The 54,959-nt window shown below is 71.3% G+C and carries 54 protein-coding genes and 5 pseudogenes (1 of these 59 running past the window's edge); 26 read left to right on the forward strand and 33 right to left on the reverse strand.

Annotation, left to right across the window (positions count from 1 at the left end):
* Nucleotides 1–89: 89 nt before the first annotated feature.
* From AB0K28_RS43925 to AB0K28_RS43985, 13 genes and pseudogenes are all read right to left on the reverse strand, one after another.
* Nucleotides 90–563: pseudogene (locus AB0K28_RS43925) on the reverse strand (transposase); the annotation flags it as partial.
* 168 nt (nt 564–731) lie between these two features.
* On the reverse strand, nt 732–1,700 hold the full coding sequence (gene sigJ / locus AB0K28_RS43930; RefSeq protein ID WP_364382441.1) for an RNA polymerase sigma factor SigJ: 969 nt from the start codon (nt 1,698–1,700) through the stop codon (nt 732–734).
* An 83-nt stretch (nt 1,701–1,783) separates the two neighbouring features.
* A complete protein-coding gene (locus AB0K28_RS43935) occupies nt 1,784–2,518 on the reverse strand; it encodes an NmrA family NAD(P)-binding protein (RefSeq protein WP_345408435.1) in 735 nt (244 codons plus the stop codon).
* Nucleotides 2,519–2,958: 440 nt separating this feature from the next.
* Nucleotides 2,959–5,673 (reverse strand): cation-transporting P-type ATPase, encoded by a 2,715-nt coding sequence (locus AB0K28_RS43940; RefSeq protein ID WP_364382444.1) that lies wholly within the window; start codon nt 5,671–5,673, stop codon nt 2,959–2,961.
* A gap of 283 nt (nt 5,674–5,956) precedes the next feature.
* Nucleotides 5,957–6,799 (reverse strand): universal stress protein, encoded by an 843-nt coding sequence (locus tag AB0K28_RS43945; protein WP_345408429.1) that lies wholly within the window; start codon nt 6,797–6,799, stop codon nt 5,957–5,959.
* 49 nt (nt 6,800–6,848) lie between these two features.
* Entirely contained in the window at nt 6,849–7,754 is a 906-nt protein-coding gene (locus AB0K28_RS43950) for a universal stress protein (protein ID WP_364382448.1), read from the reverse strand.
* Between the two features lie 88 nt (nt 7,755–7,842).
* On the reverse strand, nt 7,843–10,536 hold the full coding sequence (fdhF, locus tag AB0K28_RS43955) for a formate dehydrogenase subunit alpha (RefSeq protein WP_364382451.1): 2,694 nt from the start codon (nt 10,534–10,536) through the stop codon (nt 7,843–7,845).
* On the reverse strand, nt 10,533–12,206 hold the full coding sequence (locus AB0K28_RS43960) for an NAD(P)H-dependent oxidoreductase subunit E (RefSeq protein WP_364382454.1): 1,674 nt from the start codon (nt 12,204–12,206) through the stop codon (nt 10,533–10,535). The genes fdhF and AB0K28_RS43960 overlap by 4 nt, the downstream gene beginning before the upstream one ends.
* A 303-nt stretch (nt 12,207–12,509) precedes the next feature.
* Nucleotides 12,510–12,782: a DUF4342 domain-containing protein gene (locus tag AB0K28_RS43965; RefSeq protein WP_345408421.1), complete on the reverse strand. Its 273-nt coding sequence runs from the start codon at nt 12,780–12,782 to the stop codon at nt 12,510–12,512.
* A 183-nt stretch (nt 12,783–12,965) separates the two neighbouring features.
* Nucleotides 12,966–13,658, reverse strand: a complete 693-nt coding sequence (locus tag AB0K28_RS43970; RefSeq protein WP_345408419.1) for a CBS domain-containing protein — start codon at nt 13,656–13,658, stop codon at nt 12,966–12,968.
* Nucleotides 13,655–14,260: a CBS domain-containing protein gene (locus AB0K28_RS43975; RefSeq protein ID WP_364382458.1), complete on the reverse strand. Its 606-nt coding sequence runs from the start codon at nt 14,258–14,260 to the stop codon at nt 13,655–13,657. Before AB0K28_RS43975 ends, AB0K28_RS43970 begins: the two co-directional genes overlap by 4 nt.
* A 2-nt stretch (nt 14,261–14,262) precedes the next feature.
* The gene (locus tag AB0K28_RS43980) at nt 14,263–14,943 is read right to left on the reverse strand and encodes a CBS domain-containing protein (protein WP_345408417.1); all 681 of its coding nucleotides are present in this window, start codon (nt 14,941–14,943) and stop codon (nt 14,263–14,265) included.
* A gap of 100 nt (nt 14,944–15,043) precedes the next feature.
* Nucleotides 15,044–17,632 carry a GNAT family N-acetyltransferase gene (locus tag AB0K28_RS43985; protein ID WP_364382461.1) on the reverse strand — a complete coding sequence of 863 codons (2,589 nt, stop codon included), beginning with the start codon at nt 17,630–17,632 and terminating at the stop codon, nt 15,044–15,046.
* A gap of 164 nt (nt 17,633–17,796) precedes the next feature.
* On the opposite strand from AB0K28_RS43985, the gene AB0K28_RS43990 reads away from it, so the two are divergent.
* The 6 genes and pseudogenes from AB0K28_RS43990 to AB0K28_RS44015 form a co-directional block, all read left to right on the forward strand.
* A complete protein-coding gene (locus AB0K28_RS43990; RefSeq protein WP_345408413.1) occupies nt 17,797–18,210 on the forward strand; it encodes an Hsp20/alpha crystallin family protein in 414 nt (137 codons plus the stop codon).
* 94 nt (nt 18,211–18,304) lie between these two features.
* Nucleotides 18,305–18,580, forward strand: a pseudogene (locus AB0K28_RS43995) (type I glyceraldehyde-3-phosphate dehydrogenase); the annotation flags it as partial.
* Between the two features lie 115 nt (nt 18,581–18,695).
* A complete protein-coding gene (locus AB0K28_RS44000) occupies nt 18,696–18,890 on the forward strand; it encodes a cation-transporting P-type ATPase (RefSeq protein ID WP_364382464.1) in 195 nt (64 codons plus the stop codon).
* A pseudogene (locus AB0K28_RS44005) lies at nt 18,860–19,453 on the forward strand (hypothetical protein); the annotation flags it as partial. The gene AB0K28_RS44000 and the pseudogene AB0K28_RS44005, both read left to right, overlap by 31 nt.
* A gap of 110 nt (nt 19,454–19,563) precedes the next feature.
* Nucleotides 19,564–20,094 carry a hypothetical protein gene (locus tag AB0K28_RS44010; RefSeq protein ID WP_345408407.1) on the forward strand — a complete coding sequence of 177 codons (531 nt, stop codon included), beginning with the start codon at nt 19,564–19,566 and terminating at the stop codon, nt 20,092–20,094.
* Between the two features lie 148 nt (nt 20,095–20,242).
* Nucleotides 20,243–20,565 (forward strand): annotated as a pseudogene (locus tag AB0K28_RS44015) (pyruvate formate lyase family protein); the annotation flags it as partial.
* Nucleotides 20,566–20,638: 73 nt separating this feature from the next.
* Here AB0K28_RS44015 and AB0K28_RS44020 read toward each other — a convergent pair.
* Together AB0K28_RS44020 and AB0K28_RS44025 are read right to left on the reverse strand one after the other, a co-directional pair.
* Nucleotides 20,639–23,194: a cation-transporting P-type ATPase gene (locus tag AB0K28_RS44020; protein ID WP_364382467.1), complete on the reverse strand. Its 2,556-nt coding sequence runs from the start codon at nt 23,192–23,194 to the stop codon at nt 20,639–20,641.
* Nucleotides 23,195–23,242: 48 nt separating this feature from the next.
* A complete protein-coding gene (locus AB0K28_RS44025; RefSeq protein ID WP_345408404.1) occupies nt 23,243–23,488 on the reverse strand; it encodes an SHOCT domain-containing protein in 246 nt (81 codons plus the stop codon).
* A 142-nt stretch (nt 23,489–23,630) separates the two neighbouring features.
* Here AB0K28_RS44025 and AB0K28_RS44030 point away from each other — a divergent pair, with 142 nt between their 5' ends.
* On the forward strand, nt 23,631–23,795 hold the full coding sequence (locus AB0K28_RS44030; protein ID WP_345408402.1) for a hypothetical protein: 165 nt from the start codon (nt 23,631–23,633) through the stop codon (nt 23,793–23,795).
* Nucleotides 23,792–24,037 (forward strand): hypothetical protein, encoded by a 246-nt coding sequence (locus AB0K28_RS44035; protein ID WP_364382471.1) that lies wholly within the window; start codon nt 23,792–23,794, stop codon nt 24,035–24,037. The genes AB0K28_RS44030 and AB0K28_RS44035 overlap by 4 nt, the downstream gene beginning before the upstream one ends.
* A 100-nt stretch (nt 24,038–24,137) precedes the next feature.
* On the opposite strand, the gene AB0K28_RS44040 is transcribed toward AB0K28_RS44035, so the two are convergent.
* Nucleotides 24,138–24,302, reverse strand: coding sequence for a hypothetical protein (locus tag AB0K28_RS44040; RefSeq protein WP_364382474.1), 165 nt, complete (start codon nt 24,300–24,302; stop codon nt 24,138–24,140).
* 191 nt (nt 24,303–24,493) lie between these two features.
* Between AB0K28_RS44040 and AB0K28_RS44045 the strand changes: the two genes are divergently transcribed.
* The 3 genes from AB0K28_RS44045 to AB0K28_RS44055 are packed head-to-tail and all read left to right on the forward strand — an operon-like array spanning nt 24,494 to nt 26,634.
* On the forward strand, nt 24,494–24,916 hold the full coding sequence (locus tag AB0K28_RS44045; protein WP_364382477.1) for a universal stress protein: 423 nt from the start codon (nt 24,494–24,496) through the stop codon (nt 24,914–24,916).
* Nucleotides 24,913–25,764, forward strand: a complete 852-nt coding sequence (locus tag AB0K28_RS44050; protein ID WP_364382480.1) for a DUF6544 family protein — start codon at nt 24,913–24,915, stop codon at nt 25,762–25,764. Before AB0K28_RS44045 ends, AB0K28_RS44050 begins: the two co-directional genes overlap by 4 nt.
* Nucleotides 25,765–25,785: 21 nt before the next feature.
* Nucleotides 25,786–26,634, forward strand: coding sequence for a universal stress protein (locus tag AB0K28_RS44055; RefSeq protein WP_364382483.1), 849 nt, complete (start codon nt 25,786–25,788; stop codon nt 26,632–26,634).
* A gap of 251 nt (nt 26,635–26,885) precedes the next feature.
* Here AB0K28_RS44055 and AB0K28_RS44060 read toward each other — a convergent pair.
* Nucleotides 26,886–27,269: pseudogene (locus AB0K28_RS44060) on the reverse strand (zinc-binding dehydrogenase); the annotation flags it as partial.
* Nucleotides 27,270–27,399: 130 nt separating this feature from the next.
* On the reverse strand, nt 27,400–28,041 hold the full coding sequence (locus tag AB0K28_RS44065; RefSeq protein ID WP_345408390.1) for a response regulator transcription factor: 642 nt from the start codon (nt 28,039–28,041) through the stop codon (nt 27,400–27,402).
* Nucleotides 28,042–28,167: 126 nt separating this feature from the next.
* Here AB0K28_RS44065 and AB0K28_RS44070 point away from each other — a divergent pair, with 126 nt between their 5' ends.
* Genes AB0K28_RS44070 through AB0K28_RS44080 form a run of 3 tightly spaced genes read left to right on the forward strand, consistent with a single transcriptional unit; the run spans nt 28,168 to nt 29,773 of the window.
* Nucleotides 28,168–28,974, forward strand: a complete 807-nt coding sequence (locus tag AB0K28_RS44070) for a universal stress protein (RefSeq protein WP_345408388.1) — start codon at nt 28,168–28,170, stop codon at nt 28,972–28,974.
* Nucleotides 28,971–29,303 (forward strand): sigma-70 factor domain-containing protein, encoded by a 333-nt coding sequence (locus AB0K28_RS44075; RefSeq protein ID WP_364382487.1) that lies wholly within the window; start codon nt 28,971–28,973, stop codon nt 29,301–29,303. The genes AB0K28_RS44070 and AB0K28_RS44075 overlap by 4 nt, the downstream gene beginning before the upstream one ends.
* A gap of 26 nt (nt 29,304–29,329) precedes the next feature.
* The gene (locus tag AB0K28_RS44080; RefSeq protein ID WP_345408384.1) at nt 29,330–29,773 is read left to right on the forward strand and encodes a pyridoxamine 5'-phosphate oxidase family protein; all 444 of its coding nucleotides are present in this window, start codon (nt 29,330–29,332) and stop codon (nt 29,771–29,773) included.
* Here AB0K28_RS44080 and AB0K28_RS44085 read toward each other — a convergent pair.
* The gene (locus AB0K28_RS44085) at nt 29,753–30,466 is read right to left on the reverse strand and encodes a CBS domain-containing protein (RefSeq protein WP_364382490.1); all 714 of its coding nucleotides are present in this window, start codon (nt 30,464–30,466) and stop codon (nt 29,753–29,755) included. The genes AB0K28_RS44080 and AB0K28_RS44085 overlap by 21 nt on opposite strands.
* Nucleotides 30,467–30,612: 146 nt before the next feature.
* On the opposite strand from AB0K28_RS44085, the gene AB0K28_RS44090 reads away from it, so the two are divergent.
* Nucleotides 30,613–32,307 (forward strand): GAF domain-containing protein, encoded by a 1,695-nt coding sequence (locus AB0K28_RS44090; protein WP_364382493.1) that lies wholly within the window; start codon nt 30,613–30,615, stop codon nt 32,305–32,307.
* 77 nt (nt 32,308–32,384) lie between these two features.
* On the forward strand, nt 32,385–34,700 hold the full coding sequence (locus tag AB0K28_RS44095) for a phosphoketolase family protein (RefSeq protein ID WP_364382496.1): 2,316 nt from the start codon (nt 32,385–32,387) through the stop codon (nt 34,698–34,700).
* A gap of 217 nt (nt 34,701–34,917) precedes the next feature.
* Here AB0K28_RS44095 and AB0K28_RS44100 read toward each other — a convergent pair whose 3' ends face one another.
* The 7 genes from AB0K28_RS44100 to AB0K28_RS44130 all read right to left on the reverse strand — a co-directional run bounded on the left by AB0K28_RS44100 (nt 34,918) and on the right by AB0K28_RS44130 (nt 42,019).
* Entirely contained in the window at nt 34,918–35,481 is a 564-nt protein-coding gene (locus AB0K28_RS44100) for a hypothetical protein (protein WP_364382499.1), read from the reverse strand.
* A 192-nt stretch (nt 35,482–35,673) separates the two neighbouring features.
* Nucleotides 35,674–36,111 carry a lasso peptide biosynthesis B2 protein gene (locus AB0K28_RS44105; RefSeq protein ID WP_364382502.1) on the reverse strand — a complete coding sequence of 146 codons (438 nt, stop codon included), beginning with the start codon at nt 36,109–36,111 and terminating at the stop codon, nt 35,674–35,676.
* Nucleotides 36,108–36,440, reverse strand: coding sequence for a lasso peptide biosynthesis PqqD family chaperone (locus AB0K28_RS44110; RefSeq protein ID WP_364382505.1), 333 nt, complete (start codon nt 36,438–36,440; stop codon nt 36,108–36,110). The genes AB0K28_RS44105 and AB0K28_RS44110 overlap by 4 nt, the downstream gene beginning before the upstream one ends.
* On the reverse strand, nt 36,431–38,248 hold the full coding sequence (locus AB0K28_RS44115; RefSeq protein WP_364382508.1) for an asparagine synthase-related protein: 1,818 nt from the start codon (nt 38,246–38,248) through the stop codon (nt 36,431–36,433). Before AB0K28_RS44115 ends, AB0K28_RS44110 begins: the two co-directional genes overlap by 10 nt.
* Nucleotides 38,249–38,318: 70 nt before the next feature.
* Entirely contained in the window at nt 38,319–38,447 is a 129-nt protein-coding gene (locus tag AB0K28_RS44120) for a lasso RiPP family leader peptide-containing protein (protein WP_345408370.1), read from the reverse strand.
* A gap of 286 nt (nt 38,448–38,733) precedes the next feature.
* Complete coding sequence (locus tag AB0K28_RS44125; RefSeq protein WP_364382513.1) at nt 38,734–40,350, reverse strand: thiamine pyrophosphate-dependent enzyme; 1,617 nt, start codon at nt 40,348–40,350, stop codon at nt 38,734–38,736.
* A gap of 40 nt (nt 40,351–40,390) precedes the next feature.
* Nucleotides 40,391–42,019, reverse strand: coding sequence for an FAD-dependent oxidoreductase (locus AB0K28_RS44130; protein ID WP_364382516.1), 1,629 nt, complete (start codon nt 42,017–42,019; stop codon nt 40,391–40,393).
* Between the two features lie 357 nt (nt 42,020–42,376).
* Between AB0K28_RS44130 and AB0K28_RS44135 the strand changes: the two genes are divergently transcribed.
* Genes AB0K28_RS44135 through AB0K28_RS44145 form a run of 3 tightly spaced genes read left to right on the forward strand, consistent with a single transcriptional unit; the run spans nt 42,377 to nt 43,577 of the window.
* The gene (locus tag AB0K28_RS44135) at nt 42,377–42,940 is read left to right on the forward strand and encodes a hypothetical protein (RefSeq protein ID WP_364382519.1); all 564 of its coding nucleotides are present in this window, start codon (nt 42,377–42,379) and stop codon (nt 42,938–42,940) included.
* A complete protein-coding gene (locus AB0K28_RS44140) occupies nt 42,937–43,218 on the forward strand; it encodes a hypothetical protein (RefSeq protein ID WP_364382522.1) in 282 nt (93 codons plus the stop codon). The genes AB0K28_RS44135 and AB0K28_RS44140 overlap by 4 nt, the downstream gene beginning before the upstream one ends.
* Nucleotides 43,215–43,577, forward strand: coding sequence for a hypothetical protein (locus AB0K28_RS44145; RefSeq protein WP_345408358.1), 363 nt, complete (start codon nt 43,215–43,217; stop codon nt 43,575–43,577). Before AB0K28_RS44140 ends, AB0K28_RS44145 begins: the two co-directional genes overlap by 4 nt.
* Nucleotides 43,578–43,648: 71 nt before the next feature.
* Here the strand turns inward: AB0K28_RS44145 and AB0K28_RS44150 are convergent, their stop codons facing one another.
* Entirely contained in the window at nt 43,649–44,191 is a 543-nt protein-coding gene (locus tag AB0K28_RS44150) for a TetR/AcrR family transcriptional regulator (protein WP_364382525.1), read from the reverse strand.
* A 59-nt stretch (nt 44,192–44,250) separates the two neighbouring features.
* Here AB0K28_RS44150 and AB0K28_RS44155 point away from each other — a divergent pair, with 59 nt between their 5' ends.
* Both AB0K28_RS44155 and AB0K28_RS44160 read left to right on the forward strand, forming a co-directional pair.
* Complete coding sequence (locus AB0K28_RS44155; RefSeq protein ID WP_364382528.1) at nt 44,251–45,420, forward strand: FAD-dependent monooxygenase; 1,170 nt, start codon at nt 44,251–44,253, stop codon at nt 45,418–45,420.
* Nucleotides 45,421–45,543: 123 nt separating this feature from the next.
* A complete protein-coding gene (locus tag AB0K28_RS44160; RefSeq protein ID WP_364382531.1) occupies nt 45,544–45,897 on the forward strand; it encodes a DUF4288 domain-containing protein in 354 nt (117 codons plus the stop codon).
* A gap of 262 nt (nt 45,898–46,159) precedes the next feature.
* On the opposite strand, the gene AB0K28_RS44165 is transcribed toward AB0K28_RS44160, so the two are convergent.
* The 3 genes from AB0K28_RS44165 to AB0K28_RS44175 form a co-directional block, all read right to left on the reverse strand.
* Nucleotides 46,160–47,140: a hypothetical protein gene (locus AB0K28_RS44165; RefSeq protein WP_364382534.1), complete on the reverse strand. Its 981-nt coding sequence runs from the start codon at nt 47,138–47,140 to the stop codon at nt 46,160–46,162.
* Between the two features lie 518 nt (nt 47,141–47,658).
* Nucleotides 47,659–47,907, reverse strand: a complete 249-nt coding sequence (locus tag AB0K28_RS44170) for an IS3 family transposase (protein WP_364382537.1) — start codon at nt 47,905–47,907, stop codon at nt 47,659–47,661.
* Nucleotides 47,908–48,031: 124 nt separating this feature from the next.
* Nucleotides 48,032–48,631 carry a flavodoxin family protein gene (locus AB0K28_RS44175; RefSeq protein WP_364382540.1) on the reverse strand — a complete coding sequence of 200 codons (600 nt, stop codon included), beginning with the start codon at nt 48,629–48,631 and terminating at the stop codon, nt 48,032–48,034.
* Between the two features lie 130 nt (nt 48,632–48,761).
* Between AB0K28_RS44175 and AB0K28_RS44180 the strand changes: the two genes are divergently transcribed.
* Nucleotides 48,762–49,994 (forward strand): LuxR C-terminal-related transcriptional regulator, encoded by a 1,233-nt coding sequence (locus AB0K28_RS44180; RefSeq protein WP_364382543.1) that lies wholly within the window; start codon nt 48,762–48,764, stop codon nt 49,992–49,994.
* Nucleotides 49,995–50,457: 463 nt separating this feature from the next.
* A complete protein-coding gene (locus tag AB0K28_RS44185) occupies nt 50,458–51,015 on the forward strand; it encodes a hypothetical protein (protein WP_364382546.1) in 558 nt (185 codons plus the stop codon).
* Here the strand turns inward: AB0K28_RS44185 and AB0K28_RS44190 are convergent.
* Complete coding sequence (locus tag AB0K28_RS44190; protein WP_345408314.1) at nt 50,979–51,464, reverse strand: MarR family transcriptional regulator; 486 nt, start codon at nt 51,462–51,464, stop codon at nt 50,979–50,981. The genes AB0K28_RS44185 and AB0K28_RS44190 overlap by 37 nt on opposite strands.
* A 143-nt stretch (nt 51,465–51,607) precedes the next feature.
* On the opposite strand from AB0K28_RS44190, the gene AB0K28_RS44195 reads away from it, so the two are divergent.
* Complete coding sequence (locus AB0K28_RS44195) at nt 51,608–52,759, forward strand: NAD(P)/FAD-dependent oxidoreductase (RefSeq protein WP_364382549.1); 1,152 nt, start codon at nt 51,608–51,610, stop codon at nt 52,757–52,759.
* Between the two features lie 179 nt (nt 52,760–52,938).
* On the opposite strand, the gene AB0K28_RS44200 is transcribed toward AB0K28_RS44195, so the two are convergent.
* Nucleotides 52,939–53,358 carry a hypothetical protein gene (locus tag AB0K28_RS44200; protein ID WP_364382552.1) on the reverse strand — a complete coding sequence of 140 codons (420 nt, stop codon included), beginning with the start codon at nt 53,356–53,358 and terminating at the stop codon, nt 52,939–52,941.
* Between the two features lie 134 nt (nt 53,359–53,492).
* On the opposite strand from AB0K28_RS44200, the gene AB0K28_RS44205 reads away from it, so the two are divergent.
* Nucleotides 53,493–53,897 carry a VOC family protein gene (locus AB0K28_RS44205; RefSeq protein WP_364382555.1) on the forward strand — a complete coding sequence of 135 codons (405 nt, stop codon included), beginning with the start codon at nt 53,493–53,495 and terminating at the stop codon, nt 53,895–53,897.
* 3 nt (nt 53,898–53,900) lie between these two features.
* Here the strand turns inward: AB0K28_RS44205 and AB0K28_RS44210 are convergent, their stop codons facing one another.
* Nucleotides 53,901–54,266 (reverse strand): nuclear transport factor 2 family protein, encoded by a 366-nt coding sequence (locus AB0K28_RS44210; RefSeq protein WP_364382558.1) that lies wholly within the window; start codon nt 54,264–54,266, stop codon nt 53,901–53,903.
* 151 nt (nt 54,267–54,417) lie between these two features.
* On the opposite strand from AB0K28_RS44210, the gene AB0K28_RS44215 reads away from it, so the two are divergent.
* Nucleotides 54,418–54,959, forward strand: partial view of a hypothetical protein gene (locus tag AB0K28_RS44215; protein ID WP_364382561.1) — the 5' end (the start) only. Its footprint extends 718 nt past the window's final position; only the first 542 of its 1,260 coding nucleotides appear in the window; its start codon is at nt 54,418–54,420; its stop codon lies off the right edge, out of view.

The following is a 54,959-nucleotide window of genomic DNA, read 5'->3' on the forward strand; positions in this document are numbered from 1 at the left end:
GGCTACCTCAGCCCGATCGACTACGAGCAGCAAACCGTCGATAGGGTGCTGCTCGCCGCATGACAACCGGTGTCCACACTTCGGGGTGAGCCCCCGCCGGCCGCCTCCAGCCGCTCGGGCTCGGCGAACCAGGACGCGGGCAGGTAGAGTTCCCGGTCGATCAGCGCCCGGCTCCCACCAGGGGCGGCGTAGGCGGCGAACACCCCGATCTGACAGTTGGTGATCTTCCCCGCGGTGCCGGTGTATTGCCGCTGCACCCCCGCTGAGCAGTGACCCTTCTTCTCAAACCCGGTGTCATCGACTACCAGCACCCCCTCCAGGCAGCCGAGACGCTCGCCCACCTGGGCCCGTAACGCGTCCCGCACCGCATCGGCATCCCACCGGGCGTGGTTGAGCAACCGCTGCATCCCATCCGGCGTCACATCCCCGGCGTATTCGGCCAGCGACCAGCCGTTCTTGCGTTCCAGACCGCTCAGCAGGCCCTCCACGAAGGCCCGCGCGCGTTGCCGCGACTCGCTGCGGGCGAAGAAGGGGGCCAGCACCTGGGAGAACAACTCATCCAGCGCATCACCCCACTCAGCACCGACATCCTGGGCTACCGTGGACCGCACGGCCACCGCCCGATCATCTTGGATCTCACAATCCCATGGTCATGGCGGTGGCCGTCTCACGTCCGGCCCTTCGCCCAGCCCGACCTCTCCAAGTGCGGCTGGAGTATTAGAGATGACCTGTCAGTCGAGCGACCAATACGTCAGCTTCATTGGATTGAGCATCAACCACACGTTCGTGACGCACTCATCACCGACGTCGAAGGTGATTAGGCCGTATCGATGTCCTTCGTTTCGAATGATGTAACCGAGACCGTCAGCTGTATCGCGTCGCTCAAGACGGAGGGCGGGCTGCTTGCGCAGCACTCCCATGAACCACCGGGCTACGTGATCGGACCCACGGATGACCTGAGGTGCGGCGTTGACGAAGCCGCCGCCGTCTACTCGTAGTTCGACGTCTGGAGCCAACAAGCGGAGCAGATCCTCGATGTCTCCGCCGACAGTCGCATCACGGAATGCCCGAACCACTTCATCATGCTGGCGTGGAGAAACCTGTGCGCGTCTTCCTCGTCGAACGTGGCGGCGAGCGGATGTTGCCAATTGCCTTGTTGCTGCGGCTGAACGACCTACGACACCAGCGATCTCGTCGAACGGGACCCCGAACACGTCATGCAGCACGAACGTCACTCGCTCTGCCGGGGTCATGGCCTCGAGGACCGTCAGCAAAGCCATGCTGACGGCATCATCGAGGGTGACCCGTTCAAGCGGATCAGCGGAGAACTGACTGGAATCCAGTGGCGCCTGTGCGGTGCCTGCGAAAAGGTCAGCTGGAACCGGCTCCGGTAGCCATTGCCCGACGTACGTCTCCCGCCGTGCACGCGCGGAACCCAGCAGGTCGAGTGAGATGCGGCCAGCCACTCGCATCAGCCATGCCGCAGGTGTGGCGATTTCGTCGCGTTCCTCGGGTTCGAGGCGGTACCACCTCGCATATGTCTCCTGCACGACGTCCTCGGCATCGGCCAAAGTGCCCATCATGCGGAACGCCAGCGACAGCAGACGATGTCGCTCCGCTATGACCGAATCGAGAGCCCGTGATTCGTCACGCTCGGCTCCTCCGAACTCCGCTGATTCGGCAGGAGTATCCTCCGGCATGGGGCAACCTTTCCCATCGGAGCGCAGCACGCCTGACCTATGTGCCGGCGGCCAGACGTTCCCCCCTTCCTTCATCATCGCATTCAGGCGGTGGGGATCCCTGCAATCGGGTACCGCACGGTGCCCGTCCGGTACGCGCCGCGCGGAACCATGGCATCGAGGGGCTCCTGTCCGTCTGTGGTCACCACCTCACGATGGTCTCCGCGATGGGCCAGAGTGGCACGGAAGAGGTCGTCGTGGTAGAAGCGGTCGGGTCCGGCGATCTCGACCACGCTTCCCGGCTCCAGCGTCGTGACGGCCTCGGTGAGCAGATCGACGACTTCGTCCAGCTCGACGGGCTGGATGAATGACCTCGGAGCGAGCACCTTTCCGTCCACGGTGTGCTGGTCGATGAGGACAGGAATGTAGCTGTGGAACTGAGTGGCCCGAATGATGGTGGCGGGGATCGAAGCCGATCGCACGGCCTTCTCCTGCGCCACTTTGCCGAGGTAGTAGCCGACCTCAGATGCGTCACCTTCTCCGACGCCGACGATGGAGAGCACGATGTGATGACGCACACCCGCCCGCTTGCCCTCCGCGGTCAGGTTGTCGATCGTTCCCTCGAAGAACGAGATCGCCCCCTCCGCATCGAAGAGGGGGGTGTTGAGGACGTTCACGATGGTGCCGACTCCGACCAGAGCCTCGGCGAGCCCCTTGCCAGAGATCACATCGATTCCGTCCTCAAGCCCTCCTGGGACCACCTCGATGCCCTTGGCCTCCAGGTCGTCGGCGAGGCGGGACCCCACACGGCCGCGCCCACCAGCGATGAAAACCTTCATTTCCGCACTCCGTTCCGGGGCACTGGTCGCTGCCCTCACCAACATGACGACGCAGGCCGGACAAATGTGAGGTTGCGTAGCAGGGTGCTCAGGTGTCGCGTACGAGAAGGTTCTTCGCGGGCGGGTTGGTCGGTATCAGGGCGCTGCGCAACCATCTGCGCCAGTTGTCGGCCCTCTGTGGAGGGAGTGTTCGGACTGAGAGCCTTTCCCTCGGCGGTGGCAGCTGGGTCCGTTCTAGCTTGGCCTAGATCCTTTCGTTGACGTCGACCAGCGCGTACAGGGGCCCGTGGAGCCACTTCTACCGGGCCCGCCCCGCGGCCCTCCCGGGTGGAGGGCGCACGGCCGCTCACTCCACGCACCGCAGAGCCCATCGTTTCAGCACGGCGACGCGTCACCGTCCGGCGTTCCGCAGGCGCTGAAGCCCTGCGCGGTGGACGTGGTCAGCGCTCGTGCCGGCGCAGCAGCCAGCGACGCGCCTCGTCCGCCCCCCAGACGATCAGCGGGAAGGGCGCGGCGAAGGCCAGCATGCCGGGCGTCAGAGCGGCGGTGCCCAGCAGCGCCTGGAACGGCGGGGTGTAGATCAGTACGGCGGCCAGCAGCAGTTCGAAGGCGATGCCCCACAGCAGCAGGGGGTTGGACAGGACGCCGACCGAGCGGAGGGAGGCTCGGTCGGTCCGGGCCGCGAAGGCCGTGCCGATCTGGCCGGTGAGCATGCCGAAGAAGGTCATCGTGGTGGCCTGGAGGTAGGCGTGGTGGAGAGGGCTGCCAGGACCGGTGGGCGCACCGGGACGCCACCCGGCCTGCAACAGCACGAAGAAGAACCCGCTCATGGACAGGACAGCGCAGATCACGCCGAGGAACAGCCACGCGCGCAGCAGCATCGACACGCGGATGACGTTTTCTGAGCGTCTGCGCGGCGGGCGCCGCATGAGTCCGGGCTCGGCCGGCTCGCGGCCGAGCGCCAACGCGGGCAGCGTCTCCGTGCCCACGTCGAAGGCCAGGAGCTGTAGCACTGTGAGCGGCAGGGGTACGGCTCCTCCGGCGAGGGCGAACACCAGGAGCGGGACGATCTCGGGCGTGGTGTGGGCGAAGATGTAGCAGATGAATTTGCGGATGTTGTCGTAGGCCTGGCGGCCCGACCGGACCGCGGCGACGATGGTGGCGAAATTGTCGTCGGTCAGCACCATAGTGGCGGCCTCCCTCGCCACGTCGGTGCCCGCGCGGCCCATCGCCACGCCGATGTCCGCCCGGCGGAGCGCCGGCGCGTCGTTGACCCCGTCACCGGTCATCGCCACGACGTGTCCTTCGGCGCGCAAGGCGTCGGTGATGCGCAGCTTGGCCTCGGGCGAGCTGCGCGCGAAGACGACCTCGCGGTGCTCTCGCAGCAACGTGTCCAGCTCGTCCTCGCTCATCCGGTCGAGCTGCTCACCGGAGACGACGACGGGATCATCACCGACGATCCCCACCTGCCGGGCGATCGCCGCCGCGGTCAGGGCATGGTCACCGGTGACCACGATGACGCGTATCCCGGCCGCGTGGCAGTGCGCCACCGCTTCGGCGACCTCCGGACGCGGCGGATCGTGCATCGCCACCAGGCCGAGCAGCGTCAGGTCGCGTTCGACGTCCTCACGGCGTCGAGGCGTGGTCTCGCGGGCGCCGAGAGGGCGGGTGGCGACGGCGAGCACCCGCAGGCCCTTGCCGGCCTGGAGGTCGACGACCCGCTCGACGTCGCGCCGCCGCTCGGGGGAGAACGGCAGCGTCCGGCCGCCTTCCATGACGGCTCCGCACAGCGGCAGGACCGCCTCAGGGGCTCCCTTGGTGTTCACCCGCACCTCGCCGTCGCGGTCGTCGACGGTCGACATCCGCTTCAGCACGGGATCGAAGTGGAACTGGCACAGCCGCGTGCCCCTGCTTCCGGCGTGCCCGGCGGGGGCCAGCAGTTCCGCCGCCCTGAGCATCGCGACCTCGGTCGGGTCCCCCCTCAAAGTGCCGCGATCGTCACGCTGGACGTTGTTGCAGGCCGCGATGACGGCGGTCAGGTCGCCGAGGGCTTCGTCGCCGGCGTCCCCGCCGTTCTCGGGGTCGTAGGTTCCGGCCGTGGTCCAGACCGTCGTGACCCGCATGCGGTTCTCCGTGAGCGTTCCCGTCTTGTCGGTGCAGATCACGCTCGTCGAACCCAGCGTCTCCACCGCGCTCAGCCGCTTCACCACCGCTCCGCGCCGTACGAGGTCCCGTACACCGAGGGCCAGCGCCAGCGTGATGACCGGCAACAGTCCCTCCGGCACGTTCCCCACCAGCAGTCCCACCGCGAACACCACCGCGTCCGGCAGCGGCAGATGAGCGCCCAAGGCCGCCACCGGGATGAACGCCGCCCCCGTGGCCACCGCGATCACCGCGATGAGCCACGCCACCTTGCGGACCTGACGCTCGAGCGGGCTCTCCTCGCGCTCCACGCGTTCCGACAACGCCGCGATCCGCCCGAGCTCGGTACGCATCCCGCTGGCGAAGATCACCCCACGCGCCTGGCCCTCGGTGCACATCGTGCCCGAGAACACGAGATCGCGAGCCTGCAGCAGCGGCGCCTGCGTGTCCACCGCGTCCGCTGAGCGGAACACCGGCACGGCCTCGCCGGTGAGCATCGACAGGTCCACCTCGATGCCGCCGTCGATGAGCCGGGCGTCGGCGGAGATGCGCTCGCCCTCCTCCAGCAGGAGCACGTCCCCGGGAACCAGCCCGGAGGCCGGTATCGTCTGCGGCCGCCCGTCCCGCAGGACTCTGGCCTGGACCGGAAGGTACGCGGCCAGTGCCTCGACCGCACGTTCGGCCTGGATCTCCTGCGCGAAGGCGAAGGCGGCGTTGATCAGGATCACGATCACGATCGCCACGGCCACCGTCGTGATCCCCGCCGTCCCGGCCAGCGCCGCGGCCACCCACAGCAGCAGGGCCAGCGGGTGCGTGAACTGCCGGGCCAGCTCACGCGGCCAGCGCCGGCCGCCACGGCGGCGCAGCTCGTTCGGGCCGTAGTGGATCAGGCGCCGTGCCGCCTCGCGTGAGGACAGCCCTGAACGGCTGCTGCGCAGGTCACGCAGCAGCAGATCCAACCGTTCGGTCGGATCGACCTGTCGTGCCGAAGGCGGCTCCTCCGCCTGGCTCATCCCTCGCCCCAGTGTCGCGCGGCCGGTGCCGTGGCGTTCCCCCGATGACGGGCCGGGCGAGGCCGGCTGATCGTCGGGTGACACCTCACAGGGATGAGTGCCCCCAGGTAGAAGGGCGAAGACCTTCGTCGCGCCAAGAAGCGGCAGTGGACGGCGAACCACGGGCGTGCGTCGTTACTGAGGGGACTGCCCTTGACCCTTGCCCACGGGTGGCAGTGGCCGCACGGTCGTGCCGTGAACTTCTGACCAGGCCGTACGGCGCAAGGGCCCGGACCGTCGCTTTTCAGCGAGCTTCGTGGGCGCCCCCGGGAGGAGGCACCACGGCCACCGGGCACACCGCGTGGTGGAGCACGCCATGGCTGACCGAGCCCAGCATCGTGGTGGTGAACCCGCCCAGCCCGCGCGATCCCACCACGACGAGGTCGGCCGTAGAGGACGCGTTCCGCAGGGCGGCCACGGGGTGGTCGCAGACCTGATCGTCGAGGATCCGCACGTCAGGGTTTCCTTCCCGCCACGGCACGACCTGCTCGGCGGCCTCGCGCGCCTCCTGCTCGAAGCCCTCGCTGAGCACCCTGTAGGCGGTGGCGTACGAGGACAGGATCGGCGGCCGCCAGGCGTAGAGCACCAGGAGCTCCGCGTCCTGGGCGCGTGCCTGCGCCAGGGCGTACTCCATGGCAGCCCGGGACCGCCCTCCGTCGTAGCCGACCACGATTCTGCCGTGCCGCACCGTGGCGGCCTCGCGGACGACGACGACCGGGCTCGCGGCGTGCCCGGCCAGCGCGAGGCTGGTGGAGCCGAGCACCATTCCGGCGAAGCCGCCCAGCCCTCTGCTGCCCAGCACCAAGCTGTCGGCTCCCGCCGACTCCATCACCAGGTCATCCACCACCGGGCCCGCGAGGATCTCTGTGCCGACCTCCACTTCCGGAGCCAGGCCGCGTGCCCGGTCCGCCGCCGATTCCAGCATCCCGGCACAGTACTCGGCCGTCCCCGCGTCGCGGGCCCACTGCTCGCACACGTGCACCAGGCGCAGCTCCAGCGAGCGTCTGCGGGCGTCAGCCGCGGCCCACTCGACCGCCGCCATCGAGGGCGGGGAGCCGTCCACGCCCGCCACGATCCGTCCGGCCATCTCTTCCGTCTCCCCTCAGCCCTTCACCTACCGCCGCCCTGCTCGCCGCTCATCCGGGCGGCAGTCGTGGGTTCAGCACCTCGGCGGGGGTCACCGCGACCGGGCACCAGGATTCGAGCAGCGCGGTCTGGGTGACCGGGCCGAGCAGCAGGCAGGCGGGAGCTCCGTTCCCCCGGTTGCCGAGGACGAGGAGCGTGGCGTCCTTCGTCGAGTCGACCAGGACACGTTGGGGGCGTTCGGTCACGAACTCGGTGAACACCGTCACCTCGGGGCGTCTGGCGGCCAGGTGGGAGACCACCTCCCTGAACCGGGCCTCCGCGCCCCTGCGCAGCGCGTTGGAGTCGACGAACGGGAGCGGCTCCGGCCAGGACGCCGACCCGCAGTCGGACCAGCAGCACAGGGCCGTCACGCTGCCGCCGCGCAACGCCGCCTCGTCCAGCGCGAAGTCCAGGGCCGCCAGGCTGGGCGGCGAGCCGTCGAGGCCGACGACGACGCGGGCGTCCTGGCCGCCGGGTGGCTGGAGGGACGGACGTACGACGACGACTGGCCCGACGCTGTGGGCGGGCACCTGCACGGCGGCCGATCCCACCTGAAGCCCGTCGAACCCACCCTGCCCACGGGATCCGAGCACCGTCAGCTCCGCCCCGCGCCCCACCTCCAGCAGCACCGCCGCGGGCGTGCCCTTCCCCAGGACCGGCTGGAGGTCCACCTCCGGAGCCAGCTCCTTGGCGCGGCGCACGCCCTCGTCGACGACACCGAGGGCGGCCTGCTCGATCTGTGTCATGACCTCCCGGGCAACCGGCCTCAGGGCGTAGGGCCAGTGCAAGGCGTGACAGACCAGCACAGGCAGCTTGCGCAAACGTGCCTCCTCGACCGCCCAGCGCAGCGCGTCACGGCTCTCGGGCGAGTCGTCGTAGCCGACCAGGATGGGCCGGTCGGCCTGGTCATCACGCACCGCCGCCTCCAGGAGAGGAATGGTCTCTGCCGAGTGAGCCTTCCCGCCGCTCCTTGGGATGAGCCTCACCCACCGGAAAACTCTGGGTCTATCTCGCTTGCCCTGCCCTTTCACCCGCGAGCAGCCGTACCGCCGTGACCTTGTACTCGGGGCACGACGTCGCGGCATCGCCGCGATCCGAGGTGAGGGCGTTGACGCCGCTCGCGGGGAAGTGGAAGGCGCAGAACACCTGGCCCGGGGTCATGTCGTCGCTGACCTGGACGGTCAGGTGCGCCTCCCCGTGGCGGCTGCGCACGGTGACGCGGTCGCCGTCGCCCAGGCGGTGGCGGGAAGCGTCGACGGGATGGACGTCGAGCCGGTCGGTGGGGTCGAGCAGGAGGTTGTCCGTACGCCGGGTCATGCCGCCGGAGTTGTAGTGCGCCCAGCGCCGTCCCGTGACCAGGACCAGCGGGTAGCGGTCGTCGGGTTCCTCTCCGGGCGGCAGGTACGGTGCGGCGCTCAGGTGCGCCAGCCCGTCCGGCGTGGCGAACCGTTCCCGGTAGAGCGAGGACTCGCCGGGCCGGTCGGGATGGCGGCACGGCCAGGGGACGGCTCCTTCCCGGTCGAGCCGTTCGTGCGAGAGACCCGCGAAGACGGGGGCGATCCGGCCGCACTCGGTCAGGGCCTCGGCGGGCGTGGCGCAGCCGAGGTCGGCGCCGAGCGCCGCGGCGACCGCGTGGATGATCTCGAAGTCGGGCCGTGCCGCTCCCGGTGGGGCGAGCGCGGCCCGTACCCGCTGGAAGCGGCGGTCGAAGTTGACGAACGTGCCGTCCTTCTCCAGCCAGGACGCGGCGGGCAACACGACGTCGGCCCTGCGCGCGGTTTCCGACAGGAACAGCTCGTCGCAGATCACCAGCGGGCAGCTCTCCAGGGCCTGGACGACCTGGTTGCTGTCGGGGTCGGTGGCGCACACGTCCTCTCCCAGGATCCACAGGGCGCGCAGCTCTCCGGAGCGGGCGGCGGCGAACATCTCCGGGATCCGCAGGCCGGGCCGGGGCGGGACGAGGACACCCCAGACGCGCTCCGCGCGGAGGCGGGCGTCGGCGTCGGTCACCTTGCCGTACCCGGGCAGGAGGTCCGGCAGCGCGCCCATGTCGGACGCGCCCTGCACGTTGTTCTGGCCGCGCAGCGGGTTCACGCCGAAGCCCCGCCCGGTTCCGACCGCTCCTCGAAGGATCGCCAGGTTGGACAGGGCGCGTACGCCGTCCGTGCCGTGCAGGTGCTCGGTGACGCCCAGCCCGTAGAGGATCGCCGGTCTCTCCGCCAGGCCGAACAGGCGCGCGGCGGCGACGACATCGGCGGCGGGCACGCCGGTGACGGCGGCCGTGCGCTCGGGGGAGTAGCCGGCGAGCAGCGCGGTGAGCTCGGGCAGGCCGGCCGACCGTTCGCGCAGGAACTCCTCATCGATCAGGCCCTCGGCCAGCATCACGTGGGCCATCGCGTGGAAGAGGGCGACGTTGGTCCCAGGGCGGGGACGCAGGTGGACGTCGGCATGACGGGCCAGGCCCACCGCGCGCGGGTCGGCGACGACGAGCCGCGCCCCGCGCAGCACACGCTGGAGCAGTCGCGCGCCGACCACGGGATGCGCCTCGACCGGATTGGCGCCCACCAACAGCAGGCAGTCGGCACTCTCCACGTCCTCGAAGGGGTCGGTCCCGCCCGGCAGGCCGAACGCCGCGGTCAGGCCGGCCGCCGACGGGGCGTGGCACAGCCGTGAGCAGTTGTCGACGCTGTTGGTGCCGATCACCGTGCGCATGAACTTCTGCAGCAGATAGTTCTCCTCGTTGGTGGCCCTGGCCGAGGAGATCGCCGCCACCGCGCCGGGGCCGCCCGCCGCGACCGCCGCGCGCAGCTCCCGGGCCACGTGGTCGAGGGCTTCCTCCCAGCTCACCGGTTCCAGGCGGCCGTCGCGGCGCAGCAGCGGCCGGGTGAGCCGGTCGGGTGAGCGGAGGAAGCCGTGGGCGAAGCGGCCTTTGACACAGGCGTGGCCGCGGTTGACGGGGCCGTCGCGGGCGGGCAGCACGGCGGTCACCGAATCGCCGCCGGTGAGCACGTCCAGGGAGCAGCCGACCCCGCAGTAGCCGCAGGTGGTGCGGGTACCCGGCAGCTCCGGTGTCCGGTCGCCGCCGGACAGGCCGGGTTCGGTGAGCGCGCCGGTGGGGCAGGTGTCGACGCAGCCGCCGCAGGCGACGCACTCGGACTCCGCCCACGGCCCTCCCGTGCCGGGCGCGACCACCGTGTCGGAGCCCCGTCCTACCAGGGTGAGGGCGAAGGTGCCCTGGACCTCGGCGCACATGCGCACGCACCGGCCGCAGGCGATGCACAGGTCCCGGTCGAGGCGGACGTACGGGTGGCTGTCGTCGCGGCCCCGGCCGCCGGCTCCCCGGGCCGTGTCCGGCGCGACGCCGAGGTCGTGGCAGACCCCGGCCAGCTCGCTGCGGCCGTGCTCGTCGTCCAGGGCGCGCGGCGGCAGGACCGAGACGATGACCTCCACGGCCTCGCGGCGCAGGCCGCGCAGATCGTCGGCGTCGACTTCGATCGGGGCGTCCTCGGCGGCCGGGGTCACGCACGCGGCGACCACCTTGCCGCCGGCCCTCACCAGACAGGCGCGGCAGGAGCCGGCCGGCGTCAGGCGGTCGTCGTGGCACAGGGTGGGCAGGCTGATCCCGGCCGCGCGCACGGCGTCGAGGACCGAGGCGTCCTCGGCCACGTGCGCGGTCGTTGCGCCGACCCGTACTCTCATCCGTCCCACCCCGCGAGCCGGTCGCCGAAGGCACGGACGAGGCTGTGCACGGCTGCCGGGACGCGCCGCCCAAAGGCGCAGAGACTGGCCTCACCCATGACGCGGAGCAGCCGCTCGTACTCCTCGCCCGGCCGGCTGTCCCGGACGACCTCCAGGCCGCGCCGCGACCCGACCCGGCAGGGCGAGCAGGCCCCGCAGCTTTCGGCGGCGGCGAACTCCCACACGTGGCGCAGCACGTCCGCGGGGTCGATCCGCTGGTCGAAGGCGACGAGCCCGGCATGTCCGAGCGCTGCTCCGCGAGCGGCCAGATCCGTCTCCGACAGCGGCACGTCCAGCTGATCGGCGGCGAGGAAGCCACCGAGAGGGCCGCCGACTTGGACGACGGTCAGGTCCGAGCCCTCGCGCAGGCCGCCGCCGAGTTCCTCGACGATCCTGAGCACGGGCGTGCCGAGCTCGACCTCGTAGCAGCCGGGCCGGGCGAAGCGCTCGGACAGGCAGACGAGCTTGGTGCCGGTCTCCGACGACGTGCCGCGTGCGGCGTAGGCGTTCCCGCCGTGCTCGACGATCCAGGGGATCGCCGCCAGCGTCTCGACGTTGTTCACGACGGTGGGGGCGTCCCACAGACCGTGCCGCGTCGGGTACGGCGGGCGTGGCCGGGCGCAGCCACGCTCGCCTTCGAGCCCTGATATGAGGGCGGTCTCCTCACCGGCCACGTAGGAGCCGGAACCCTCGACCACCTCGATGTCAAGATCGACGTCTGTGCCGTGGACGCGCCGTCCCAGATGGCCGTCGGCACGGGCCCGCTCGACCGCCATCCGCATGGTGGCCAGCGCGCGCGGGTACTCCGACCGGACCAGGACCACGCCGCGGCCGCCCCCGCAGGCGAAACAGGCCAGCGCCAGCCCCTCCAGCACCCGCCCCGGATCCGCCTCCATCAGCAGCCGGTCGGCGTAGGAGCCCGGATCACCCTCGTCGCCGTTGGCGACCACCACCGTGCCGGGCGAGCGTCCGGCGGCGGCCCACTTGGCGGCCACGGGGAACCCGGCCCCGCCGCGCCCGCGCAGCCCGGAGGCCGCCACCTCGCCGAGAACCTGCTCAGGAGTCCCGGCGCGCAGAACGGCGGGCCACGCCCGCCAGGCGTCCCGGTCCTCGACGACGCCCGCCAGTACGACGGGAGCGCCGGTGGCGTCGGCGGCGGGGATCGGCGGATCGCAGGGGAGCGCCTGGCCGGTGAGCTGGTCGGCGAGCGTCGGCCCCGTGCACGGCGTATCACCGTCGAGGCAGGCGGGGCCGGCGTAGCAGTAGCCGAGGCACCGGACGCCTTGCAGGGAGACCTCCCCGTCCGTGGTGACGTGATCGGTGGCGACGTCCAGCGCCTGTTCGACCTCGCTGACGTGCCCGCCCGCCCGAGCGGCGAAGCAGGCCGCCGCGGTGCAGACCCGTACGTGCCGTCGGCCGTGCGGGGCGGCCAGGTCGGCGTAGAAGGTGGCCGGCCCGAGCGCCGAGGCCGCGGGCAGCCCGAACCGCGAGGCCGTTTCGGGAGCCCACGTCTCGACGGGTGCGTGCCCGGCCGCGGCTTCCTCGGTGAGGGCGTCGAGCAGTCGGACCCCGGGACGGCCGCGACGGTCCGCCAGGGCGCGGAACGCGTCGAACCGGCTGTGAGTACCCACGTTCCTCTACATGCACCCTTGGTCCTGGCCGCCACACTCCTGGGAGGGTCAGACTTGGGCAAGGGACCGTCCACGGTCGTGCTGAGTGGTTCTGGTTACCCGTGTCTTGATGTTGGCTTCCAGAAGGTGAAGGTCGAGGACCTACGGAAGGCGGGGGGAGGGTGATGCGCGAACCGACCGTGGCCGGCGTCCATGTCTCGACGACACCAGAGTCGGGACGAAAGACGGTGATCGGGGGCCGATGGCCCCGTACATGACTCCCCGCCACCGGCGGGGACGGCCGATGGCGAGGAAGACACGCAGTCAGACCTGCGGTGGTACGTCCTGCTCGTCCTGCGGGTGGCGTTCGACCTGGATGGACCACTCGGCGGCGGCCCCGGCCATCGCGGCCACGGCCGTGACGACGGGAGCGGCGATCAACGCCACCACGCCGACCGTGACGGGGACCTCCATCACCGTGTGACCGTGCGAGTCCTTGACGATGATCCTGCGAACGTTGCCCTCGTGGATCAGGGTCTTGACCTGGTCCGCGAGTTCGCTGCCGTGGACCTTGGCCTCTTCCGGGGCCACTGCCATCTCGCTGCTCCTCATCTTCGGCTTCTGCCAGCATCCCGGCGGTGGGGGCGTGGGAGCAGAGGCCAAGGTCCTATGGCGACAGGGCCGGACGGTTCCACTCCCGCGCACGCGACATGCGGGTGAACCCGTCCCCGAGCCGGGGCCGCCTCCTGCTCGGGACGGGCGGTGACGGACGTGCTGTGGTCAGGCGCCGCCCCACATGGGGATCTCGACGATGTCGTCGTGCTTCCAGACGAGGTTGTTCCGGACGGCCACGACACCGTCGATGTTCTCGGTCAGGCTGACGGTGGTGAGGGCCTGGCTGTGCTCGGTCAGCGTCCCGGACAGGGTGACGACTCCGTCGGCGACCGTGATGTCCAGGCCGGCGGCGTCGGATCCGAGGACCTCCCGTGCCTCGCGTTCGATCTCGGGGTCGGGGCGGAGGAAGACCTTGAGCAGGTCGCGGCGGCTGACGATGCCGGTCAGGCGGCCGCCCGCGTCCACCACCAGCAGGCGCTTGACGCCGTGGCGGTCCATCAGCCGCGCGGCCGACACCACCGCCGCGTCCGGCGTCGTGACGTGGGCGGGAGCGGTCATCAGCTCACCGGCGGTCTCGCCGAGCGACTTGCGGCGGCCGCTGCCCTCACTGCCCGCGGCGTGGCGGAGGCGGGCGCGCAGCGGCGGACGGTAGTCGTCGCCGTAGTAGCGCTCCTTGAACTCCTCCTTGGCCAGCAGGTCGGCCTCAGAGACGACGCCCAGGACGTGGTTGTCGTCGTCGAGCACGGGCAGGCCGCTGACCCCCTTGCTGATCATCAGCTCGGCGACGGTGTGGAAGGAGGCCTTCTGGTTGACAGCGACCACTTCGGTGGTCATCACGTTCTCGACGGCCGGTCTCATGGCGATCTCCTGACATGCCTGACCCGGACGATTCCGGGCACCGTACGGGCGAGCACGTCGGCGATGCGGTCGGCATGCTCATGGGGTGGCCCGCTCAGCTCGGCCACGCCGTCGTGGACGGCGACGTCCCAGCTCGGGCCGAAGGGGTACTGCTCGCGCAGCGCCGCCGTCACCTCCTGGCGCAGATCCTCGCCCGGACGGGCGAGCATGGCGATCAGGTCGCGGCGGCTGACCATGCCGGCGATCCGCCCGCCGTTCACGACCGGCAGGCTCTTGACCCGTTTGCCGACCATGAGGTCGATGGCGACGGTGACGTCGGTGGTCTCGGTGACGGTGACGACGTCGCGGGTCATGACCTCCATGACCCGGCAGGGGAGCGGTTCGGAGGCGTGGGCGTCCGGGCGGACGGTGGCGCGAGGATCGGGCTCGAACTCCCCGCGCAGCAGATCCAGTTCGCTGACCACGCCGACCAGCCGTTCGTCCTCGTCGACGACGGGGGCGGCGGTGATGTCCTGGCCGTGCAGGACCCGGATGGCCCGCCGTACCGGATCGGTACGGCGGACGGTGACGGCCGGGCTGCTCATGACCTCGCGGACCAGCATCGTTATCGGGCCTCCCACGTGGAGTCATCGGTCTTCCAGGTGAGCTTGTCGACGACGTCGACCACGCCGTTGACCCGGCCGGTCATGCGGACGGCGATGCCCGCCTCGGTACGGCGGTCCATCCAGCCCGACAGCGTCACGATCCCCTGTCGTACCTCCACCCGCACGCCGGAGGTGTCCACCCACAACTTCTGGTCGAGGATCTCGTCGCGTACCACGGCGGCGATCTCCTCGTCCGGGCGCAGGAACAGCTTGACCAGGTCGCGGCGGCTGACGATGCCCTGGAGACGTCCGTCACGGTCGACCACGGCGAGCCGCTTGACGTCGTGGGCGTCCATGAGACGGGCGGCCGAGACCGCGGACGCCTGGGGGGAGACGGTGATCGCGGGACTGGTCATCAGCTCGGCAGCGGTGTCGCCGGCGGCCTTCTGACGGCCCTTCGGGCGGCGTAGCCGGGCGCGCAGCGGAGGCTGGTAGCCCTCGCGGTAGAACAGCTCACGGAACTCCTCCTTGCGCAGCAGGTCGGCCTCGGACACCACACCGACCACGTGCTCCTCGCCGTCGACGACGGGGACGGCACTGATGCCGCCGGTGATGAGCGCTTCGGCGATGTCCCTGAACGGGGTGGCGGGGGTGACGGACACGATCTTGCCGGTCATCACGTCTGCGACGGTCATCTTCATGGGGGGCGGCTCCTTCCGTGAGCTTCGTTCCTGCCCTCATCACAACTCCGGCCGAGCCGGGCAAGTAGGGCCGGAAGTCCCGAGCGGGCGCCGCCGTAGGTCATCGCAGGCGGCGGAGCAGCGCGGTGGGCGGAGCCTGGGCGGGGGCGACCCTGATGCGGGCGTCCACGGTGGTCGCGCCGCCGGTGGTGACGATGACCGGGTTGAGGTCGAGCTCGGCGACCTGGGGCAGGTCTTCGAGCAGCCGGCCGATCCTGATCAGCTGGTCTTCGAGGCTCTTGACGTCCACGGCAGGTGAGCCGCGGTAGCCGTGCAGCAGGGGCGCGCAGCGCAGTTCGTCGAGCATGCCGGCGGGGTCGGTGACCGGCGGGACGCGGAAGGCGCGGTCGGCCAGGAGGTCGGCCGTCACGCCGCCCATGCCGGCCATGACGAGGGGCCCGAAGACCGGGTAGTTGACACCGCCGACGATCATCTCCACCCCGGCGGGCAGCATGGGTTGGACGATCGCGCCCGTCATCGCCGGCCCGATGCGCTCCGACATCTCGTGATAAGCGTGGCGAAGCTCGTCCTCGGTCCGCAGGTCGAGCCGTACCCCGCCGACATCGCTCTTGTGCACCGGGCCGACGGCCTTGAGCACGACGGGGAAACCGACCCGGGCCGCCGCTCGTGCGGCCTCGTCGGGGCCGCACGCCTCGGCCGACTCCGTGAGGGTGACGCCGTAGCAGCTCAGCAGCCGGGCGGTGGCCTCGGGGGAGAGCCAGCCGCCCTGCGGGTGCGCCTCCAGCGCGGCCGCGACGACCTGCCGTCCCGCCTCCCTGTCCACCGGTACGGGGATCGCCACGGGCTCGGGCGTCCGGCGCCACTCGGCGTACCTCACGGCACGGGCGAGGGCCTGGACGGCCTGCTCCGGGAAGGCGTAACTGGGCACCCGGCCGCCGATCAGCCCGTCGTGCCCGACGACGCAGGCCAGGACGGTCTTGCCCGCCTCCTTGGCCGCTTCGGCGATGGCCCGGCGGGTCTCCTCCAGCCCGGATCCGAATGGCGGAGTATAGACGACCAGGACGGCGTCCACGTCGGGCACGGCGGCCACCGCCCGTACGGCGGAGCCGAGCTCGGCTGCGGTGGCATCGGCGGTCAGGTCGACGGGGTTGCCCAGGGCGGCCGCGGCGCGCGCGTGCAGCAGCCCGGACGGAAGCTCGGGGACGGTCAGGCCCCGGCGCTCGCAGGCGTCGGCGGCCATGGCCTCAGGGCCGCCGGAGTTGCCGACAACGGCGACCCGGGATCCCCGGGGTAGCGGCTGGAAGGCCAGGAGCCGGGCGGTGTCGATCAGTTCAGGCACGCTGTCGAGCCGGATGACGCCGGCGGCGCGGACCAGGGCGTCCACGGCCACGTCAGGGGTGGCCGCGGCGGCGGTGTGGGAGCGCACGGCGCGGCCCCCGGCCTCGCCGCGGCCGCTCTTGACCAGCAGCACCGGTTTGCGCGCTCCGACCCGGCGGGCGATCCGGACGAACTTGCGCGGGTTGCCGAACGACTCCAGGTACAGGGCGATCACGTCGGTGTGCGGGTCGTCCTCCCAGCATTGCAGGAGGTCGTTGCTGCTGACGTCGGCCTTGTTGCCGACCGAGACGAACATGGAGACGTCCAGCCGCTGCAGCAGCGCCGCCGCGATGGCGCCGGACTGCGACATCAGCGCGACGCGGCCCTGCACGGGGTGGTGGGGCAGGAAGCTGGCGTTCAGGTGGGCCGCGGTGTTGACGATGCCCAGGCAGTTCGGGCCGATGAGCCGCATCCCGGCAGAACGGCAGACGTGCAGCAGCTCCGACTCCGTGCCGGGCTGTCCGGTCTCGGCGAACCCCGAGGTCAGCACCACCAGTCCGGCGACGCCCGCCTTCGCGCAGTCGCGTGCCACCTCCAGCACGCGCGCGGCGGGCACCGCCACGACCGCCAGGTCCACGCCTTCCGGGACCCTGTCGTGGCAGGCGAGCCCGGCCACCTCGGCGGCGTGGGGGTTGACCGGGTGGATCGGGCCGGGGAAACCGCCGTCGATGAGGTTGCGCAGCACCTTGTGGCCGACGGCGTGCTCGTTCCGGCTCGCGCCGATCACCGCCACCGAGCGAGGCGCGAGCACCCGCGCGAGCGAGGCGCAGCCGGCCTGGTGATCGCGGGACTCGACGCCGGCCCACAGCTCTGACGTGGGCTCGGCGGAGATGCGGAGGTGCAGGGTGCCGCCTTCGGTGTGCTCGGTGACGTCCAGCCCGAGGTCGCGCAGCACCTTGATCATGGTGCGGTTCTCCGCCAGCACGTCGGCCTCCAGTTCGCGGACGCCGTGCGCGGCGGCGTCCAGGGCGATGTGCTCCAGCAGCAGCGTGCCGAGGCCGTGCCCGTGCGCGGCGTCGTCGATGAGGATGCCCAGGTCGGCCCGGTGCTCGTCGAGAGGGATGTACTCGGCGACCCCGACCAGCCGGTCGCGCATCGCGGCCACCAACGCGTGGCCTTGGTATTTGTCGCTCGTCACACGGTCCATGTAGGCATGGGCGGTGCTGCGGCCCCCGGTGAAGAAACGCAGGTAGGCCGAGCGTTCGGAGGAACGGTCCACCAGCTCGTGCAGGGCGTCGCGGTCGGTGGGCAGCAAGGGGCGCACGTGGGCGATGCCGCCGTCGCGCAGCAGCACGTCGTATCCCTCGGGCATGGCGGGGCTCCCGTCCGTGGTCCTTCCCTCAGCTTGTCCGGACGGAGGCCATCGCAAGCAGGGCCGAAAGTCACCGCGCGAAGAGGACGTCCGCCTCTCCTGGCCCGAACGTGCCGGGCGTGTGCTGGACAGGTGGGATCGGGACCCCACAGAAGGAGGACGCGATGAGCCTGCCAGAGCGGAGAGACGTCAGACTTCCGTTCCCGGAGCTGATGGAATGGCTGGAGCAGCCCATGTTCGGGTTCCGGCCGTTCGGACAGATCCTCCGGGTCGAGGACCACATCGCCGATGGGCGGTACGTCCTGCGCGCCGAGCTGCCCGGGATCGACCCCGACAAGGACGTCGAGATCATCATCGACGACCGTGTCCTGCACATCCGGGCGGAGAAGACCCGCAGGACCGCCGAGCCGCACCGCTCCGAGTTCGCCTACGGGGCGCTCGCGCGGACGGTGACTCTGCCCGCCGCGGCCAAGACCGACGACGTCAAGGCCACCTACGTGAACGGGGTCCTCGAGGTCAGCATCGGACTGGCCGAGGAGAAGAAGGCGGAGGGCCGGCGGATCACCGTCGAGCACTGAGGCCTGGTCAGGAGCGGGCGGGAGGTGCCACGAAGCCTCCCGCCCGCTTCCGTGCGCGGGAGCCGAAGGTCCCGTCCCGTGGGTCGAGGACGGCTCGATCACCGACCTGTCCGCGCAGCTCGCCAGGCCGGTCACCGCGCAGGAGGTGAACGACGCCTTCGCCGCGGCCGCCGAGGACGAACTGCACGGCATCCTGCGCTACAGCACCGCCCCGCTCGTCTCCCGCGACATCGTCGGCGACGCGTCCTCCTGCGTGTTCGACTCCCCGCTCACCCAGGCGAGCGGCGACCTGGTCAAGGTCTTCGGCTGGTACGACAACAAGTGGGGCTACGCCAACCGCCTGGTCGAGATGGCCCAGCGGATAGCCTGAGCCACGCCCGCAGGACGGCCTGACGGGGGCCTGCGGGCCGGACGTCCCTGGGATCGGTGCCCAAGGCCCCTGACCGGCGTCCGGATCGGCGGTGCCAGTGGCGCGCATGACCAACATGTCCAAGACGAGGCCAGGGCTCACCACGGCCGAGACGGCGGCGCGGCTCGCCGCGGACGGGCCGAACGAGCTGGCGCGGGCTCGGCGTACCCATCCGCTCGTGCTGCTGCTACGGCAGCTGGTGCACTTGTTCGCTGGCCGAGGTGCACGCGGCGGCCGAGCCCGCTCTCGGTCCAGCTCGGCAAGGCCGTGAAGATCGTCGCGGGCATCGCGCTGGCCGTGGGCGCCGCCTTCTTCGGCCTGGCGCTGATGCTCGGCATGGAAGCGAGCCAGGGGTTCCTGTTCGCGCTGGGCGTCACCGTGGCGCTGGTCCCGGAGGGACTGCTGCCCACGGTCACGTTGTCGCTGGCCCGCGCCGCCCAGCGGATGGCCGCCCGCAACGCCCTGGTACGCCATCTGGAGGCGGTCGAGACACTGGGGTCGGCCACGTTCATCTGCACGGAGGGGTTCTCGGCCCGGCCCTGGCAGTGGCGGAGATGGCGGCCTTCGCCGGAGTCCTCCTGCTGGGCGGCTGGCATCCGGGTAGCGCGCCGGCGGTCGGCCTGCTCGCCGCCGCTTCCGGCACCGCGTTCGCCGCCGTCGTGCTCGGGCAGTTCGCCAACGCCTTCGTCTGCCGCAGCGAGTCCCGCTGGATCGGCCGGCGGCTGGGCGCTGGCGGCGATGGCGATTCCTGCCACGGTCGCGGCCGACACCACCTACAAGGCATGGCGGGCGTTCGCCTTTCAGGACACGGTCGCCGGAGGGCCGGAAGCGTGAGGACCAAGGTCCTCCGCGGCGACGGTCGTACGGCACTGCCGACGAATCCCCCGAAACGGTGTGATGAAGACGCGCAAGAGGACGACGAACCACCACCGAAAGGGGCCGTCATGGCCACCACGATCGACAGGCCCGTCACCCACACGGGCGCCACCACCGCCGCCGGACGCCGTCCGGTCGAGTACGTCTGGGCCGCCGCCCGGATCGCGATCGGCTGGGTGTTCCTGTGGGCGTTCCTGGACAAGACGTTCGGCTGGGGGTTCGCGACCCCGGCGAACAAGGCGTGGATCGTGGGCGGCAGCCCGACGACCGGCTTCCTCAAGGGCACCGGCGAGAACGCGCTCGGCGGCCTGTTCTCGAACCTGGCCGGTCAGGTGTGGGTGGACTGGCTGTTCATGGCCGGCCTGCTCGGTATCGGCCTGGCCCTGGTCCTGGGCGTCGGCACCCGGATCGCCGCGATCACTGGCACGCTCATGCTGACCCTGATGTGGGCCGCCGAGCTTCCGCTGGCCAACAACCCCTTCCTGGACGAGCACATCATCTACGCGATCGTCCTGATCGGCCTGGCCCTGGCAGGCGCGGGCACCGTCTTCGGCCTGGGCAACCTGCCGATCGTGCGCCGCAACGCCTGGCTGAAGTAGTGCGCACCAGGACACGCCCGCCCCTCAGCACCACGGGGCGGGCGTTTCGCTGTGCGCCCGGGCGGACACGCACGACAAGGACGAAGGTCTGTCGCATCCATGCCGTAGGCCTCCTGAGACGGGCGGGCGGCGCTGCTGTGCTGGGGGCGTCGACGACTTCGCCGTCAAGCTGCGCATCGTCCGCTTCCTGCGCACCCCGGAGTACGACCAGCTCTTCTCCGGCGACCCCACCTGGGTCACCGAGTCGATCGGCGGCATCGGCGAGGACGGCCGCCCGCTGGTGACCCGCACCAGCTTCCGTTACCTCCAGACACCGCCGCCCCCCGTCGGCAGGCAGATGCAGTTCTTCGGCGCCCGCGTCAACCTGGCCAAGGCCCTGCTGTACGCGATCACGGCGGCCGTGACGAGCTCACCGGCGAACAGGTCGGTCCCGCCTGCCCGCCGCTGACCGGCGAGTACCTGGACCACGAGCAGGGCAAGCGCACCATGTGCCGGCGCGCAGCCTCAACACCCGGTGGTGAGGTGGCGATCGCCCACCGCGCGTTCACGCCTCCTGGCGGGGCTTGGGGGAGGGGTGCAGGATGCGGTCGAGGCGGGCGGCGGCGTAGCCGAGCGTGGAAAGCGCCAGGACGATCAGTAGGTCGCCCGGGGCCAGCGGTTCGGTGCCGAGAAGCTCGCGCAGCGGCGGCAGGTAGAGCCCGGCCAGTTGCAGGACGAGTGCGCCGGCCACGGCGAGCAGCAGCATCGGGTTGGCCAGGGTACGCGGCCGGGTTCGGGTGCCGAGTGCCACGCCGAGTTGGGTGGCGCCGAGGGCGAAGAAGGCCATGCTCTGCCAGGGCCGTCCGGTCAGCGACGCCCAGACCGCGACGCCCAGGGTGACGGCCGTGAGGATGACGGCGATGCGGAGGACCCGCTGCCACAGTCCCGCGCCCATGATGCTCTGGCCGGGTGGCCGCGGCGGTTGCGACATCGTTCCCGGTACGGTCGGCTCGCCGCCCAGTGCCACGCCGGGCAGGCCGTGGGTGAGCAGGTTGATCCACAGGATCTGGGCGGGCAGCAGGGGGAGCGGAAGCCCGACGAACGGGCCCAGGACCATCACGGCGATCTCGGCCGCGCCGCCTGACAGGCCGTAGACGAGGAACCGGCGGATGTTGGCGTAGACCCGGCGGCCCTCCTCGACGGCTGCGACGACGGTGTCCAGGTTGTCGTCGGCGAGCACGAGGTCGGCGGCCTGACGGGCGACCTCTGTGCCGCGCCTGCCCATGGCCACGCCGATGTCGGAGCGGCGCAGCGCGGGGCCGTCGTTGACGCCGTCGCCGGTCATGGCGAGGACTTCGCCCTGGTCGCGCAGGCTCTGGATGATGTCGAGCTTCTGCTCGGGGGTGGCTCGCGCGTACACGGCGGCCGGGGCGGCGTCGAACGCGCCGGGCTCGCGGCAGTCGACGACCCGGTCTCCGGCGTCGATGATGCCGAGGTCGGCGGCGACGGCGCGGGCGGTGCCCGGATGGTCGCCGGTGATGAGGACGGGCCTGATACCGGCCTTCTTGCAGTCGGCCACGGCCGCGGCGGCGGCCTCACGTGGCGGGTCCAGGATCGCGATCAGGCCGAGCAGCGACAACCCGCCCTCCCGTACGGGGTCGGGCACGGCATCGAGGTCGGCGTTCGCGACCGCCAGGACGCGGTAACCGTCCCGGGCGTACCGGTCGGCGCGTTGGGCGGCACGGGTCAGGAGGGCCGGGTCGTCGGTGAGCACGTCCGGGTGGAGCAGTGCCTCCGGAGCACCCTTGCAGATCACGCGGACGCCTCCGCCGGGCAGGAGATGCACGGTGCTCATTCGCTTGCGGTCGCTGTCGAAGGGCAGCTCCGCGACTCTGGGGAAGTCCGCGTGGAGGTCCGTACGGTCGAGGCCGAGCTTGCCTGCGGCGGCGAGCAAGGCCGCCTCGGTCGGGTCGCCGAGCTCCGTCCACTCCTCGTCCGGAGCCCGGGGCGGGCACAGCCGGGCGTCGTTGCAGAGCAGCGCGGCGGTCAGCAGCGCGTCCAGCTCGTGCGGATCCTGGGCGCCGATGATCTCGCCGTCGGGAGCGTAGCCCGAACCGGTGGCCGTGGCCTCGCCCGCCGGGGTCCACAGGTGGCGGGCGACCATGCGGCCCTCGGTGAGGGTGCCCGTCTTGTCGGTGGCGAGCACGGTGACCGAGCCCAGCGTCTCGACGGCGGGCAGGTTGCGTACGAGGGCGTCGCGGGCGGCCATCCGGCGAGCGCCGAGGGCCAGGCTCAACGTCACGACCGCGGGCAGCGACTCGGGCACGGCGGCCACCACCAGGCTGATCGCGGTCACGACCATGAGTTCGACCGGCTGGCCGCGTACCAGGCCCAGCGCCAGCACCAGCGCGGACAGCAGCACCGCGACACCGGCCATCAGCCGTCCGACCCCGACCAGGCGGCGCTGCAGCGGCGTGAGCCCGGCGCCCTTGACCATGAGGGAGGCGATGCGGCCGCTCGCGCTCGCCGCGCCGGTCGCGGTCACGGCCGCCCGGCCCCTGCCGCGCACCACGACGGTGCCGGAGGAGATCGGCGCGCCGGAACCCTTGTCCACGGGCACCGACTCGCCCGTCAGCGCCGATTCGTCGACCAGCAGCGCGGCCGACTCCACCACCTCGGCGTCGGCCGGGACGATGTCCCCTTCGGCGAGGATCAGCAGATCCCCGGCCACGACGTCGCCCGCCGGGATCTGCCGCTGGTGGCCGTCGCGTACGACACGGGTCTCGGGAGTGGCGAGCTCGCTCAGGGCCGTGATGGCACGGTCGGCGCGCACCTCCTGCGCCACGCCGACCGCCGTGTTGACCACGATCACCAGCGCGATCACGGCGGCGTCCGTCCAGTCGCCGGTGGTGATCGTCAGTACCGCCGCGACGAGCAGGACGATCATGAGCGGGTCGCGGAGCTGCGTGGCCACCCGCCGCCACAAGGGGGTCGGTGGCTTGCGCGGGAGCAGGTTGGGCCCGTCGCGTTCCAGGCGCAGGGCCGCCTCGGCCGACGACAGGCCGGAAGGCGAGGGCGTCACGTCGGTGTCCTTCCTGCCTTCTCGATGTTCGTCCGTCATGTCTAGTGTCGGCGCACGTCGGGGGCGTAAACCCGGTGTTCACGGCGGTCAGCGGGATGGCAGGTGCGTCAGCCGGTCCAGGTACTCCTCCGTCGAGATCTCCCCGCGCGCGTAACGTTCGGCGAGCAGGTCGCGGGCCCGGTCGACACGGACGGGGACCAGGCGCGCGGGGGACGCGGCGCGGATGACGAGCCAGCAGGCCGACGCGAGAAGGGCGACCCACAGGAGCAGCACCACGCCTCCGCCCAGCCAGCCGACGCCGCCTCCCATGTGGGGCATCAGGTCCATGTTCATGCGAACCTCCTTGCCTCCAGCGTCCAGCAGCCCGGCCGTACGAGGTCAGGGGCGAAAGTCACACCTGACGGGCCTTTCGGCCATGCGCCCGCACCCATGGCGGCGCGAGCCTGAGAGGGAGACCAGAAGGGAGGAACGGGCGATGAGGCTGACATGGATAGACGCGGCGGCGACGGTGACGACGGGCGTGATCACCGCGGTCTACGTCGCGTTCCTGCAGCAGGCCGACATCCTCGTTCTCGGCAGCGTGCGCGGAGACATCACCGTGATCCTGGTGCTCGGCGCGGTGCCGGCGGTTGCGCCATGAGCAGGAGCGACCTGTACGACGGGTCGTGGACCACGGTCAAGAAGGTCTTCGTGACGGTCGCGACCACGCTCGGTGTCGCGGCGCTCGCGGCGGCGGTCGCCCTGGTCGGGGACAGCGGGGCCGCGCTGGGCGTGTTCTTCTTCGCTACAGCCGCGTTGTGGCTGATCGCGACGCTGAGGCACGCGTTCACGGTGGCGCCAGAGCCGGTGCCTGACCGCGACACGCATGAAGTGATCAGGTAGGCCCGGACGCGCCTCCTTCCGCCGGCCTCAATCGGCGGAAGGAGGCGTTTGGGCAGCGAGTGCCCGCGCCACCCGCCGTGGTCGTGGTGCCCCGGGCCGCCTACCTCGTGGCGGCGCGCTGAACGTTCTCCAGCCCTCGGGCGAGCGCGAGGCCGGCGGCCGTCAAGGTGCGTACCTGCTCCTCCAGCTCGTCGACCCGCTTCTTCAGCACCAGGAGTTCTACCTCCAGCGCCGGCGACTCCATGAGCATCCGTCCACCGATCATGGTGACTCACCTTCTCTTCCGTCCTTCCGGTGAACGCTCATGGTGGGCGTCCGGGCGGGTCCGGCACACCGGGGGAACGTCATGGGATCCCGGGGGCAAAGGCACACGTCCCGGATGGACCTTCTCCTCTGTGACCGGTCGCTTGGGCGGAGTGTGCTGGCGGTCCAGGAACCCGCGAAGGAGGCAGAGAGATGACCGTCGTTGGAGTCGATGGTTCGGCGTCGGCGTGCGCCGCACTGGAATGGGCGGCCGATGACGCCGTACGGCGTGGGCTGGAGCTGCCTCTCGTCCACGTTCGCGAACCATGGGCGGCCGAGCATCCGCTCACCGCCGCCACCGATCAGCAGACGCTGACAGAACGAGGCGCCGAGCTGCTGAAGGTGGCGGCGCGGCGGGCCCGGGAACGGCGGCCGGGCCTGCACGTGACCACCGCGCTGAGCACGGGCGCGGTGGCGGAGCGGCTCAGGCATGAGGCTCTGGACGTCGACGCGCTGGTGCTGGGAAGCCGCGGGCTCGGCACGTTCGCCTCCGCCGTACTCGGCTCGGTGAGCCACGGCATCCTGCACCACGCCCGCTGCCCGGTGGCCGTCGTACAGGCGGGAGGCGGGTCATGACCGTCGTCCTCGCGCCGCCGCACCTGACCGAGCAGGCCCGCCATGACTGGGACCTGCTGCAGGCCGGGACGCCCGCCCCGCGCCCGTTCGATCCCGCCGAGGCGGATCTGCTGCCCGAGCCCGCCCGGCGCTGGGTCCTGCACGCCATCGAGGCCGGGACGCCGTTGCTGTGCTCGGCGGTGCTGCGCATGCGCGGCGACATCAGGCTCGGCCGCTGGCGGCGCTTCGAGGCCCTGCAGGTGCTGGCGCCGATGGAGGGATTCGTCTGGACGGCCAGAGCCTGGATGGGGGCGCTGCCGGTGAGCGGCTTCGACCGTTACCGGGCGGGTGTGGGGGAGATGCGCTGGCGGCTGCTGGACGCCGTTCCGGTGATGTCGGGCACCGGTCCGGACATCACCAGGAGCGCGGCGGGCCGGTTGGCCTGCGAGTTCGTCATGGCGCCCGCTGCGGCGCTCGACCCGCGCCTGCGATGGAAGCCCCTCGACGACGATCGGGTGATCGCCGTCGTGCCGGTGGGCGGCGAGGACTTCGACGTGACGCTGACCGTCGCCCCCACCGGCATGCTCACCGCCGTCACCGTCGAACGCTGGGGCAATCCGGACAAAGGGCCGTTCCGTAGCCACCTGTTCGGGGTGGTGTGCGGGGACGAGGCCACCTTCGACGGGTTCACCGTCCCGGCCCGGCTGCGGGGCGGCTGGTGGCCGGGGACCGGGCGATGGGCTGACGGCGAGTTCATCCGCTTCAAGGTCGAGGACGCGCTGTTCCGCCAGCGGCCGGGCAGGGCCCTTCGGCCCTCGTCCGTACGACCTCCGGCCCTGCAAGGGACAGAGGCGGACGAGGTCCCATGAGAGGTGACCAAGGAGGACATCATGATCGTTGTGGGAGTCGACGGTTCCGTCATCGCACGGGCCGCCGTCGAGTGGGCCGCGAACGACGCCTTCCGCATGCGGGTGCCGCTGCGGATCGTGCACGCCGTGGACCGTACGCCGTACCAGATCCACAAGTTCCCCACCCCCTGGCTGCCCGACGCGCTGGCCGGCGAGGGGCAGCGGATTCTGCGCGAGGCGGCGGCCCTGGCCCGCGAGCGACAGCCCTCGATCGAGGTGACGACGCAGGACGTCGAGGGACTGCCCGCCGCCGTCCTGCGCGAGCAGGACAAGGAGGCCACCGAGATCGTGGTCGGCTGCCGCGGCCGCGGCGGGTTCGCGGGCGCGCTGCTGGGATCGGTCAGCGTGCACGTCGCCGGTCAGGCCCGCTGCCCCGTCGTCGTGGTACGCGGCGACCACCGTCCGGTACGCGGCGAGGTCGTGGTCGGCGTGGACGACTCGCCCGAGTGCGAACCGGCCCTCGCCTACGCCTTCGAACAGGCCCGGCTGCGCGGAGCCACACTTCGCGTGCTGCACGCCTGGCAGCTTCCTGTGCACGCGTTCGCCCCCGAGGCCGCCTACGACCTGGACGAGGTCCGCGAGGCGCAGCACCGGCTCGTGAGCGACCGGGTGCGGGTCTTCGCCTCGGACTACCCGGAGGTGAAGGTCGTGGAGGAGGCCCCGTCCGCGCACCCGGTGGACGCGCTCACCACGGCCTCCGGCCAGGCCGACCTGCTGGTGGTGGGCTCGCACGGGCGCGGCGGCCTCGGCTCGGCGCTGCTCGGCTCGGTCAGCCGCGGGGTCCTCCACCACGCCCGCTGCCCCGTGGCGGTGGTCCGTGCCGAATCCTGAATCGGGAGCGGCCGGCGGGAGTTCGCTCCCGCCGGCCGTTCGCGTTCAGCTTCGGGACAGGACCGCCTTGAGCGCTCCGGTCGACTTCGGGTCACCGAAGGTGTCGTACGCGGCGGCCATGTCGTCCAGGGCGAAGCGGTGGGTGATGAACCCGGTGGGGTCCACCCGCCCAGAGGCGACCATGTCCAGCGGACGCCGACGTTGGCGACGTGGCCGCCCGGGCGTACGAGCCTGGTGCACAGTTCGAACGTCTCCGGGACGCCGACGGCCTCGATCGTGACGTCGGCGCCGAGCCCGCCGGTCAGCTCGGCGACGGCGGTGGCCGGGTCCTCACCGGCTCCGACGACGACGTCCGCGCCGACCCGTTCGGCGGTCTCCAGCCGGGCGGGGGCGAAGTCGATCGCGACGATATGGCTGGGCGTGAAGAGTTGCGCGGTGGTGATCGCGGCCAGCCCGATCGGTCCTGCGCCGACGACCACGACGGTGTCGCCCGGCCGGACACGGCCGTTGAGCACGCCCACCTCGTACGCGGTCGGCAGGATGTCGGCCAGCATGAGCGCCGCTTCGTCGGAGACGCCCTCGGGCAGCAGGTGCGTGGAGGTGTCGGCGAACGGGACGCGCATGAGTGCCTTCATCACGCCTCCTCGTCGGTTCCTCCCTCGACGCTCGCCGGTGCCGACCTGGCAGAGCCAGGGACGAAGGTCCCATGGCCGAGGGTGTCCGGCCTTACTGGTGGCCTGGAGGACGCGTCGTCAGCCGGCGTCGTCAGTCGTGTTTCTCGGCGCGCAGGCGGGCGGAGAGGGCGGCGGCCTGGGTGCGGCGTTGCATGTCGAGCTTGGACAGCAGGTTGGAGACGTAGTTCTTGACCGTCTTCTCGGCCAGGAACATGCGTTCGCCGATCTGGCGGTTGGTGAGGCCCTCGCCGATCAGGTCGAGGATGTGGCGTTCCTGTTCGGTCAGGGCCGCGAGCGGGTCCTTCCTCGCGGCCTGGTCGCGCAGGCGTTGGAGCATGGCGGCGGTGGTCTGCGGGTCGAGGAGGGACTGGCCTGAGGCGACCGTGCGGACCGCGCCGACCAGGTCGGAGCCGTGGATCTGCTTGAGCACGTAGCCCGACGCGCCGGCCATGACCGCGTCGAACAGGGCGTCGTCGTCGGCGAACGAGGTCAGCATCAGGCAGGCCAGCCCAGGCAGCCGGGAACGCACCTCGCGGCACACGTCGACGCCGTTGCCGTCGGGCAGGCGTACGTCGAGGACGGCCACGTCGGGCCGGAGCGCGGGGATGCGGGCGATGGCGGACTCGGCTGTTCCCGCCTCGCCGATGACCTCGATGTCGTCCTCGGAGCCCAGCAGGGCGGCCACCCCGCGCCGCACGACCTCATGGTCGTCAAGAAGGAACACACGAATCATGTCCCCAACGCTATCCGGGCCGCTCGCGATCCCGAAGAGGCCCAAAGGCCCTCTTCGAGAAGGCCGTTCGACCGTGGAGACGGAAACCCCTCCCGGCATGTCCTTGGTGAGACACAGGGAGGAAGCATGATTCTCGTCGGAGTGGACGGCTCGCAGGCCGGGCTGGCGGCCGTCGCCTGGGCCGCGCGTGAGGCGGCCTTGCGTGATGTGCCCCTGTTGGTGGCGCACGCCATGCCGCGGTGGGCGTACGAGACCGGGTGCGGCCCGTACGCCGAGGTCGGCGCGTGGCTGCGCGAGGGCGGCAGGAGCGTGCTGGAGGCGGCCGAGGAACGGGCGGGGCGGGAACAGCCGAAGATCGCCGTGGACACGACGTTCCTGCCCGACGATCCCCGTACTGCGCTCATCGCCGCCGCGGACGCGGCCGAGCTGCTGGTCGTCGGCAACCACGGGGTCGGCGGCTTCCGGGGGATGCTCCTGGGGTCGGTCGCGTACGGCGTGGCGGGGCACGCGCCCTGCGACGTCGTGGTGGTCCGGGAGCCGCCCTTGCCGCAGCCGGAGGAGATCGTGGCCGGTGTCGACGGTTCGCCCGCTTCGTACGGGGTGCTGGAGTTCGCCTTCAAGGAGGCGCGGCTGCGAGCGGCGCGGTTGCGCGTCGTCCACGCCAGGCTCACGCATCCTGGGCCGTCCGGACCCGAGGAGACGCCCCGGCACACCGGACCCGTCGCCGAACGCTATCCGGACGTCGCCCTCGTCGAGGAATCGGTGCACGGCCACCCCGTCGACGTGCTCCTCCAGGCGGCGAGCCGCGCCGCCCTGCTGGTGGCCGGCTCGCACGGACACCGCGCGTTCGCCGGAATGGTCCTCGGCTCGGTCACCCACGAACTGCTCCACCGGGCACCCTGCCCGCTGGCCGTGGTCAGGAGCGTCCGGTGAACGCTGACGCGCCCCCGCACGACCACCTGAGCGACTACCTGTCGCGGATCTGCGACGTCGTCCTGCTGACCGCCGAAGAGGAAGTCGAACTCGCCAGACGCATGGAGGCGGGGACGTACGCCGCCCACCTGATCGAGCAGGGCGCCGCGGCGCCGGAACTGGAGATGGTCGCCGCGTTCGATCCGGCGTCCCGTCCACGGCCGTGGACGGACCTCGCCGTGCTCGCGGCGTGGACGCTTGCTGGAACCGCGGTTCTCGGCCTGAGAGGGAGGATCAGGAGAAGGGACTTTGGTCCCTGGTCCCGGCGGCGTTCGCTCACCAGGCTGTGACGATGACGTGCGACACGGCGGGGGCCATGGACGATCGGGTTCTCAAGGAGCTGACCACGGCCGAGGCCCTCCGGCGGCTGGCTGGTGCGCCGCTCGGCCGTGTCGTGTTCACCCGGCATGCTCTCCCGGCCATCCGGCCCGTGAACCACGTGGTGGCCGACGGTCAGATCATCATCCGGTCCAGCACGGGGACCATCCTGAGCGCGGCGCTGGCGGCGCGCCAGGCCGTGGTGGCCTACGAAGCCGACGAACTGGACCCAGAGGAGCGCCTCGGCTGGAGCGTGGTCGTCACCGGCGTCGCCCGCCTCGTCGAGGACGCCGAGGAGAAGGCCTGTTTTCAGGCCGTTCTTCAGCCTTGGGTGGCGGGGAGGATGGACCAGGTGATCCGCATCCGACCGGAGATCGTCACCGGATTCGAACTGGTGGTCGCAGCCATCGCGGGGACGCGCTCAGGGGCGGTCCCAGGGTAGGGGCAGTCCCAGGACGTCGTCCTGTTTCCCGTCGAGAGCCTCCCGCAACCCGACGACCCCGTCGGTCCGCTCGGCGGCGTGGACGGCGGCCGCCGCTTCGCTTCGCCTGCCCAGGTGTCCGGACAGCGTGACGATGCCGTCGTGGACCTCGACCATGATCCCGCTGCGGTCGTCCCACCTGGATCGCGGCTGGATCCCGTCTACGACGCGGCGTCTGATCTCGTCGTCGTCGCGCAGGTACATCCTCAGCAGGTCGCGCCTGCTGACGATGCCCTCCAGGCGGCCTTCGGCGTCGGTCACGACCAGCCGTTTGACGCCGTTCTCGTCCATGATCCGGGCGGCCCTGACCGTGGAGGCGGTCGCGGGGACGGTCACGGCGGGACTCGTCATCAGGTCGGCGGCGGTGTGTCCGCCGGACTTCTTGCCGCCTTCCTCACCCTGCCCGGTGACGCGTCGGCGCAGCCGCGCGCGCAGTGGTGGGTGGTAGCTCTCGCCGCAGTACTGCTCGCGGAACTCCTCCTTACGCATGAGGTCCCCTTCGGAGACCACGCCGATGACGCGATCGTCCTCGTCCAGCACCGGGACGGCGCTGATCCCGTTCGTCACGAGCACGTCGGCGACGTCCTTGAACGGGGTGCCGGCTCCGACCGCCGTGACCTGGGCGGTCATGACGTCTCTCACGATGGTTCGCATGGTGGTCCTCCTGTCAGTTCTCCCTTCCATGTCATCGCCTCGCCCAGCGGCGGCGTAGGGGCGGAAGGCCCTGGCCAGGTGGACTTTGGGAAGCGGCCCGAGCAGCGGGGTTTGCGGCGTTCCGCCAGGATGCGACACTGATCGACATGGAGAGCGAGCACCGTCCGTTGATGCCGCAGATGCGCCTCGATGAGCTGCTGGCCGAGCTGCAGGTGCGGCTGAACGCCGTGCTGGCCACGCGGGACCGGGTGCACGCGCTGCTGGAAGCCGTGGTGTCGGTCGGCAGCGACCTCGACCTGGAGACGGTGCTGCGCCGGATCGTGGAGACCGCCACCAAGCTCGTCGACGCCAGTTACGGCGCGCTCGGCGTGGTGGGTGAGGAGCAGACACTCCTGCAGTTCATCCCGGTGGGGCTGACCGAGGAGGAGATCGCCAGGATCGAGCACTGGCCGCACGGTCTGGGCCTGCTCGGACTGCTGATCAAGGACGCCCGGCCGCTGCGGCTGGGCCGGATCTCCGACCATCCCGAGTCGTACGGCTTCCCGCCCGGCCACCCGCCGATGGGTACCTTCCTCGGCGTCCCGGTACGCGTACGTGACGAGGTGTTCGGCAACCTCTACCTGACCGAGAAGCGCGGCGGCGGCGAGTTCGACGAGGAGGACGAGGCCATCGTCATCGCCCTCGCCACCGCGGCCGGCGTCGCCGTCGAGAACGCCCGCCTGTACGAGGAGTCGCGGCGGCGCGAGACGTGGCTGCACGCCTCCTCGGAGGTGACCACGAGCCTGCTGTCCGGCGCGGACCCGCGCCAAGTGCTGGCGGTGGTGGCCGCCCGCGCCCGCCAGATGAGCGACGCCGACCTGGTCCAGGTGTTGCTGCCGGACCCGTCGAAGGAGTCGCTGATCGCGGAGGCGGTGGACGGCGAGGGCGGCGAAGAGCTTCTGGAGACCGTCTTCGGGGTGTCGGCCACGCTGGCGGGTGAGGTGTTCACGCGGGGCGAGCCGCTGTCGGAGGCGGACCTGCAGAGCGCCCCGTACCCCGATTCGCCGTTGCGGCGGCTGGGGTACGGGCCGGGGCTGATGGTGCCGCTGGGCGGGGCGCCGGCGGTGCGCGGGGTGTTGGTGCTGGCCAGGCGGAGCGGGCGGTTGCCGTTCAGCGGGGCGGACGGGCAGATGTTGCACGCGTTCGCCGGCCAGGCGGCGATCGCGCTGGAGCTGGCCGAGACCCGCCGCGACGCCGAGCGGCTGGGCCTGCTGGAGGACCGCGACCGCATCGCCAAGGACCTGCACGACGTGGTGATCCAGCGGCTGTTCGCCACGGCGATGACGCTGATGAGCACGGTACGCCTGGTCGAACGCCCGGAGGCGGGCAAACGCCTGCAGCACGCCATCGACGAGCTGGACGAGACGATCCGGCAGATCCGCTCGTCCATCTTCGCGCTGCAGGGCCCGCTGGACGACGTCGCGCCCGGCCTGCGGAGCCGGATCGTCGACCTGGTGGAGGGCGCGGGCGGCCATCTGGGGTTCATGCCGGGCCTGCGGATGGAGGGCCAGATCGACACGCTGGTCGCCGAGCCCGTCGCCGAGCACCTGACGGCGGTGCTGCGGGAGGCCCTGTCGAACGTGGTGCGTCATTCGCGCGCCACGCGCGCCGAGGTGTCGGTCGAGGTGGCCTCCGGCGGCCTCACCCTCGTGGTCTCCGACGACGGCGTCGGCCTGGACGCGCCCACCCGGCGCAGCGGCCTGCGCAACATCGAGGAACGCGCGGCCGGCCTCGGCGGCACCTCCGAGCTGACGAGCCCTGAGGGCGGAGGCACCCGCCTACGCTGGCACGTCCCCCTGTGAGGAGGGAACCGTCCGGCCTCCGAGGTCGGGACCAAGGTCCCTAGGAGGCGGCGCCGTCGCGGGAAACCATCGTCATCATGACGACGATCGAGCACATCGACGCCTATTGGCGTGCGGCGAACTACCTGTCCGTCGGGCAGATCTACCTGCTGGACAACCCGCTGCTCACCGAGCCGCTGCGGCCCGAGCACGTCAAGCCGCGCCTGCTCGGCCACTGGGGCACCACGCCGGGCCTCAACTTCTGCTTCGCCCACCTCAACCGGATCATCGCCGAACGCGGCCAGGACATGATCTACATCGCGGGCCCCGGACACGGCGGCCCCGCGGCGGTGGCCCACGCCTGGCTGGAGGGCTCGTACTCGGAGAAGTACCCCGAGGTCTCGCAGGACGCCGACGGCATGCGGCGGCTGTTCCGCCAGTTCTCCTTCCCCGGCGGCATCCCCAGCCACGTCGCGCCCGAGACCCCCGGCTCGATCCACGAGGGCGGCGAGCTCGGCTACTCCCTCGCGCACGCGTTCGGTGCCGCGTTCGACAACCCGCGTCTCGTGGTGGCCTGCGTCGTCGGCGACGGCGAGGCCGAGACCGGCCCCCTTGCCGCGAGCTGGCACTCCAACAAGCTGCTCGACCCCTACCGCGACGGCGTCGTCCTGCCGATCCTGCACCTGAACGGCTACAAGATCGCCAACCCGACCGTGCTCGCCCGCATCCCCGAGCAGGAGCTGCTCAAGCTCATGGAGGGGTACGGCTACCGCCCGCACGTCGTCGGCCCGGACCACGAGGAGATGGCGCGCACGCTGGACACCGTCTTCGACCAGATCGCCGCCTACAAGGAGGGCCGCCTGGAACGCCTGCCGATGATCGTCCTGCGGACGCCGAAGGGGTGGACAGGCCCGCGCGAGGTGGACGGCAAGCCGGTCGAGGGCACGTGGCGGGCCCATCAGGTGCCGCTGTCCGGCGTCCGCGACAACCCGGAGCACCTGGCCCAGCTTGAGGCGTGGATGCGCTCGTACCGGCCGGAAGAGCTGTTCGACGCGGACGGCCGCCCGGTGCCCGCCCTGTGGGGCGAGATCCCGGAGGGGCCGCTGCGGATGAGCGCGAGCCCGCACGCCAACGGCGGCGAACTGCTGCGCCCGCTCGCGTTGCCCGACTTCCGCGACTACGCCGTCGAGGTCAAGTCACCCGCGACGCAGTCGACCGAGCCCACGCGCGTCCTGGGCACGTTCCTGCGCGACGTGATCACCGCCAACCCGCACACCTTCCGGCTCATGGGGCCCGACGAGACGGCCTCCAACCGGCTGCAGGCCGTCTTCGAGACGACCACGCGTGCCTGGAACGCCGAGATCGAGCCGACCGACGAGAACCTGGCGGCGGGCGGCAGGGTCATGGAGGTGCTGAGCGAGCACCTGTGCCAGGGCTGGCTGGAGGGCTACCTGCTGACCGGCCGCCACGGGCTGTTCAACTGCTACGAGGCGTTCATCCACATCATCGACGCCATGTTCAACCAGCACGCCAAATGGCTGGAGTCGTCCAAGAAGATCCCGTGGCGGCGGCCCGTCGCCTCGCTCAACTACCTGCTCTCCTCGCACGTCTGGCGCCAGGACCACAACGGCTTCAGCCACCAGGACCCCGGCTTCCTCGACATGGTCGTCAACAAGAAGGCCGAGGTCGTACGCGTCTACCTGCCGCCGGACGCCAACACCCTGCTGTCCGTCGGCGACCACTGCCTCCGCTCGCGCGACTACGTCAACGTGATCGTCGCGGGCAAGCAGCCGGTGCTCGACCTGTTCACCATGGAGGAGGCCGTCGCCCACTGCACCCGCGGCCTCGGCGTCCTGCCCTGGGCCTCCACCGACGAGGGCGCCGACCCGGACGTGGTGCTGGCCTGCGCCGGAGACGTGCCGACCCTGGAGACGCTGGCCGCCGCGGCCATCCTGCGCGAGCACCTGCCCGAGCTGAAGGTACGCGTCATCAACGTCGTGGACCTGATGCGGTTGCAGCCGCCGTCGGAGCACCCGCACGGCATGCCCGACGCCGAGTTCGACACCCTGTTCACCACGGACAAGCCGATCATCTTCAACTTCCACGGCTACCCCTGGCTGATCCACCGCCTCACCTACCGCCGCCACGGCCACCCCAACCTCCACGTACGCGGCTACAAGGAGGAAGGCACCACGACCACGCCGTTCGACATGGCCATGCTCAACGACATCGACCGCTACCACCTGGTCATGGACGTCATCGACCGCGTCCCGGGGCTCGGCTCCACCCAGGCGCACCTGCGGCAGCGGATGGCCGACGCCCGGCTCGCGGCCCGTGCGTACACACGGGAGCACGGCGAGGACGCCCCCGAGACCCGCGACTGGACCTGGCCGGCCGACCGTCCCCAGCGCTGACCGCGTGATCCTCGTGAACCACCGCAGGACGGGCTCTTCCACCACGTGCTCGCCGACGGCATCGGCGGCCTGGCCGCGCTGGCCTCCCTCATCGACGGGACGCCCGTCCGGGCGCCGAGGACGTTCCCCGAACCGGCCCCTCCTCTCCGCCGGATCGTCGCCGACGCGTGGCGGGCCCGGCTGCGTACGCTCGCCGGTCTGCCGCACGCCTGGCCGCTCATCGAACGCGCGGCCGCAGAACTGGGAACGCCCCGGCGGCTGCCGCGCTGCTCGCTGAACGCCCCTGCCGGCGCCCGCCAGCGGCTGACGACCGCGACCGCACGGTCAGCGCGTCCAGCCAGGGGAGCGTGGCCGACAGCCGGACATCGGTGGAGATCATCGGGCTCGCGTCCGCGTTCATGACCACCACGGTCCAATCGCCCGCCTCCGGGGTCCACGTCAGGCTGCCCGATCCCGTCGCGGCCCAGAACGGCTGCGCGGCCGGAGGCGTCGCCGGCTCACCGCCCGGATGCCGCGTGCAGGCGGTGCCGTCCGAGGCACGCGCGTGGGCGGGCACCGCCGACAGGGAGCCGGTGGCCGCCGTGCCGACAGCGCCGAACGCGAGCAGCGCGCCCGCGAGGATCGCCACGATCGACGCGGCTCCATGCCGTACGGGCGCGTGACGCGGCACCGGCGGCTCCATGCGCGGCAGCTCATGACCGCCCTGTTCGAGCCGGAACGGCGGGTAGGCGTCGGTCATGAGCGTCGCGTACGCGGCCACCCTGAGCGCCCACCGGTTCATCCCGAGCACGAGGTCGTACGGACCGAGCGGGTAGTGGCCGGTGAACAGCAGGCTTGAACAGGATCGCGAAATGCGCGATGACGGTGAGGACGCCGAAGGCGATCCACAAGAAGCGCGGCCGCCTGTCGGCCACGAGGACCCTCTTGGAGGCCCTCTCCTGCGTGCTCATCCGGTGTCCGTCGCCTGATTCAGCTACTCGGCGCCAAGGCTCCGGCTGAGCGTCCGGTCCGGGGCGATGGTGATCGTGGCCTGGTAGTGGTGGGACGGTTCGTCGATGGGATGGCCGCCGGCCTCGATCCAGGCATGCGCCCCGAACGGGTGGACCCGCACGCCCGCGCACCACGTGGGCCAGCATCCGCGCAACCGGCACAACAGGGCGGCGGCGATGGAGCGGGGCAGACAACCTTCCCCAGCGCACGACAGGCTGACCGCGATCACCGCGTCCCGTGCCGCTTTGGCCTGCTCGGCGGTGGCGGGAGCGGCACGTCGGCGGGCCACCATGAGCACCGCGCGGATGCGGGCCGGCGGCAGCCGGGCGATCACATGTGCGGCGGCCACGGCGGCCAGCGCGGCCGGGCGTCGGCGCCAGGGCAGGCCGGGCCGGTCGGCGGGCACCATGGACACGCTCATCGCGGCCGCTTCCGGTCGGCGGCCCGGTCGGCGGTCAGGTCGGCGGCCCGGTCGGCGGCCCGATCGTCGGTCAGGTCGACGAGCAAGTTCGCGGCGCGCAACTGCGCGACGAGCGCGGCGACGTCAGCGTCGGCGGTGGGCGCCGCGCCCGGACAGGTCCGGACGAGGTCGGCGGCGGCCCCGTCCTGGCTCTGTCCCGCCAGCAGGCTGCGCAGCACGAGGGCGCCGGTGGCGTTGAGCTGGCGGTAGCGGCCGGTGCGCTCGTCCAGGAGCACGGCGACCTCGTCGATCAGGGTGAGAGTGACGCCGGGGCGAAGGTTCACGCGCACGACTCCTCCTGGGCTGGGTAGGTGAGCAGGGTTCGCAGCCAGTTCTCGGCGGCGATGAAGACATCGAGCGAGAGCACACCCGGCCCGCCCTCGGCCGGAGTGTGCACACAGGCCCGGCGCAACGCGACGGGGTCGGCCAGACCCCGCTCCACCAGCAGCGAACCGTCGAGCAGGGCCAGGAGTTGGTCGCGGTGGCGCCGCAGCCCCTGGTAGATGTCGGCGGAGAACTCGCCTTTCGTGGTCCGTTCCAGGCATGCGGCCGGCATGACCGGACCCATCGCGGCCCGGGTGAGCGGTTTGTACACGCCGGGCACCGTCCGCTGGTCCAGCCGCACGGCCAGGCAGGCGGTGACCACGTGGTCGTCCAGGTAAGGGGCGTGCACGGCGGCGCCCACGCGGCCTGTCAGGGTCCGCAGCCCATCGACGGAAGCGGCGATGGAACGTACGGCCGACAGGCTCTGATGCTGGGCCCGCAGAGGGGAGTACGGCTCGGCCGCGCACGCGACCAGCCGCTGGCGGACCGCGTCCGTGGCCGCCTCGGTCGTCCAGTCAGGCATGCGCAGCGGTGGCTCCCAGCCGAAGTCCGGCCGGAAGCTGGACAGCGGCGCCCTGAGCGTCTTCGCCTGGTCCGCCAGCCAGGCGGGATAGGGACGCCGGTCGGCCAGTGCGCGGGCACACGCCGACAGCGGCCACCGGGTCTTGGACCGCTGCTCACGCAGGTGGGGCCAGAGCGCCGCCGGGTGACGACGGGCCAGGTCGTGCAGGTAGCAGCCGGGCGGCAGGGTGACCTCGTCACCGCCGTGCCCGGTCAGGCGCACGCCCGCGCCCCGCCCGGCCAGCAGCGCCGAAGTCGCCAGCTCGCGGGCCAGAGCGCGCAGCCACCGCGTCGGCTCGTCCAGCCCGGCAACGGCCTCGGCCGCGCCGGCGAACCACATGGGCACATCACCGGGCCCGGCCACCTGGTGCTCGCCTGGTAGGTGCGCCCGCGCCCGAGCCGCCCACACCGGGTCGTCGTGCTCGGGATCATCGATGGCCTGCACATACGTGATCAGCTTCGCCGACCGTTCCCCGGCCGCCGCGGCGGCGAGGAAGCTGACCGGCGTCGAATCCAGCCCGCCGGACAGGTCGCTGGCCACCACCGCGCCCTCACCGATCCGGGCGGCCACCGCCTCCTCAAGGGCCGCCCTCACCGCGGCGGCGCCCTCCCGCAGTGGCACCTCCGGCTCCGGTGCCCGCCACCAGGCGCGCAGCCGTACCCCGCCCGCGTCGAGGTGGACCGCCTCGCCGGGCGGCACCATGGAAACCCCTTCCCACAGCGGCTCGGCCAGCGCCGGCGGAACGATCATCAGCAGCCGCACCGCCAGAGCCCGCGCGTCCACCGCCGCCCGCGTCAGCGCGGCCGGCACCACCGCCTGCCCGGACACGACCACCGCCCCGCCGGCCCGCGCGTGGTACACCCGCCGCGTGCCCGAAGCGGTGCCCTGCACCCGTACCTGCCCGCCCACGACGGCGACGAGATGGTAACTGCCGGGCAGCGCCTCGGCCACCGCATCGGCGTCCGCCAGGCAACTGAGCCGCGCCGCCATGTGCCGCAAGTGGCCGGCGGTGACCGGGCATGTGCCGATCACCGCCAGCCGCGCCTGGCCGGCCTCCGCCCAGACGAGCTCGCCGGTCGAGGCGGCCAGGAGGCACGGGCGGCCGGACGCGTACCTCAGCACCGTCGCGCCACCGCGCTGTGCCTCGGCGAGGGCTTGACCGGCGGCGCTGTCAGGCACCACCGCGAACTCCTCACCGCTCAGTTCACGCACCGAATCGCTCGTCTCAGTAGAGGTGGGTCGAGTCCATCGCGATGGCCCGGCGATGCCGGGCACGAGGGCGTCACCACAGCTTGAAGTAGTAGGCGTGGTCCATGTTGAGCATGCCGTAGCCGCGGGTCAGCTGCCCGAACTCGCCGATGTCGAGCAGCTGCGGGGGCTCGTACGGCAGGTCGCGCTCGTTGTCGATCATGACAGGTCCCTTCGTCGGTGCGGCGGATCGCCGCGTCACCGTCAGTGAAGACCCCTTCTCACGCCGTACGCCAGAGCTTGGGACGCCCTCGGACACGTTCGGACGCGCCGGGACAGGACGAGCCGCCCGGAAGCACACCCATGGGCCGGCTGCGGGACCGGCCCGCACGCAGCAGCCGAACAGAGATCCTGACGTCGGCGACGCGGGCACACCGGCGCCGGAGGAGTGAGGCGCCGCCGGAGTTCGAGGGCTGAGCGCTGGAGAGGTCCCCGGCCGAGGGCGCGGGTCAGCCGAGTTCCGCGGGCAGGTCGCGTGAGTCGATCTTCGCGACGATCAGGGCAGGCGCGTTGGACGCCTTCGCTGTGGCGAGTGCCTGGTCGAGGGCCGCGGCGGTGGTGACGGACTGGGCGGTCTGGACCCCGAGCCCGTTGGCGAACTTGACGAAGTCCCAGCGGTTGAGGACGACGTACGGCTTGGGCCGGGTGGCGGGGTCGCTGAAGTAGTCGGCGTCGAGCAGGAACTGCTCGAAGGCGTAGATGCCGTTGTCGATCACGACCACGACCGGGTTGCGTTCGTAGCGGACCATGGTGGACAGCGCCTGGGCGGTCATGTGGAAGCCGCCGTCGCCGCAGATGACCAGCGGGCGGCGGGCCGAGCCGAACGACGCCCCGACCGCCGCGGCGACCGAGTGCCCGATCGAGGCCCACACGGCTCCGCACAGGAAGCCGTCCCGGCCCTTGATGGGCAGGTGGGCGGCCGAGTGGATGCCGAGGAAGGTGTCGGGGATCACCAGCCAGGACGGGTCCAGCGCGGCGCCGATGCGCTCGAACACGCGGCGATAGGTCAGCGGGCTCGCGGCCGTGGGGGTGACCGGGTCGACGCCGGCCGGCACCGGTCGCGGCGCTTCCGTCGCGGCCTCGGCGGCGAGGGCGGTGACCAGGGCGCCGAGCTGCGCGTTCTGCTTGGCGCCGTTCTTGATCTTCACCTTGCCGTCGTAGGCGGTGATGATGCGGTTCGTGCCGGTACGAAGCAGCGTGGCGTAGCTGCTCGGGAACACGCAGCCGAGCATCACGAGCAGGTCGGCCTGCGCGACGGCGTTCACGGCGGGCTGCGAGTGCGGCGGGGCGTAGACGCCGACCCAGCCCGCGCCCTGCTCGGGCAGCACCCCCTTGGCCGGCAACTGGACCGACCAGCGCACACCGAGCTTGGCGATCAGGTCGGCGACCTTGTCGGCGAGCCCGTAGCGCTGGACCTCGATGCCGACCAGGACCAGCGGCTTCGTCGCGGCGCGCACCAGGCCGGCGATCGTGCCGGCGAGTTGCTCCTCGGTGCCGGCCGGCGGCTCGGTGACCGGCAGGGACCCGGACGGGGCCGGGCAGGACGCCGTCCAGATGTCCCTGTTGATCTCGATGTAGACCGGCCGCTTACGCTTGACGGCGGTGGAGATCGCGGCGTCGACCACGCCGGGCACCGCGGCGGCCGTTCCGGCGCGCGCCGCGCTCGCGGTGACCAGCCGGTACGTGCTCAGGTCGTGGTCGGGCTGCCCGGTCGAGTGCGAGAACAGGACGTCGAAGTCCTTGAGGTTGGCGAGGTTCGTCGCGTTGGGGCCGCCGTTGACGACGACGACCGGGCTGCGCTCGACGAAGGCACCGGCGATGGCGTTGACCATGCTGAGCGTGCCGACGCCGTTGGCGACCGCGACCACACCGAGCCCCTTGGCCCGCGCGTAGCCGTCGGCCGCGTAGCCGGCCTCGAGGTCGCTCGCGGTGACGATCGACGTGACGCCGTTGCGGCCGGCCGCGTCGAACAGGCCCGCGCCGTAGGCGGCGGGCACGCCGAACAGCGTGTCGACGCGCTGCTGGGTCAGCCTCTTGAGCACGTAGTCGGCGACGGTGAAAGCCACGATGGCGCTCCAGTGCAGGCCCGCCGGGGCGGGGGATCGGTCAGTCGGAGACAGAGAGCCTGGGGTCGACCAGCCGCCTGTTGCCGGGGTGGTCGATGTGGTTCATGGGCATCGGCACGGGCGCCGCTCGGCCGAATGCGGCGGCGATGATGTTCACCAGCTCCTTGCACTCGGCCGGGTTGAGGTCCTCGTCCTCCTTGTCCCAGTCGGGCGTGCCGCCCATGACGACGTGGTCGGAGCGCGGGAACATGTAGCCGTTACGGCTGTAGAGGTATTCGAGGTCCGGCTGCGCTGGCAACATCGCGAGGTAGCCTCTGACGCCGACCATCTTCGTGTCGTTCCACAGCTTCTTCGCGCCCATCCCGGTGCAGTTGATGATGATCTTCTGCGGCGCCGTCGCGAAGATGTCGGCCTTGCTGGTGAACCTCTTGTCCACGAACGTGACGTCGCGCGCCCGCAGGTCGCGCTCCAGCCGCGGGAGGAAGATGGGCGGCTCGACCAGCAGCGTCTGATACAGGAATCCCGGCTGGGTGTGGTTCTGGAACGGCAGGCGGCTCAGTCTCTGCCGGGCCGGCAGCAGGCCGGGCAGGAGGTTCAGCACCATGTCCAGGCCCTCGGCCGGTTTGGGGCAGTAGTTGGGCCGCTCGGAGACGCCGAAGCCCTTGCCGATGCTGTCCTTGAAGGTCGTGTAGGACGTCTTGATGATCGCCTTCAGGTCCTGCTGGTTCATGGCGGTCTCGACGACGGAGACGGCCCACTGGCCGCCTGCCTTGAACGAGGTGGTCTCCACCGGCTTACGATCCGTGTAGATCGTGACCTTGAGCCCCAGGTCGAGCAGCATCGTGGCGGCGGTCAGGCCCATGACGCCGGCGCCGAGCACCGCGGCCTCCGTCTGGGGCGAGCCGGCCAGGAACTGGCTGACCATGGCCTTCACCTTGGCCGCGCAACCCCAGCTCAACGAGATGCCGGCGCCGCCGTGGCCGTAGTTGTGCACGATGAACCGGCCGGAGGACTGCTCGGAGTTCAGCCGGAAGGTGCCCTTGCGATACGGCCGCACCCCGGTGACGCACGCCCCGGGCACGCTCGGATCGTAGGTGAAGTCCGGTGTCGGCAGGTTGGTGAGCTCCCGCACGTCCATCGCGCCAGCCCCTGAGTGATCGTGTCTGCTTGCGATCGGGGGCCTGCCGGCTGTCGTACCCGGTGCCGGAGCCGCCCAGTCCGCCGCATCCAAGGCTTGACCCGGCCCAGAGCAGTTGTTTTCTGCGGCTGCGCGAGGGGGAGGCGAGCCTATGAGGATGGCGTAGAGGGTGTTGGCGACCGTGCGTACGGACAGGACGAGGCGCGCGGCGATCTCGCGGTCGGAAAGGCCCTGGGCGGCGAGGGTGGCGATCTCCCGCTGGCGTGGCGTGAGGCCGGGCAGGGAGAGGCCGACCAGGGCGGGGGTGCGGGCGCCCTGGCAGCTCCGCATGAGCGTCCAGGCGCGGGTCTCGGCGCCGGTGGCCCTGCGCGGCTCACCCGACGCCATGAAACGGGCGGCGACCTGGACGGCTGCCTCGGCGGCGTAGAGGAGGAGACCGAGCCGGGCGAACGACTCCGCGACGGCCAGGAGCTCGCCCGCCGTGCGGGCGGCCGCGTGGCGGGCGAACAGCGGCGCGAGCTCGCCGTCCACGGGCAGCCCGGCCAGCCGGTCCGCGACCAGGCCGGGACGGCCGAGCCGGACGACGTCGTGCAGCGCGAAGAGCGTGCAACATCATGTGCGGCGACTCCGCGACCGCCAACGCCCGCTCGATCGCCCCCTGCGGGTCGGCCGTCCCTCGTACGCGCTGTCCACCGCCGGCCTGCACCGCGTCGCCGGCACCACGACGTCCGGGGCGAGCTGGTCGTTCTTCGTGAAGTCCGTACGGTCGTTGCGCGTGTGGGAGGGGCTCGCCCAGTTTCCCGAGGACCTGCGTCCCCTGATGGGCGAGTTGTTCCGTGGCGCGCGGACGCCGACGCGTACCTGGCCGGCGAGCCGCTGCCCTACGGGATGCGCCTGCCCCGCCTGTACCGGCTGGACGTGCTGGACGACGACCGGCTGGTCATGTGGCTGGAGGACGTCGAGCAGGCGCCGGTCGCCTGGGGCCTCGACCGCTACCACCGCGCGGCCCGCCTGCCGGGGGAGCTGGCCGCCATGCGTCCGGCGCAGGGCTCCGACACGTCGTTGCGGACGTTCGTCACGAACATTCCCCCGCGGCTGATGATCCCGGCGCTCCTGGACGTCAAGGTCTGGCGGCACCCGCTGATCACCCTGTACGCCGACGAAAGACTCAGAGAGGACATCGCCTTCCTGGCGGGCCGGATTCACACGATCCTGCAAGCCCTGGAACGGCTCCCGCACACCGGAGTCCACGGCGACACGAGCCCGCAGAACCTCCTCGTGCCGGCCGACGGCTCGGCCGAGTTCGTCGCCGTGGACTGGAGCTGGAACTCGCCGGGCGCCATCGGCTCGACCTCGGCCAGCTCCTCATCGGACGGGTCCACGACGGCCTGCTGCCGGCCGCGGAGCTGCCCGCCGTCCACGAGGCCGTCACCGACGGCTACGGCAGCGTGACGAAGCACGACGGGCTCGCCGGCGCGCTGGTCCTGCGCAGTCTGTGGACGGCGATCCCGGTTCACAGGCTCACCGACGAGCCGGACGACGAACTGCACGCGTACTTCGCCAACCGGGTGGCACTGGCCCGCTACCTGGCCGACCTCGGCCGATCCCTCGACCTCCGACGCTCAACACGCTCTCAACAGAACATCAACACGCTTCGTCGCACGCTTCCTTCACCACCTCGACGACGAGGGGGCATCCACACCATCACGAGGAAGAGGAAGCTCCGATGAACAAGAACCTCGCCGCCCTCACGGTCGCCGGCGCCGCAGTGCTCGTCTCGCTGCTCGGATCGTCGGCCGCGACCGCGTCAACGGCCGGTACTTCGAGTTCCCAGGCCGTAGCGGCCGCGATGCCGGGTGCGACGCGGCCCCCTTACGCGCGCGCCTCGCACAGCGTCGGTCTCACCACGCAGAGGATCACCGCCTACAACGGCTGCGACCAGACGGTCTGGTTCAAGGTCCGCATCGCGGGGCGACGGGACACCGGATGGATCAAGGTCAATCCGGACGGGTTCAAGACCTACGCGTGGGCACGGTGGAAGAAGTTGCAGAGGGTCGACTGGTACTGGAGGGGCTGCGATCACCTTTGAGCTCCACCGCCCGCCGACAGATTCATCCCGGAGCCCGCCGCGATGCCGGCGGGCTCCGCCATGCTCGTGGGCTACGCCCCGGGCGGCTCGGGAGCGGGCCCGGTCAGGAAACGCAGGCCCTCCAGCAGGTCCTCCGAGGACGGCGCGGCGTCCGGGTCCACCAGCCACTGCGACGCCAGGCCGGCCACCAGCGTCTGGACCACCGCCCCCACCCTCTCGGAGTCGGAGCCGAACAGCTCCGCCAGCCCCAGCCTGGCCTGCTCTCCCGCCTTCGCGAACGCCTCGCGCATCTCGGGCATGCGGGCCATGTGCGCGACCAGCTCGAACTGGATCACCCAGAGCGGCCTGGCCGTGGCGAAGGAGTCGATGACCTTGCCCCAGGTCGTCGCGAAGTCTCCCGGCTCGGCCAGCACGCGGCGCAGATCCTCGGCCCACTCCTGCATCGCCACCACCACGGCCTCGTTGAGCAGCGCGTCCTTGGTGCCGTAGTGGTAGCCGATCGCGGCCAGGCTCACGCCGGCCTCGGTGGCGATGTCACGTGCGGTGGTGCGGAAGTAGCCCTTGTCGTAGAGGCAACGCTTCGCGCCTTCCAGAAGATCCTCTCGGTTTCCCATGTCCGTATGTTACACATCCGTATTGCACAGATGTCTTAGACATGCGTACCATTCGGGGCATGACAAGCATCCTCATCTCCGGCGCGGGCATCGCCGGCACCACCCTCGCCTACTGGCTACGCCGGCACGGCTTCGCTCCCACCGTCGTCGAGCGCGCCACCGGCGTACGCGAAGGCGGCTACAAGGTCGACATCCGGGGCGCCGCCCTGGACGTCGTCGAGAGGATGGGACTGCTCGACGACATCCGCGCGCTCCGCACCGACGTGCGCACGGGCAGCGTCGTCGACGGCACCGGACGCCAGGTCGCGAGCATGGACGGCGACAGCTTCGGCGGGCGCGTCCACCAGGACGCCGAACTGCACCGCGGCGACCTCGCCCGGCTCCTGCACCAGGCGACCGACGGCGTCGAACACCTCTTCGGCGACTCCATCGCCGCCATCGACGGCACCCGGGTTACCTTCGCCGGCGGCCTCGTACGCCACTTCGACCTGATCGTCGGCGCCGACGGGCTGCACTCCGCCACCCGCGCGCTGGCCTTCGGCCCCGAGGAGCACTTCGTCCACGACATGGGCTACAACGTGTCGGTCTTCAGCGTCCCCAATCACCTCGGTCTCGACCGCGAGGAGCTCACCTACGTCGGCCCCGGCCGCACCGCGCTGGTCTACAGCACCCGGCAGGACACCGGCATGAAGGCCATGTTCCTGTGGCGGTCCGCGGACAAGGCCACCGGCCGCGACGCGCAGCAGCGCGCCCTGGCCGACGTCTACCGCGGATCAGGCTGGGAGGTGCCGCGCCTGCTGGAGGCCATGGCCGGCGCACCCGACTTCTACTACGACTCCATGAGCCAGGTACGCATGGACCGCTGGCACGCCGGCCCCGTCGCGCTGATCGGCGACGCCGCCCACTGCGCCTCTCCCGCCTCCGGCCAGGGCACCAGCCTGGCGCTGGTCGGCGCGTACGTGCTGGCCGGCGAGCTCAAGCGGGCCGGCGGCGACCACACGATCGCCTTCCCCGCCTACGAGGCCCGCATGCGCTCCTTCGCTGAGACCAACCAGGCGCTCGGCCCCGCCAACATCAAGCGCATGGTGCTCTCCAGCCGGTCCCAGGTGCGCATGTCGATGCTGATGCTGCGGCTGGCCGGCCTGCTGCCCGGCAAGGACCGCGTCATGGCCAAGGTCGTCGAGCCCATCCACCGCGCCGCCACCGCCATCGACCTGCCGGTCTGGTGACATCCCGCCGCCCGTACGGGCCTGCCGGGAACGGCCCTCGGTCCCCGGACGGTCGCTAGGCTACGGCCGTACGATCCGGCGGTGGCCGCCCTGCCGGCGCGCCCCCGATCAGAGGGAGGTCCCGTGGGCGAGACGCAGTTCCTTTGGGGCGTGGTGCTGATCTTCCGGACGGACGTAGCGGGCGGTTACCCATCTCCACATTTCAGTGAGGACGTGCGGGTGGTGCGTGCCGATTCCGAGGACGCCGCCCGCGACGCGGCCATGGCACTGGGCCGGGCAGACGAGATCAGTTACCGCAACACCTCCGGCGAAGAGGTGACGTGGCGGTTCCTCGGGATAACGTCGCTGCAACTGCTTCAGGTCGACGAGCCCGAGGCAGGAGCCACTCTGCTGCATCGATCATTCGACCGCCTGGACCGCTACCGAGACCTCTTCGAAATCGACGACCTGCCGGAAGAACCTCACGGGCCCAGGTAGACGTCCGGCGAGAGCCATGCCGGACGTGGCAGACCGAAGTGCTCCTGGAGCATCAGTTCGGCCTGGGTGAGCGCCTCCCAGCTCTTCGCCCCCGACCTGCCAGAAGTGGTAGGCCGCGCCGTCTTCACCACCCGGGCCAAGGCAGGGCCGGCGGGCGTGGCTCATGACACGGTCCGGTTCTGCGCTTTCGCGGACAGGGCCGAAGGCCGCTTCCGGAGCGCGGGAAGCGGCCTTCGCGTCCCCGACGTCCGGGCGTCCGGGGTCAGCTGCAGCTCCACCGAGCCCAGTACGTGTTCCGGTAGTCGTCCGTGACCCACAGTGCGTGGACGATGTTGTTGTCGCCCAGGTAGATGTCGCCCGGCGCGGCGAGCGGGTCCGGATACGGGAAGATGACCGGCGCCCCGGAGGCTCCCCAGAACCCCGTGTCGTACCCGGTCGTGGTCGTGCGCTCGACCAGGCCGACGGTGTCGCCGGCGGTGTTCGCCGCCACCGGGTAGGCGCCCGCGCGGGTGTGCAGCACCGAGCCGTCGCTGTTCCACACGATGGCGACCCTGCCGCCCGACGCGGCTGTGCCGGAGCCCACCGGCCGGCCGCTGTTGTCGCTCTCCGTGATGGTGAAGCTGCTCACTCCGGCCGGCGTCTGCAGGTCGTGCAGGGTGCCGTCCGGGTACAACATCTTCTTGGACGTGAGCAGGATGCGGCCGTCCTCATCGATGCTCACCGGGCGGCCCTGCCCGACGACGCGGTACGTCGAGTAGTTGGACGCCGGCCACACCACCACCGAGTATCCGGAGCCGACGCTGGCCAGGCCGACGACGTCCCCCTTGTCGTTGATCGCGACCTCTTCGGTGTAGGTGGAGCCGGACACCTCGGCCAGCTTCACCTTGGACCCCGAGCCGGGCCGCCAGACGTACGGCTCCGACGGCCCTCCCCACGGGGTGAGGCTGCCGATCACCGTGCCGCTGCTGTTGACGTCCTGCGGGGTGTCGCGTTTCTTGCCGTCCATGGTGGGCCACTTCGCCACGGTCTGGCCGTTGCGCCATAAGAAGCGGCCGTTGTCCTCGCTGGCGCCTACCGCGTACTCGCCGCTGGCGCTCGCGCCCGCGATCGAGGCGTAGTCGTCGCCGTTCTGGTCCGGGAGGTTGCCCAGGTAGGTGCAGGCCGTGGCGGCGGACGCGGGGCTCGTCGGCACCATGAGCCCGGCGGCGGCCAACGCGCTCGCCAGGATTGTGCGCACGTGCATACGCATGGAACTCCTCGCGGGTCGATCACCGGCTTTCAGGACGAGCTGCCGGATCGAGCGCAGCCTCCCAGCCGCCCATCAAGGGAACCTCGAATTGATATGGGGACGCCTCTCAAGCCGCTCGGCGGCCCATGACGAGATCTACGGGGATTCGTACCGGCAGGCACAAAGCTCGGGACCGGTCACCCATTTCCGTCGAGGAGGAATTCCGGCCAGGCCGGCACCACCTGCCGGGGGATCAGCGCTGGCAGCCGCGGGAACCGCGGATGCCAGAAACGCCCATCCAGCAGTAGCCCTCTGACGCGCGTGGGGATCGCGCGGCCGCGTGCCACCGCCTCCAGCAGGGCCAATCTCCGGCTGCGCGAGCCGCGGCCCAGACGCAGGGTCCGGGAGGTGGGCTGCCTTTCGTTCATGGCGTAGAAGGGGCGCACGCGGGCTGCGATGGCCGAGCAGCTGGCGGGAGAACAGGTCCTCGCCGGTGGCCAGGCAGAGCTTGCCCTTGTCGGTGTCGATCTGCGTCACATCGCCGCACCACAGCACGTCCGCAGCGGGCGGCGGGCCGCCGCGGGCGCGGTGAACTTCCGTCGAACCAGATCCGGGGCGGCCGGCCGCTTGCCCTGCCGGGACAACGACCGCGGCTTGCGCCGTCGCCGGGCGACCAGGCCGAGTTCGGTCATCCGCCCCGCGACCGTGGTCCCCGATACCCGCCAGCCCGCCTCATGCAGGTCCCGCGTGATCCGCGGAGAGGCGCGTCTCTTCTTGATCATGACTGCCGAATCCAAGAGACGGTTCCGCGCTGACGCCGAGGCTGTGCGGCGGTCAGTTCACGATCGCGCGGGTCAGCGATGGTGGCGAGTCCGCCCGATGCGTCGGGTGCGTTTGCCGGGCTTGCTACCCCACGGGGCGCGTCGTGGCCTGATGGAGGCGGCGGGCCTGCTCGGCGACCCGGCGGCCCAGGTGCTCGGCCGTGCGCAGGTCGGAGTCGTGCATCAGGTCGGGGCCTTCGTCGATGTTCGAGGCGGCGGCCGCTCCCAGCCAGACGCCCAGGCGGTTGAGCGCGTTCTGGTCGGAGGTGCTGGAGTTCCAGCCGGACAGCAGCCCCAGGCTGACCCAGAGCATGCCGTGCTGGGCCGCCAGCAGCGCCATGTACTGCAGCGTGTGCAGCTTGTCGCCGCTCTTGGACCCCGAGTTCGTGAACCCGGCGGCCAGCTTGCCCGTCCAGGCCTGCTCCGTCCAGCGCTCGACCGAGTCCCTGGCGAAGGTGTGGAACTCGGGGCTGGCCGATCCCATGTACGTCGGCGACCCGAACACGATGGCGTCGGCCGCGTCCAGCAGCGACCACTCCTGCTCGGTGATGCCGTCCACCGAGACTAGCTCCACCTTGACGCCGTCCACGGACGCCGCTCCGGTGCGGACCGACTCGGCCATCCGCGCCGTGTGCCCGTACCCGCTGTGGTAGGCCACCACCAGCGACGATTCGTTCCTCATCATGATTCCCTTCTTCAGGAGGTACGCCTCCAGCGTGGCCGCCACGCCCCGTCCGCGGACCACCCGTCCGGGTGGGCCCGCCCACCCGGACGAGCGGGCGGAGCGGGTGGGCGGGCTCACTACCATCGAGGGCATGGCTGAGTCGTGGTCGGCCGCCCTGACGGCGGCGCTGAGGGTGATGCACGCGCCGCTCGACGGCGTCCTGCCGGCGTTGTCGGCCGTGCTGTCCGATCTGGTGCCCCATGACGGGCTGGTGCTGTTCACCGGGGACTGCCTGCTGATGTCCCCGCTGCTCAGCCACGGGTTGGAGGTGAGCGCCGACGAGGTGAACCGGCTGCTCCCGCTGGTGGCCGTCGACCGTCCCTGGTTCGGCCCGTTCACGCTGGCGGGGGCCGAACGGCAGGTGCTGGCCGTGGCCGTCAAGCCGCAGAGGAGTCCGGGCGGCATCCTCGCCGTCGCGACGACCCGGCCGCCCGCCCCGGAGACCCGGCAGATCATCGCCGGGCTCGCCGAGCTGACGGTCGTGCAACTGGCCCACCGGGTGGCGCGCACCGAGCCGCACGCCCTGGCGGATCCGCCCGTCACGGCCGTGGAGGACCTCGCCGACGCCTACGCCACCACGCTGACCTCGCTGCTCGGCGTCCTAAGATCGCGGCGGCTCGACGACGCCGCCGCCCGGCGCGTGGCGATCGAACTGGCCGTGCCCGCGCTGCTCGAGACCAGGGCGGGCGGCGAGCGTGACCTGGGACAGGAGGAGGCGGGCCAGGCGTTCGACGCGCTCGCGGAGAAGCTGTCCCTGCTCACCCGCTACCACGATCTCACCCTCGAACTGGCCGGCCCGGACCGGCGCGACAGGCCGCTGCCCCACGAGGTGGCCAGGGCGGCCAGGGCCGTGGTTCGGGGCGCGGTGCTGGCGATGCTCCAGCAGGGCGGGCTGAGCAGGGTCAGGCTCGCCTGGGAGGTGGAGGATTCGCTGCTGCGGGTGAGCGTGCGCGACGACGGAGCCGGTTCGCTGGCGGCCGACGCCCTGCCGGTGCACCGGCTGCGTGACCGGGTGGCGGCGCTGGGCGGCACGCTCGGCGTGGACGCGGTCCCGGGCTGGGGCACGACCATCACCGCCGACCTGCCGTTCGGCCCGGTACGCCCCCGCCCTCACGGCCCGCTGGGCGCGCTCAATCCCCGCGAGCGCGACGTCCTCGAACACCTGGCGCTCGGCCACCGCAACCGCGCGATCGCCACCCGGCTGAACATCAGTGAGAACACGGTCAAGTTCCACGTCGCCAACATCCTCGGCAAGCTCGGCGTGAGCTCGCGAGGGGAGGCCGCCGCGCTGGCCCACGGCCTGACGGGCGCGCGCGGGGCCTGACTCCTTCAGCTGTGATCATCGATGAGGCGCGTGAGCAGGTCGATCAGGTGCCGCCGGCCGTGGCATCTCAGCACGCCGGCCAACTCCCGGCGACACCGCACGCCTCGGCCACTTCGACCTGCCCCTGCCCCAACCCACGGTCGATGCGGCCACGTACCGCTCACTACCGAGCCGGCACTCCTCAGATGATCGGCGCGGACCACGGTGAGGAGCTACCCCACGTCCTGCGGCCCGTGGTGCCGCGGCCCAGCCGAGCACGTCGGGTGTCTCCGCCATCCGACGGGCACACCGAAAAGGATGGTCAGGAAGTAACTTCCGCCATGCCGATCGACTCAGCCAGCCGGTGGCCGAGCGGACTGCCCGCACCGCCGCCGAACAAGCACCGCCCCAGACCGTACGGCCCACACCTACGCCAACGCCTCACCCCTGACCGGCGTCGACCCACCGGAGACTCCGACTGGGAGTGGTCGATCTCTTCGGTCAGCTCACCTGCCTGCAGCAGCTTGCCGCGGATTCGCTGGAGCCCGGCCAGGGTGTCCACCTCCCACGCCAGGTGCGCGAGCCCGGGACGCCGGCTCGCGCGGGGCGTCCCGCTGTGGTGATCTCGGCTCGGGGCGGCAGCTACAGCCCCGGTGCTCCCAGGCACGTCCTGGACTACGTCGTACCCGTTCTCGAAGCGCTGCTCGGCCCCGAGGACATGTTCGGCCTCGACGTCACCACCGTGGTCCCCGAGCTGACCATGGCCCCCCACGAGACGGCGCTGGCCGCGCTGCTTCCGCTGCACGAGGCATCCATGGCCGGCGCCCACGACCGTGCTCGCGAACTCGCCGCGACGATCGCCGGCGGCACGACAGCAGCCGCCCAGAGCCCTGAACCGACACTGCGCACCTCGGGCACCCGCGGCAGGGTGGGGCGCAGACACATGGCCCGCAGTCCGCTGGACGTGCCGTTGGCCACGCTGCGCTCGGCGGCCGGCCCCAGAGGTCAGTCCTTCGGGGTCGATTCGCAGTCGCGGAGGTAGGTCTCCATGGCGGTGCGGAGATTGTCGGCGGCACGGATGATGAGGGCGAGCTGTTCCGTGGTGAACTCACCCAGCGCCTGACCGAGCTGCTGATGCAGCGGTTCGAAGAAGGCGTCGGCAGCGGCGTTGATCGTCGTGGTCGAGCGCAGGGTCACGACCCGCCGGTCGGAGCCCTCCCGTGCGCGCTCGACATGCCCTGCTTTCTCCAGGCGTCCGAGAAGGATCGAGGTCGCACCCGGCGAAAGGCCCACGCGTTCGGCGAGGCGCGCCGGCGTCAGCGGCCGGCCACGCTGTTCCGCCTCAATGATGAGCACGATGGCGTCGGCGTCGGTGGTGTGCAGGCGCGCACTGCGGGCGAAGGCCCGTGCCAGTTCCTTCTGCGTGGCGGTGAAGGCCGTGAGGCTGTCCAGCACCTGCTCGTACTGATCACCGGGCTCAGCCTCTGTCATGACCTACCTTTCGACGCCCCCGGTATCTTATGGCAACCCAAGATAGTTATGCTACATAATAGTTTTGCGACATAATTACTCCGAGGCTCACCCGAACCAGCAGCCGCCCGAAGCCCATCGAAGGAACTCAAGGAGCCATCACAGTGCAGCGATCGATCACCATCGCCGGAGCCGGACTGGCCGGACTCGCCCTCGCCCGCGTCCTGCACGTCCACGGCATCGCCTCGACCGTCTACGAGGCGGAGGCATCGCCCAGCGGACGCAGCCAGGGCGGCCAGCTCGACATCCACGATTTCAACGGCCAGGTCGCCCTCCAGCAGTGCCGGCTCATGGACGAGTTCCACTCGATCGTCAACATGGGCGCCGAGGCCATGCGATTCCTCGACCCCGACGGAGAGCTCGTCGGCGAGATCCCCGACGACGGGGAACTGAGCAACCCCGAAGTCCTGCGCGGCGAACTGCGCAGAATCCTGATCGAGTCACTGCCCCTTGGCACGATCCGGTGGGGCCACAAGATCGCCTCGGTCACCCCTGGAGACGGCCACCGACCGCACGTGATCAACTTCGCTGACGGCTCGTCGGTCTCAACCGAGGTGCTGATCGGCGCCGACGGGGCCTGGTCGCGGGTCCGGGCCTCCCTCAACGGCGCCATGCCCGAGTACCTGGGAACCCTGTGGGTCGAAACGTTCCTCCACGACGTCGAGAAGAACCACCCGCGCAGCGCCGCACTGGTCGGCAGCGGCGCGATGCTGGCGATGAAGCCGGGCAGGGGGATCTTCGGACACCGAGAGGCGAACGACGTGATCCACACCTACGTCGTACTGAAGAAGCCGCTCGAGTGGACGCAGTCGGTCGACTTCTCCGACCGCGAGCGCGCGCTGACGCTCGTCGCCAAGCAGCTGGGTCAGGGCTGGGCGCCTGAGCTGCTCGAACTGGTCACCCGAGGGGAGACCACACCGGTCGTACGCCCGATCTGGGGACTGCCGCTGGAACACACCTGGGACCGCGTCCCGGGCATCATGCTCATCGGCGACGCCGCCCACCTCACCCCGCCCGACGGCGACGGCGCGAACTGGGCCCTCTACGATGGCGCCCAGCTCGCACAGGCCATCGCCGCCACACCGGCCGACATCGACACGGCGTTCACCACCTTCGCCGAACAGATGCTGCCCCGCAGCGCCGCGTCCTCGATCGAGGGCTACCAATCCTTCGAGCAGACCTTCGGCTACAACGCACCCGCGAACCTGCGCGACATGATGAACCGCGCCAAGACCTACGGCCACCAACACCAGTGAGCACGCGACACCTGCGTACGGGCTCGTGAATCACCCACCTCCGCCGACTTCGGCGAGGGCGCTTCACTCCCAGACCTGCCCACAGATCGTCCAGCGGCATCCCAGCGGGCCACGAGAACCAACACCGCCACCGAGCCGCTCATTCGATCGAGATACCTCACCCCACAGTTCCTGAGCCGTCACGGGCGGTCGGTGGCGGCCGTCTCGGGGCCTCGGCAGGCGAGGCAGTAGCGGTAGAGGTCTACTCGGGTGAGCGTGCCGGCCGGGTTGTAACGGCGCTTGCAGTAGGCCCGCCAGTTGCCGGTGGCCTCCAGTATCGCGCCCGCCGTTTGGCACTTGAGGCACGCGTTGGGGTTGTTGTACGACGAGTCGTAGTAGTAGCCGCCGCTGTAGGGGCCGTCCCCGCAGGCGACCGCCAGGCTCGACCGGCTCATTGCGGCGCTCGTGCTCGCGCCGGCGCTCCCGCCGGGCAGGAGCGCGACGACCGTGCCGAGCGCGACGGCCGCGCCGAGCATGACGACCGGCCGCCCTGCCGATCGCCCTGCCGATCGCCCTGCCGATCGGCCCGCCGAGCGTCGCGTCGATCTTGTGCTTGCCATGTCAGCCTCCTCCTGGTGGAACACCGATTCTCGGCGCGGACGAAGGAGGGGGACAGGGCGGCAAGCGGGCATCGGCCGGACTTTTCGCGGTTCGCACGATGCGCCTGGCAGGCCGGGGCCCTAGTCTGCCGGGCATGCGCATGCTGCACCTCGGGCTGCGGGTCACCGACCTGGAACGCTCGCTCGCCTTCTACACCGCCGTCGGGTACGCCGAAGTCGGACGGGTCTCCGAGACGGAGTCCGGCAGCCTGACCATGCTGAAGCTGCCCGGCGACCCGTACGTCAGCCTCGAACTCGTCCACGATCCCGCCAGGCCGGTCGAGGACATCGGCGCCGTCGACCACCTCGTCATCCAGGTGGACGATCTCCACGCCACGATCGCCGCACTCGCGGCCAAGGGCGTCACGGCCGAGCCGCCGTCGGAACTGGGGGAGCGGTTCTGGACGTCGTGGCTGGCCGACCCCGACGGCTACCGGATCGAACTCGTCCAGTGGCCTCCCGGCCATCCCCCCGGCATGACGGCGGCGGACTTCGCGTGAGCGTCAGGCCGGCGCGTACGCGGGGGCCACGTCGACGAAGATGCGATAGTCCGAGATCAGGCCGTCGTCGCGGGTGGTCCAGATCGTCACGGCGACCACGCGGGCGTCCCGGCCGTCCAGCCGGCGGTAGGTGACCTCGGTCTCGGCGATGGTGTCGGCGCCGACCCGCCAATGCCTGACGATCCGGTGCCGCAGGCCCGCGATGGTGGCGAAGAACGCGCGCAGCCCGTCGGCGATGGCCTGACGGCCCACCATCGGGTCGGCGTTGCCGAACACCATCGTGCCGTCCTCGGCCATCAACTTCGCGATGCCGTCCGGGTCGAACGCGTCGATGATCTGAAAAACGTGACGTGCCTCGTCGTCGGACATGCCCACCCTTCCCTGCCGGTGAAGATCGATGTCTCCACCTTGCGCGCCGAACCGCCGCCGGGCAAGCGGGAAGCGGCGGGGTGGGCGTTTTCATGATCTGTAGAGTGAGCGACTGCCCGCCCCGACCGGCTCACCGCGAAGGACTCCCGCCATGTTCATCCGCCGCGCGTCGATCGTCGCCGCCCTCACCCTCGTCACGTCCTGCCTCACGCTGCTTCCCGCGTACGCCTGGGCCCCCGCCGTCAGCTCGTCGGGCGTCCCCTTACCCGGAGGGATATATCCGGGCTCGGCCCGCTATCAGAGTGCGGGCTTCTACCAGTACGCGCCGTCCGTCGTGCAGACGTCCGACACCCAGCGGATCATCTACTACTGCGCCAACACCGTCGAGTACGACAGGAGCGGCGGCAACGCGCTCGCCGCCACCCACGACCACGTCCTGTTCAACGTCGGCACCCGCCGGCCGGACGGGTCGTACAGCTGGGGCTCCACCCAGGTGGCGCTGCGGCCTCGCCTTGAGCCGGGGGACGCCCAGTACCATCCGGCCACACCGAGCTGGGCGGCGTACCACATCTGCGACCCCGACGTGGTCAAGGGACGGTTCACCTACACGGCGCCCGGCGCCGGTACGAAGACCTACACCTGGGCGATGTTCTTCACCGGCGCGGACGACGACGACCACGGCGCCGACGGCCG

The sequence above is a fragment of the Nonomuraea sp. NPDC049504 genome (genome assembly GCF_040676845.1).
Lineage (GTDB): Bacteria > Actinomycetota > Actinomycetes > Streptosporangiales > Streptosporangiaceae > Nonomuraea > Nonomuraea salmonea.

Bases quoted from the DNA above. Each gene is read 5' to 3' on its own strand.
- sigJ (WP_364382441.1), bottom strand. From the start codon at position 1,700: ATGCCGGAGGATACTCCTGCCGAATCAGCGGAGTTCGGAGGAGCCGAG.
- AB0K28_RS43935 (WP_345408435.1), bottom strand. From the start codon at position 2,518: ATGAAGGTTTTCATCGCTGGTGGGCGCGGCCGTGTGGGGTCCCGCCTC.
- AB0K28_RS43940 (WP_364382444.1), bottom strand. From the start codon at position 5,673: ATGAGCCAGGCGGAGGAGCCGCCTTCGGCACGACAGGTCGATCCGACC.
- AB0K28_RS43945 (WP_345408429.1), bottom strand. From the start codon at position 6,799: ATGGCCGGACGGATCGTGGCGGGCGTGGACGGCTCCCCGCCCTCGATG.
- fdhF (WP_364382451.1), bottom strand. From the start codon at position 10,536: ATGAGAGTACGGGTCGGCGCAACGACCGCGCACGTGGCCGAGGACGCC.
- AB0K28_RS43965 (WP_345408421.1), bottom strand. From the start codon at position 12,782: ATGGCAGTGGCCCCGGAAGAGGCCAAGGTCCACGGCAGCGAACTCGCG.
- AB0K28_RS43970 (WP_345408419.1), bottom strand. From the start codon at position 13,658: ATGAGACCGGCCGTCGAGAACGTGATGACCACCGAAGTGGTCGCTGTC.
- AB0K28_RS43975 (WP_364382458.1), bottom strand. From the start codon at position 14,260: ATGCTGGTCCGCGAGGTCATGAGCAGCCCGGCCGTCACCGTCCGCCGT.
- AB0K28_RS43980 (WP_345408417.1), bottom strand. From the start codon at position 14,943: ATGAAGATGACCGTCGCAGACGTGATGACCGGCAAGATCGTGTCCGTC.
- AB0K28_RS43985 (WP_364382461.1), bottom strand. From the start codon at position 17,632: ATGCCCGAGGGATACGACGTGCTGCTGCGCGACGGCGGCATCGCCCAC.
- AB0K28_RS43990 (WP_345408413.1), top strand. From the start codon at position 17,797: ATGAGCCTGCCAGAGCGGAGAGACGTCAGACTTCCGTTCCCGGAGCTG.
- AB0K28_RS44000 (WP_364382464.1), top strand. From the start codon at position 18,696: ATGTCCAAGACGAGGCCAGGGCTCACCACGGCCGAGACGGCGGCGCGG.
- AB0K28_RS44010 (WP_345408407.1), top strand. From the start codon at position 19,564: ATGGCCACCACGATCGACAGGCCCGTCACCCACACGGGCGCCACCACC.
- AB0K28_RS44020 (WP_364382467.1), bottom strand. From the start codon at position 23,194: ATGACGGACGAACATCGAGAAGGCAGGAAGGACACCGACGTGACGCCC.
- AB0K28_RS44025 (WP_345408404.1), bottom strand. From the start codon at position 23,488: ATGAACATGGACCTGATGCCCCACATGGGAGGCGGCGTCGGCTGGCTG.
- AB0K28_RS44030 (WP_345408402.1), top strand. From the start codon at position 23,631: ATGAGGCTGACATGGATAGACGCGGCGGCGACGGTGACGACGGGCGTG.
- AB0K28_RS44035 (WP_364382471.1), top strand. From the start codon at position 23,792: ATGAGCAGGAGCGACCTGTACGACGGGTCGTGGACCACGGTCAAGAAG.
- AB0K28_RS44040 (WP_364382474.1), bottom strand. From the start codon at position 24,302: ATGATCGGTGGACGGATGCTCATGGAGTCGCCGGCGCTGGAGGTAGAA.
- AB0K28_RS44045 (WP_364382477.1), top strand. From the start codon at position 24,494: ATGACCGTCGTTGGAGTCGATGGTTCGGCGTCGGCGTGCGCCGCACTG.
- AB0K28_RS44050 (WP_364382480.1), top strand. From the start codon at position 24,913: ATGACCGTCGTCCTCGCGCCGCCGCACCTGACCGAGCAGGCCCGCCAT.
- AB0K28_RS44055 (WP_364382483.1), top strand. From the start codon at position 25,786: ATGATCGTTGTGGGAGTCGACGGTTCCGTCATCGCACGGGCCGCCGTC.
- AB0K28_RS44065 (WP_345408390.1), bottom strand. From the start codon at position 28,041: ATGATTCGTGTGTTCCTTCTTGACGACCATGAGGTCGTGCGGCGCGGG.
- AB0K28_RS44070 (WP_345408388.1), top strand. From the start codon at position 28,168: ATGATTCTCGTCGGAGTGGACGGCTCGCAGGCCGGGCTGGCGGCCGTC.
- AB0K28_RS44080 (WP_345408384.1), top strand. From the start codon at position 29,330: ATGGACGATCGGGTTCTCAAGGAGCTGACCACGGCCGAGGCCCTCCGG.
- AB0K28_RS44085 (WP_364382490.1), bottom strand. From the start codon at position 30,466: ATGCGAACCATCGTGAGAGACGTCATGACCGCCCAGGTCACGGCGGTC.
- AB0K28_RS44090 (WP_364382493.1), top strand. From the start codon at position 30,613: ATGGAGAGCGAGCACCGTCCGTTGATGCCGCAGATGCGCCTCGATGAG.
- AB0K28_RS44095 (WP_364382496.1), top strand. From the start codon at position 32,385: ATGACGACGATCGAGCACATCGACGCCTATTGGCGTGCGGCGAACTAC.
- AB0K28_RS44100 (WP_364382499.1), bottom strand. From the start codon at position 35,481: ATGAACCGGTGGGCGCTCAGGGTGGCCGCGTACGCGACGCTCATGACC.
- AB0K28_RS44105 (WP_364382502.1), bottom strand. From the start codon at position 36,111: ATGAGCGTGTCCATGGTGCCCGCCGACCGGCCCGGCCTGCCCTGGCGC.
- AB0K28_RS44120 (WP_345408370.1), bottom strand. From the start codon at position 38,447: ATGATCGACAACGAGCGCGACCTGCCGTACGAGCCCCCGCAGCTGCTC.
- AB0K28_RS44135 (WP_364382519.1), top strand. From the start codon at position 42,377: ATGCGCCTGCCCCGCCTGTACCGGCTGGACGTGCTGGACGACGACCGG.
- AB0K28_RS44145 (WP_345408358.1), top strand. From the start codon at position 43,215: ATGAACAAGAACCTCGCCGCCCTCACGGTCGCCGGCGCCGCAGTGCTC.
- AB0K28_RS44150 (WP_364382525.1), bottom strand. From the start codon at position 44,191: ATGGGAAACCGAGAGGATCTTCTGGAAGGCGCGAAGCGTTGCCTCTAC.
- AB0K28_RS44155 (WP_364382528.1), top strand. From the start codon at position 44,251: ATGACAAGCATCCTCATCTCCGGCGCGGGCATCGCCGGCACCACCCTC.
- AB0K28_RS44165 (WP_364382534.1), bottom strand. From the start codon at position 47,140: ATGCACGTGCGCACAATCCTGGCGAGCGCGTTGGCCGCCGCCGGGCTC.
- AB0K28_RS44170 (WP_364382537.1), bottom strand. From the start codon at position 47,907: ATGATCAAGAAGAGACGCGCCTCTCCGCGGATCACGCGGGACCTGCAT.
- AB0K28_RS44175 (WP_364382540.1), bottom strand. From the start codon at position 48,631: ATGATGAGGAACGAATCGTCGCTGGTGGTGGCCTACCACAGCGGGTAC.
- AB0K28_RS44180 (WP_364382543.1), top strand. From the start codon at position 48,762: ATGGCTGAGTCGTGGTCGGCCGCCCTGACGGCGGCGCTGAGGGTGATG.
- AB0K28_RS44190 (WP_345408314.1), bottom strand. From the start codon at position 51,464: ATGACAGAGGCTGAGCCCGGTGATCAGTACGAGCAGGTGCTGGACAGC.
- AB0K28_RS44200 (WP_364382552.1), bottom strand. From the start codon at position 53,358: ATGGCAAGCACAAGATCGACGCGACGCTCGGCGGGCCGATCGGCAGGG.
- AB0K28_RS44205 (WP_364382555.1), top strand. From the start codon at position 53,493: ATGCGCATGCTGCACCTCGGGCTGCGGGTCACCGACCTGGAACGCTCG.
- AB0K28_RS44210 (WP_364382558.1), bottom strand. From the start codon at position 54,266: ATGTCCGACGACGAGGCACGTCACGTTTTTCAGATCATCGACGCGTTC.